This window comes from Stenotrophomonas sp. 59, assembly GCF_030291095.1.
Classification (GTDB): Bacteria; Pseudomonadota; Gammaproteobacteria; order Xanthomonadales; family Xanthomonadaceae; genus Stenotrophomonas; species Stenotrophomonas maltophilia_Q.
Window position 1 is genome coordinate 2,464,834 of the sequence record NZ_CP127408.1, and the last position, 57,671, is coordinate 2,522,504.

At 67.5% G+C, this 57,671-nt stretch carries 46 protein-coding genes (2 of these 46 only partly in view); 21 read left to right on the forward strand and 25 right to left on the reverse strand.

The features are described from left to right. Window positions 1-761, reverse strand: partial view of a LysR family transcriptional regulator gene (locus tag QP552_RS11510; protein WP_286073682.1) — the 5' portion only. The gene continues 142 nt to the left of window position 1, outside the view; 761 of the gene's 903 nt are visible here — the first part of the coding sequence; it begins with the start codon at window positions 759-761; its stop codon lies beyond the left edge, outside the window. A gap of 119 nt (window positions 762-880) precedes the next feature. Here QP552_RS11510 and dkgB point away from each other — a divergent pair, with 119 nt between their 5' ends. The 8 genes from dkgB (at window position 881) to QP552_RS11550 (ending at window position 7,482) form a co-directional block, all read left to right on the forward strand. After that, the gene (gene dkgB / locus QP552_RS11515) at window positions 881-1,684 is read left to right on the forward strand and encodes a 2,5-didehydrogluconate reductase DkgB (RefSeq protein ID WP_106548603.1); all 804 of its coding nucleotides are present in this window, start codon (window positions 881-883) and stop codon (window positions 1,682-1,684) included. A gap of 11 nt (window positions 1,685-1,695) precedes the next feature. Beyond that, window positions 1,696-2,670, forward strand: coding sequence for a TIGR03571 family LLM class oxidoreductase (locus tag QP552_RS11520; protein WP_111111762.1), 975 nt, complete (start codon window positions 1,696-1,698; stop codon window positions 2,668-2,670). A 19-nt stretch (window positions 2,671-2,689) separates the two neighbouring features. Continuing rightward, complete coding sequence (locus QP552_RS11525) at window positions 2,690-3,628, forward strand: cyclase family protein (protein ID WP_111111763.1); 939 nt, start codon at window positions 2,690-2,692, stop codon at window positions 3,626-3,628. After that, window positions 3,625-3,948 carry an adenylate cyclase gene (locus QP552_RS11530; protein ID WP_111111764.1) on the forward strand — a complete coding sequence of 108 codons (324 nt, stop codon included), beginning with the start codon at window positions 3,625-3,627 and terminating at the stop codon, window positions 3,946-3,948. The genes QP552_RS11525 and QP552_RS11530 overlap by 4 nt, the downstream gene beginning before the upstream one ends. Before the next feature lie 153 nt (window positions 3,949-4,101). After that, complete coding sequence (gene copC, locus QP552_RS11535) at window positions 4,102-4,479, forward strand: copper homeostasis periplasmic binding protein CopC (RefSeq protein WP_111111765.1); 378 nt, start codon at window positions 4,102-4,104, stop codon at window positions 4,477-4,479. A gap of 10 nt (window positions 4,480-4,489) precedes the next feature. Continuing rightward, entirely contained in the window at window positions 4,490-5,374 is an 885-nt protein-coding gene (gene copD, locus QP552_RS11540; protein ID WP_106548608.1) for a copper homeostasis membrane protein CopD, read from the forward strand. A gap of 45 nt (window positions 5,375-5,419) precedes the next feature. Next, the gene (locus QP552_RS11545) at window positions 5,420-6,118 is read left to right on the forward strand and encodes a heavy metal response regulator transcription factor (protein ID WP_111111766.1); all 699 of its coding nucleotides are present in this window, start codon (window positions 5,420-5,422) and stop codon (window positions 6,116-6,118) included. Then, the gene (locus tag QP552_RS11550) at window positions 6,115-7,482 is read left to right on the forward strand and encodes a heavy metal sensor histidine kinase (RefSeq protein WP_111111767.1); all 1,368 of its coding nucleotides are present in this window, start codon (window positions 6,115-6,117) and stop codon (window positions 7,480-7,482) included. Before QP552_RS11545 ends, QP552_RS11550 begins: the two co-directional genes overlap by 4 nt. A 20-nt stretch (window positions 7,483-7,502) precedes the next feature. Here QP552_RS11550 and QP552_RS11555 read toward each other — a convergent pair whose 3' ends face one another. Next, entirely contained in the window at window positions 7,503-8,435 is a 933-nt protein-coding gene (locus QP552_RS11555) for a LysR family transcriptional regulator (protein ID WP_286073683.1), read from the reverse strand. Window positions 8,436-8,541: 106 nt separating this feature from the next. Here QP552_RS11555 and QP552_RS11560 point away from each other — a divergent pair, with 106 nt between their 5' ends. Then, window positions 8,542-9,285: an SDR family oxidoreductase gene (locus QP552_RS11560; protein WP_106548612.1), complete on the forward strand. Its 744-nt coding sequence runs from the start codon at window positions 8,542-8,544 to the stop codon at window positions 9,283-9,285. 165 nt (window positions 9,286-9,450) lie between these two features. Here the strand turns inward: QP552_RS11560 and QP552_RS11565 are convergent, their stop codons facing one another. The 3 genes from QP552_RS11565 to QP552_RS11575 are packed head-to-tail and all read right to left on the reverse strand — an operon-like array spanning window position 9,451 to window position 14,947. After that, complete coding sequence (locus QP552_RS11565; RefSeq protein WP_111111769.1) at window positions 9,451-12,528, reverse strand: CusA/CzcA family heavy metal efflux RND transporter; 3,078 nt, start codon at window positions 12,526-12,528, stop codon at window positions 9,451-9,453. After that, complete coding sequence (locus QP552_RS11570) at window positions 12,525-13,703, reverse strand: efflux RND transporter periplasmic adaptor subunit (protein ID WP_111111770.1); 1,179 nt, start codon at window positions 13,701-13,703, stop codon at window positions 12,525-12,527. The genes QP552_RS11565 and QP552_RS11570 overlap by 4 nt, the downstream gene beginning before the upstream one ends. Next, entirely contained in the window at window positions 13,700-14,947 is a 1,248-nt protein-coding gene (locus QP552_RS11575) for a TolC family protein (protein ID WP_111111771.1), read from the reverse strand. Before QP552_RS11575 ends, QP552_RS11570 begins: the two co-directional genes overlap by 4 nt. A 62-nt stretch (window positions 14,948-15,009) precedes the next feature. Here QP552_RS11575 and QP552_RS11580 point away from each other — a divergent pair, with 62 nt between their 5' ends. After that, on the forward strand, window positions 15,010-15,684 hold the full coding sequence (locus QP552_RS11580; RefSeq protein ID WP_111111772.1) for a response regulator: 675 nt from the start codon (window positions 15,010-15,012) through the stop codon (window positions 15,682-15,684). Continuing rightward, window positions 15,677-17,050 (forward strand): sensor histidine kinase, encoded by a 1,374-nt coding sequence (locus tag QP552_RS11585; protein WP_286073684.1) that lies wholly within the window; start codon window positions 15,677-15,679, stop codon window positions 17,048-17,050. The genes QP552_RS11580 and QP552_RS11585 overlap by 8 nt, the downstream gene beginning before the upstream one ends. Before the next feature lie 376 nt (window positions 17,051-17,426). On the opposite strand, the gene QP552_RS11590 is transcribed toward QP552_RS11585, so the two are convergent. After that, complete coding sequence (locus tag QP552_RS11590) at window positions 17,427-19,778, reverse strand: GH92 family glycosyl hydrolase (RefSeq protein ID WP_286073685.1); 2,352 nt, start codon at window positions 19,776-19,778, stop codon at window positions 17,427-17,429. Window positions 19,779-20,114: 336 nt separating this feature from the next. On the opposite strand from QP552_RS11590, the gene QP552_RS11595 reads away from it, so the two are divergent. Then, a complete protein-coding gene (locus tag QP552_RS11595; protein WP_258393971.1) occupies window positions 20,115-20,255 on the forward strand; it encodes a hypothetical protein in 141 nt (46 codons plus the stop codon). A 109-nt stretch (window positions 20,256-20,364) separates the two neighbouring features. Here the strand turns inward: QP552_RS11595 and QP552_RS11600 are convergent, their stop codons facing one another. Beyond that, the gene (locus QP552_RS11600) at window positions 20,365-20,781 is read right to left on the reverse strand and encodes a host attachment family protein (RefSeq protein WP_106548619.1); all 417 of its coding nucleotides are present in this window, start codon (window positions 20,779-20,781) and stop codon (window positions 20,365-20,367) included. 506 nt (window positions 20,782-21,287) lie between these two features. Here QP552_RS11600 and proP point away from each other — a divergent pair. Beyond that, window positions 21,288-22,778 (forward strand): glycine betaine/L-proline transporter ProP, encoded by a 1,491-nt coding sequence (proP, locus tag QP552_RS11605; RefSeq protein ID WP_286073686.1) that lies wholly within the window; start codon window positions 21,288-21,290, stop codon window positions 22,776-22,778. 97 nt (window positions 22,779-22,875) lie between these two features. On the opposite strand, the gene QP552_RS11610 is transcribed toward proP, so the two are convergent. The 10 genes from QP552_RS11610 to QP552_RS11655 all read right to left on the reverse strand — a co-directional run bounded on the left by QP552_RS11610 (window position 22,876) and on the right by QP552_RS11655 (window position 34,362). Further along, the gene (locus tag QP552_RS11610) at window positions 22,876-23,502 is read right to left on the reverse strand and encodes an AAA family ATPase (protein WP_286073687.1); all 627 of its coding nucleotides are present in this window, start codon (window positions 23,500-23,502) and stop codon (window positions 22,876-22,878) included. Between the two features lie 3 nt (window positions 23,503-23,505). Further along, complete coding sequence (locus QP552_RS11615; RefSeq protein ID WP_094000699.1) at window positions 23,506-23,847, reverse strand: type II toxin-antitoxin system prevent-host-death family antitoxin; 342 nt, start codon at window positions 23,845-23,847, stop codon at window positions 23,506-23,508. Between the two features lie 70 nt (window positions 23,848-23,917). Beyond that, window positions 23,918-25,513, reverse strand: a complete 1,596-nt coding sequence (locus QP552_RS11620) for a PAS domain-containing protein (RefSeq protein ID WP_286073688.1) — start codon at window positions 25,511-25,513, stop codon at window positions 23,918-23,920. Between the two features lie 9 nt (window positions 25,514-25,522). Then, window positions 25,523-25,927: a response regulator gene (locus QP552_RS11625; RefSeq protein ID WP_106548623.1), complete on the reverse strand. Its 405-nt coding sequence runs from the start codon at window positions 25,925-25,927 to the stop codon at window positions 25,523-25,525. Window positions 25,928-26,071: 144 nt separating this feature from the next. After that, window positions 26,072-27,526: a surface lipoprotein assembly modifier gene (locus QP552_RS11630; protein ID WP_111111778.1), complete on the reverse strand. Its 1,455-nt coding sequence runs from the start codon at window positions 27,524-27,526 to the stop codon at window positions 26,072-26,074. 90 nt (window positions 27,527-27,616) lie between these two features. After that, entirely contained in the window at window positions 27,617-28,381 is a 765-nt protein-coding gene (locus tag QP552_RS11635) for a Slam-dependent surface lipoprotein (protein ID WP_106548625.1), read from the reverse strand. Window positions 28,382-28,434: 53 nt separating this feature from the next. Beyond that, window positions 28,435-31,557, reverse strand: coding sequence for a TonB-dependent receptor (locus QP552_RS11640; RefSeq protein WP_286073689.1), 3,123 nt, complete (start codon window positions 31,555-31,557; stop codon window positions 28,435-28,437). Window positions 31,558-31,739: 182 nt separating this feature from the next. After that, window positions 31,740-32,696 carry a FecR domain-containing protein gene (locus QP552_RS11645; protein ID WP_286073690.1) on the reverse strand — a complete coding sequence of 319 codons (957 nt, stop codon included), beginning with the start codon at window positions 32,694-32,696 and terminating at the stop codon, window positions 31,740-31,742. An 82-nt stretch (window positions 32,697-32,778) separates the two neighbouring features. Then, a complete protein-coding gene (locus QP552_RS11650) occupies window positions 32,779-33,282 on the reverse strand; it encodes an RNA polymerase sigma factor (protein WP_286073691.1) in 504 nt (167 codons plus the stop codon). 153 nt (window positions 33,283-33,435) lie between these two features. Beyond that, complete coding sequence (locus QP552_RS11655) at window positions 33,436-34,362, reverse strand: LysR family transcriptional regulator (protein WP_111113782.1); 927 nt, start codon at window positions 34,360-34,362, stop codon at window positions 33,436-33,438. A gap of 149 nt (window positions 34,363-34,511) precedes the next feature. Here QP552_RS11655 and QP552_RS11660 point away from each other — a divergent pair, with 149 nt between their 5' ends. The 4 genes from QP552_RS11660 to QP552_RS11675 all read left to right on the forward strand — a co-directional run bounded on the left by QP552_RS11660 (window position 34,512) and on the right by QP552_RS11675 (window position 37,313). After that, the gene (locus QP552_RS11660; protein ID WP_111113783.1) at window positions 34,512-35,378 is read left to right on the forward strand and encodes a pirin family protein; all 867 of its coding nucleotides are present in this window, start codon (window positions 34,512-34,514) and stop codon (window positions 35,376-35,378) included. 72 nt (window positions 35,379-35,450) lie between these two features. Beyond that, window positions 35,451-36,131: a hydrolase gene (locus tag QP552_RS11665; RefSeq protein WP_111113784.1), complete on the forward strand. Its 681-nt coding sequence runs from the start codon at window positions 35,451-35,453 to the stop codon at window positions 36,129-36,131. A 57-nt stretch (window positions 36,132-36,188) separates the two neighbouring features. Next, window positions 36,189-36,830 (forward strand): hydrolase, encoded by a 642-nt coding sequence (locus QP552_RS11670; RefSeq protein WP_106548634.1) that lies wholly within the window; start codon window positions 36,189-36,191, stop codon window positions 36,828-36,830. Window positions 36,831-36,914: 84 nt separating this feature from the next. After that, window positions 36,915-37,313, forward strand: coding sequence for an OsmC family protein (locus QP552_RS11675; RefSeq protein WP_106548695.1), 399 nt, complete (start codon window positions 36,915-36,917; stop codon window positions 37,311-37,313). 110 nt (window positions 37,314-37,423) lie between these two features. Here the strand turns inward: QP552_RS11675 and QP552_RS11680 are convergent, their stop codons facing one another. The 6 genes from QP552_RS11680 to QP552_RS11705 form a co-directional block, all read right to left on the reverse strand. After that, window positions 37,424-37,753 (reverse strand): hypothetical protein, encoded by a 330-nt coding sequence (locus QP552_RS11680; protein WP_049409507.1) that lies wholly within the window; start codon window positions 37,751-37,753, stop codon window positions 37,424-37,426. Window positions 37,754-37,851: 98 nt separating this feature from the next. Beyond that, window positions 37,852-39,597 (reverse strand): putative porin, encoded by a 1,746-nt coding sequence (locus QP552_RS11685; RefSeq protein WP_111113785.1) that lies wholly within the window; start codon window positions 39,595-39,597, stop codon window positions 37,852-37,854. A 42-nt stretch (window positions 39,598-39,639) separates the two neighbouring features. Then, window positions 39,640-40,305, reverse strand: coding sequence for a TonB family protein (locus QP552_RS11690; protein WP_286073692.1), 666 nt, complete (start codon window positions 40,303-40,305; stop codon window positions 39,640-39,642). A 39-nt stretch (window positions 40,306-40,344) separates the two neighbouring features. After that, entirely contained in the window at window positions 40,345-40,758 is a 414-nt protein-coding gene (locus QP552_RS11695) for a biopolymer transporter ExbD (protein ID WP_005409874.1), read from the reverse strand. A 10-nt stretch (window positions 40,759-40,768) separates the two neighbouring features. Further along, entirely contained in the window at window positions 40,769-42,553 is a 1,785-nt protein-coding gene (locus tag QP552_RS11700; protein WP_286073693.1) for a MotA/TolQ/ExbB proton channel family protein, read from the reverse strand. Between the two features lie 38 nt (window positions 42,554-42,591). Further along, window positions 42,592-44,208 (reverse strand): ShlB/FhaC/HecB family hemolysin secretion/activation protein, encoded by a 1,617-nt coding sequence (locus QP552_RS11705; protein WP_286073694.1) that lies wholly within the window; start codon window positions 44,206-44,208, stop codon window positions 42,592-42,594. A gap of 201 nt (window positions 44,209-44,409) precedes the next feature. Between QP552_RS11705 and QP552_RS11710 the strand changes: the two genes are divergently transcribed. Beyond that, window positions 44,410-44,745 carry a hypothetical protein gene (locus QP552_RS11710; protein ID WP_111113787.1) on the forward strand — a complete coding sequence of 112 codons (336 nt, stop codon included), beginning with the start codon at window positions 44,410-44,412 and terminating at the stop codon, window positions 44,743-44,745. Between the two features lie 90 nt (window positions 44,746-44,835). Here QP552_RS11710 and QP552_RS11715 read toward each other — a convergent pair whose 3' ends face one another. Further along, window positions 44,836-45,297 carry a general secretion pathway protein gene (locus QP552_RS11715; RefSeq protein ID WP_286075932.1) on the reverse strand — a complete coding sequence of 154 codons (462 nt, stop codon included), beginning with the start codon at window positions 45,295-45,297 and terminating at the stop codon, window positions 44,836-44,838. Window positions 45,298-45,400: 103 nt separating this feature from the next. Between QP552_RS11715 and gspH the strand changes: the two genes are divergently transcribed. Genes gspH through QP552_RS11730 form a run of 3 tightly spaced genes read left to right on the forward strand, consistent with a single transcriptional unit; the run spans window position 45,401 to window position 46,817 of the window. Further along, window positions 45,401-45,847 (forward strand): type II secretion system minor pseudopilin GspH, encoded by a 447-nt coding sequence (gspH, locus tag QP552_RS11720; protein ID WP_286073695.1) that lies wholly within the window; start codon window positions 45,401-45,403, stop codon window positions 45,845-45,847. Between the two features lie 8 nt (window positions 45,848-45,855). Beyond that, window positions 45,856-46,206 carry a type II secretion system minor pseudopilin GspI gene (gene gspI / locus QP552_RS11725; RefSeq protein WP_286073696.1) on the forward strand — a complete coding sequence of 117 codons (351 nt, stop codon included), beginning with the start codon at window positions 45,856-45,858 and terminating at the stop codon, window positions 46,204-46,206. Beyond that, a complete protein-coding gene (locus QP552_RS11730; RefSeq protein WP_111113794.1) occupies window positions 46,203-46,817 on the forward strand; it encodes a prepilin-type N-terminal cleavage/methylation domain-containing protein in 615 nt (204 codons plus the stop codon). Before gspI ends, QP552_RS11730 begins: the two co-directional genes overlap by 4 nt. A 345-nt stretch (window positions 46,818-47,162) precedes the next feature. On the opposite strand, the gene QP552_RS11735 is transcribed toward QP552_RS11730, so the two are convergent. Then, a protein-coding gene (locus QP552_RS11735; protein ID WP_286073697.1) for a filamentous haemagglutinin family protein crosses the window boundary here: on the reverse strand, window positions 47,163-57,671 show its 3' portion. Its footprint extends 1,857 nt past the window's final position; the window shows 10,509 of its 12,366 coding nt (coding positions 1,858-12,366); its start codon lies off the right edge, out of view; the stop codon is at window positions 47,163-47,165.

Sequence of the window (57,671 nt, forward strand, 5' to 3'; positions counted from 1 at the left end):
ACCAGGCGGCCCTCCCGCCGATCCTGGCGGGTCAGGAAGTCGGACAGGCAGGCAATGCCGAGCCCGGCCACCGCCATCTGCCGCAGGGTCTCGCCACTGGACGAAGCAATCGCCGGCGCGATCACGAAAGGCCCACCAACGGCATCGTGCAGCGGCCACTCGTTCAATGAACTGGGCTGGGTGAAGCCCAGCAGGTCGTGCTTGCGCAGCTGCCCCGTCCGCGTAGGCGTACCGTGCCGGCGCAGGTATTCGGGGCTGGCTACCACACGGATGCGGCTGTGGCCGATCGGCCGCGCATGCAGGGTGGAGTCGCGCAGCACACCGATGCGGAATGCCACGTCGGTGCGCTTCTCGATCAGGTCGGTGATGCCTTCATTGGAATTCAGCTCCAGCTCCACCTGCGGGTAGCGCTCACGGAAACCCTCAAGCAGCGGCACGATCACGTGCAGCATGAACGGCGTGGCCGCATCCACGCGCAGGCGCCCCACCGGCTGCAGCCGCCGCGCGGCCATCTGTTCCTCGGCCTCGTCCACCGTGGCCAGGATCGTACGGGCGTACTCCAGGAACGCCGCACCTTCCTCGGTAAGTTCGAGCCGCCGAGTGGTCCGCCGAAGCAACGTGGTCTGCAGCTTGTCCTCCAGCCGCGCCAGGGTACGGCTGGTCGCGGAGATGGTCAGCTCAAGCGCCTCGGCCGCTGCGGTGATCGAGCCACTGTCGACCACCGCCACGAACGCCTTCAGCTCATCCAGGGTGGTTTTCATTGTTTACCTCGACGCAAAAGCGTTTCCCGTATACACGGCTTAATCAACAAATGTAAAGCGCCCACACTTCGCCCTGTCCCGAGCCCCACCGGCTCTCAACGAAGTCCCTGGAGTCCATCATGAGTGTTCCTTCCTTTGGCGTCGGCACCTTCCGCCTCACCGGCCAGACCGTCATCGACTCGGTGCGCAACGCCCTCGAGGTCGGCTACCGTGCGGTCGACACCGCGCAGATCTACGGCAACGAGGCCGAGGTCGGCCAGGCCATTGCCGAATCCGGCGTAGCGCGCGACCAGCTGTTCCTGACCACCAAGATCTGGGTGGACAACTACGCTGCCGACAAGCTGATCCCGAGCCTGCGCGACAGCCTGGCCAAGCTGCGCACCGACCATGTGGACCTGCTGCTGATCCACTGGCCGGCGCCGGGCAATGGCGTTGAACTGCGCGAGTACATGACCGCACTGGCCGAGGCCAAGTCGCTGGGGCTGACCCGCCAGATCGGCGTGTCCAACTTCAACATCGAGCTGACCCGGCAGGCCATCGAGGTGGTCGGCGCCGGCGAGATCGCCACCAACCAGATCGAACTGAGCCCCTACCTGCAGAACCCGGCACTGACCGCTTTCCTGCAGGACCAGGGCATCACCGTGACCTCCTACATGACCCTGGCCTACGGCAAGGTGCTGAAGGATCCGGTACTGGCCGCCATCGCCGACAAGCACCAGGCCACCGTGGCCCAGGTGGCGCTGGCATGGGCGCTGCACCAGGGGTACTCGGTCATTCCGTCGTCGACCAAGCGCGAGAACCTGGCCAGCAACCTGCTCGCGCAGGACCTGCGCCTGGATGCCGATGACATGGCCGCGATCGCCGCGCTTGAGCGCAACGGCCGCGAAGTCGATCCGCCGGGCCTGGCCCCGGCCTGGGACTGAGGCGCCACGCCATGGGCAGTGCGATGACCCGGTTGCAGGCCGGTGGTTTCAGCATCGGCATCGAAGCACCGCTGGACAATGACTGGACGCCGCTGGGCGAACAGGCACGACGCGCCTCGCGACGTCTGCCCGGCGAACCGGACCTGCAGCGTCATGCGGAACTGGCACGCTTGGCCGACCGCCTCGGCTTCCGTGCGCTCTGGGTACGTGACGTGCCGGTGTACGACCCCGCCTTCGGCGATGCGGCGCAGGTGTTCGAGGTGTTCAGCTACCTCGGCTACCTGGCCGGCATCACCAGGGACATCCTGCTGGGTACCGGTGCGGTGGTGCTGCCGATCAGAGAGCCGTTGCTGACCCTGAAGTCGGCGCGCAGCGTGCAGCGGCTGAGCGGCGACCGCCTGCTGCTGGGCGTGGCCAGCGGCGACCGACCGGTGGAGTACCCGCTGTTCGGCCGCGACTTCGACAGTCGTGGCAGCCGTTTCCGCGAGCAGATCGCGCTGCTGCGCGAGGGCGCCGCTGCGCACCTGCCGCAGGGGCTGGATGTGCTGCCCGCCGATGGCCCGGCCCTGCCGCTGTTCGTGGCCGGCCTGGCCCAGCAGCAACCGACGTGGATCGGCCAGCACATGGATGGTTGCCTGGCCTATCCGGGCACGCCGCAGGACCACGCGCAACGTGTGGCAGCCTGGCGCGCGGTGGCCGGCAACAAACCCTATGCCAGCTTCATCCACCTGGATCTGCTGGCCGATGCCGATGCCCCGCTGCAGCGCTGGCGCTTCGGGCTGCGCGGCGGCCGCAACGCCCTGCTGGCCGAGCTGCACGCCATGCAGGCGGCCGGTGTCGACCACATCGGCCTGCAGTTCCGCCGCAACGAACGGCCGTTGGCCGAAACCTTCCACGAAATCGCCGAGTACGTGCTGCCGCACTTCCCGGCCCATGCCGGCGCCGGCGCGCCGCATGCAACGCTTGCCGCCCCCGCGACGGCCTGACAGTTACCGGAGCTTTGCCATGAAGATGAAGACTCTGGCCGCGATTGCGCTGGCCACCCTGCCGCTGTCCTTCCAGGCTACCGCCGAGGACTGGTACCCCTCTGCCTACGGTGCCAACGACGAGATCGGCGCGGCCAACCTGCTGACCGCGGACGTGGTCAAGCACGCGGTTTCGCTGGTCAGGACCGGCAAGACCTATCCGCTGGCGGTGCCGGTGGACAAGAACCTGCCTGCGTTCCGCCATCGCAGCTTCCGCCTGTACAACGTGCAGGTCGGCCAGCAGGCCGGCAAGTCGCTGGGCCCGAACAGGTTCACCTTCAACGATGAGCTGGTGAACGCCTGGACCGGCGTTGGCACCCAGCTCAACGGCATCGGCCACATCGGCATCGACAACGTCTACTACAACGGCAACAAGGCCGCCGACTTCGTCACCGTGGACGGCGTGCGCAAGCTGGGCGTCGAAAAGGTGCCGCCGATGGTTACCCGTGGCGTGGTGCTGGACATGACTGCCCACTACGGCAAGGCGATCGTGCCCGGCGGCACCGAGTTCACCGTGGCCGACATCCAGGCCGTGTTGAAGAAGCAGGGACTGAGCCTGCGCAAGGGCGACGTGGTGCTGTTCAACACCGGCTGGCTGGAACTGATCGGCAAGGACGACACGCAGTTCCTGGCAGTGGAGCCGGGTATCGGCATGGAGGCCGCCAAATGGCTGGCCGACCAGGGCATTGTTGCCTTCGGTGGCGACACCTGGGCCTCGGAGGTCTACCCGAACCCGAACGGTGCCGAGGAATTCCCGATCAACCAGTACATGCTGGCCAAGCGCGGCATCTACAACCTGGAGCTGATCGACAGCCGTGCGCTGGTGCGCGACAAGGCCTGGGAATTCCTGTTCGTGCTCGGCCAGCCGCTGTACGTCGGCTCGACCCAGGTCAACATCAACCCGGTGGCGATCCGATGAGCACGGCTGCTGGAATTCCCCTGTTCGCCGGGCGCCGTTTCCGCGTCAGTTATGACGGCCTGGCGGCAGACAACGCGTACAGTGCCGATGGTCGCCATGTGCAGTACGCCATCGTTTCCGGCGCCTATGCCGGTGCACGCGGCGAAGCCGCCTGCGAATGGCGGCAGATCAGCGAGGGCGTCTATGCCATTTCGTGGCAGGAAGCAGACGGCGCGACGGTCGTGCATGTCGATGACTTCCCGGGTAGGCGATCACTGGCCTGGTTCACCGCCACCGATGGCAGCTTCCATCGCATGCAGGGGCCACTGGCGGCCCTGTGATCTACCGGTGGCGCCGGGCCATGCCCGGCGGGAACACAACGCGGTGATCCCGGCCAGCAGGCGGAACATTACAGGTCGGTAATGTACGGGTCAGGGCGGCGAAAGGCGCCGCCCTCCACTCTGGGGGCCACTTCTGCCACAGGTGTTCCCCGCATGATCCGTACCCCGTTCCGTCCCGCCTCCCTTGCTCTTTTCCTGTTCGGCCTCGCGGTTGCGCCGCAGGCCCTGGCCCATCCCAGCCTGGTGCGCTCGACACCGGCCGCCGACGCGACCGTTGCCCCGGCCAGCCAGATCGAACTGCAGTTCAGTGAAAAGGTGATGCCGCGCGCCACCCGTATCGAACTGAGCATGGACCATGGCCGCATGAAGATGGCCGTGCCCACCACCGCGCAGGACATCTCCGAAGATGGCCACACGCTGCGCGCGCGCTTGGCCAAGCCGCTGGCGGCCGGCAGCTACGCACTGCAATGGCGTGCGGTCGGCCAGGACAGCCACCCGATCACCGGCACCTACCGTTTCACCGTGAAGTAAGGCGGCTGTCATGGCGGAGTTCTCGCCGTACGCGCTGCGGCTGGCGCTGTACCTGGTGCTGATGCTGCTGTTCGGGCGGATGCTGTTCGTCCGCCCCGCGCTGCCGCGCGGCGTCGCATCGGCGCTCACGGTGATTGCGCTGGTACTGGTGATCACCGATGCCGTGACCCGGTTGTCCGGCGTGCTCGGCATCGCGCCAGCCGGGATCGACCGCGAAGCGGTGCGCTGGTTCCTCACGGGCACGCCAGTGGGTGAAGCGGGCCTGCTGCGCATCCTCGCCCTTCTGGCGATGCTGCCGCTGCTGTCCTTCGCCCCTCCATTGCAGGGCCTGCGCCGCCTGGCCCTGCTCGCGCTTTCCGCTACGGCATTGGCCAGCCTGTCCTGGAATGGGCACGGTGCCGCGGGTGACGGGGCAAGCGGCACCGTTCGGCTGGTTGCCGGCATCGTCCATCTGCTGGCCGCCGGCGCCTGGATTGGAGCGATTGCCGCCATCCTGCAGCTGGCACTTCGTCCGCAGGGCCTGCGCCTGCGCGAACGCACCCGGGAGCTGTGGCAGGCCGCCCACGGCTTCGCCTTGCCCGGCACCCTCATCGTCGCCGCGCTGGCCATGACCGGCACCTATACCTATATCGATCTCGGCGGCTCGGTGCAGACCCTCACCGGCACTGCGCACGGGCGCTGGCTGCTGCTCAAGCTGGCCCTGGTGGGCGGCATGCTGGGGCTGGCGGCACTGCATCGCTGGCGGCTGGTGCCGGCACTGGCGGTTTCCATCCATGGCGGCTGGCAACCACGGCCGCTGCGTTCCCTGCGCTACAGCCTGGCCTGCGAATCGGTGCTGGCGGTATTGGTGCTGGCCTGCGTCGCGATCCTCGGCACGCTGGATCCGCTGGCATGAACCGGCGCCACCGGCCCGTGCCCAAGCTGCGATGATGGGCGCACCATGAAACTGCTGATCGTCGAAGACGAACCCAAGACCGGCAACTACCTGCGCCAGGGCCTGATCGAGGCCGGCTACGTGGTCGACCTCGCCTGCAACGGCATCGATGGACTGCACCTGGCCGGCAGTGGCGAGTACCAGCTGGTCATCCTGGACGTGATGCTGCCCGGCCTGGATGGCTGGGACGTGCTGTCGCGGCTTCGCGAGGCGGGCTGGCAGCTGCCGGTGCTGTTCCTGACCGCGCGCAGCAGCATCGCCGACCGCGTGCAGGGCCTGGAGCTGGGTGCCGACGATTACCTGGCCAAGCCGTTCGCCTTCGCCGAACTGCTGGCGCGCGTGCGTACCCTGCTGCGCCGCGGCCAGGCATTGCCGCAGGCCGAGCGCATCGTCATCGCCGACCTGGTGGTGGATACCCTGCGCCGCCGGGTCGAGCGCGACGGCCAGCGCATCGCCCTCAGCCAGAAGGAGTACACCCTGCTGGAGCTGCTCGCGCGCCGTCGCGGCGAAGTGCTGCCGCGCTCGCTGATCGCCTCGCAGGTGTGGGACATGAACTTCGACAGCGATACCAACGTGATCGACGTGGCGATCCGCCGCCTGCGCGCGAAAATCGACGACGGCTTCGACGCCAAGCTGATCGTCACCGTGCGCGGCATGGGCTATGTGCTGGAGGCGCCGGACGACGGCGCGGTGGGCAACGGATGAGCCTGCGCCGTTCCATTGCGGTACGGCTGACGCTGCTGTTCGCCACCGTTGCCACGCTCGTGCTGGCGGCATTGGGCGTGGCGATCTATGTCAGCGCCCGGCACGATCTGGTGGCGCAGGACTTCGTCGAGCTGGAAAACAAGGTCGCGCTCATACGCGACCTGGCCGGCAATGGACCTGCATCCGCGCGCGGGCAGCGGCTGGCAGAGGCCCTCGGCCACCATCCCGATATCGCCTTCCACATCGCCGATGACCGCGGCACCGTGCTGTTCTCCACCGCGCCGGCACTGCTGCGCGAGCACGCACGCAGCCAGCCCATCGACACCGCGCCACGGCGGCACGACTGGATCCTTGCTGATGGTCGCTGCATGCACGCCCTGTACCTGCGGCAGATCCTGGCCGACGGCAGCCAGCTGGTGACCCTGCTGGCCATTGATGACGACCGCCATGCCGATTTCCTGCAGCGCTTCCGCCATCTGCTGGCCATCGCCATCATTGGCGCCGCCGTGGCCAGCAGCCTGCTCGGTGGCTACGTGGTGCGGCGCACGCTGCGGCCGCTGCGTACGCTGGCCGATGAAGCCCGGCAGATCACCGCCGGCCGGCTCCAGCGCCGACTGAGTGCACGCAGTGCTCCGGCCGAACTGGAACAGCTGGCACAGACCCTCAACGGCATGCTCGCGCGGTTGCAGCAGGATTTCGCACGACTGACCGAGTTCTCCGGTGATCTCGCCCACGAGCTGCGCACGCCGATCACCAACATGCTGACCCAGGTGCAGGTCGTGCTCGCGCATCCGCGCAGCAACGAGGCCTACCGCGAGACACTGGCGTCGTGTGCCGAGGAACTGCAGCAGCTGGCACAGACCGTGGGTGACCTGCTGTACCTGGCACAGGCCGAGGCACCGGGTGCCCTGCCCTCGCGCGAGCGGGTGGCGCTGGATGCCGTGGTCGATTCCCTGCTGGAGTTCTACGAACCGCTGGCCGATGATCAGCAGTTGGCCCTGCGCCGTGAAGGCACCGCGCAGGTCCAGGGCAACCGGCTGATGCTGCACCGGGCCATTGCCAACCTGCTCTCGAACGCGTTGAAGCACGCGACCGCAGGCAGCGAAGTGCGGGTGCGGCTGGTCGAGTCCGAGGGCCTGTGCAGGATCAGCGTGCACAACGTTGGCATGCCGATTGCCGCAGAAGCGCTGCCGCGGCTGTTCGACCGCTTCTATCGCGGCGAGCGTGCCCGCCATGAAGGCGCCGGGCTGGGCCTGGCGATCACCCGGGCCATTGCGCAGGCACACGGTGGCAGCGTGAGCGTTGTTTCCAACGAAACCGGTACCGCATTCGAACTGGTGCTGCCGAGCGCCGCAGCCCGGTAATGCCGGCCCGTCGCGGCGTCTCAGGAGCGCAGCTTCGGTAGTGCCGGCCGCTGGCCGGCAACCCCTGTCTGGTCAAACACCCCGGCCACCCAGTCGATGAACACCCGCAGGCGTGGCGATGGCGTACGGCTGCGCAGGTAGACCAGGTTCAACGGACTCGGCGTCGGCGGCACCTCCGGCAGCAGTTCGACCAGTTGCCCACGCGCGATGTACGGGTCCATCCGGTAGCGCGGTGCCTGGATGATTCCCAGCCCCGCCAGCGCGGCGCCCAGGAACGCATCCGCGCCGGAAACACGCACCCGTGCGGGGAGCGGCACATAGCGCACCTGCATGCCTTGCTGGAACTCCAACGGAATCAGCTGGCCGGTGGCACTGGAGCGATAGCCGACCATTTCGTGGCCTTGCAGCAGGGATTCGATGCTGCCCGGCAAGCCCCTGTCCTGCACGTAGCCTGGCGAGGCCACCGTGACCTCACCCAGCATCGTCAACCGTCGCGCCGCCAGATCACTGTCGGCCAGCGCGCCGACCCGCAGCGCCGCGTCCACACCCTCACGCAGCAGATCCACATAGCGGTCGCCCTCGCTGACCTCCAGCTCGATCTCCGGGTAGCGCTGCAGGAAGTCCGGCAGGTGCGGAAGCAGCAGATGTCGCCCCAGCGTGCCATGCACCTCGATTCGCAGCGGGCCGCGCGGGGGTACGTCACGGAACGCGGCTTCAGCGTCGTCCATGTCGGCGATCAGGCGCAGGCAACGGCCGTAGAAGGCCTCACCTTCCAGCGTCGGTACCACCAACCGCGTGGTCCGGTGCAACAGGCGCACGCCCAACCGCGTTTCCAACGCCTTGATCGCATCGGTCACCGTGGCCCGCGGCAGGCCCAGGTCTTCGGAGGCACGCGTGAAGCTGCGGCGCTCGACAATACGGACGAAGGCGCGCATTGCCGTGAAACGGTCCATTGTTCGAGTTTCCGGATGATGTTGGCGGATTATGCAGGATTATCCGGACACTCGATGTGGCGAAGATGGTCCTGCGCCGCTCCGGCGTGCCCCGCTGGAATCCACCATGCCTACTCCCCCCGTCCGCCGCGTCGCCCTGGTCACGGGCGGCTCCCGCGGTATCGGCGCCGCCATCTCACGTCGGCTCGCGGCCGATGGCTACGCGGTCGCGATCAACTACGCCGGGCGCCGTGACGACGCCGAGGCGCTGGCTGCCGAACTCAACGCAGCCGGCGCGCAGGCCATCACCCTGCAGGCCGATGTGGCAGACCCGAAGGCGGTGCGCCAGCTGTTCGATGCCATCGACGCCCGTTTCGGCGGCATCGACGTGGTCGTCAACAGCGCCGGCGTGCTGCAGCTGGCACCACTGGCCGACACCGACGACGCCCTGTTCGAGCGGGTGATCGGCATCAACCTCAAGGGCGCCTTCAATGTGCTGCGTGAAAGCGCACGACGGGTGCGCGACGATGGCCGCCTGATCACCCTCTCAACCAGCGTGGTCGGCATCAGGCTGGAGAACTACAGCGTGTACGCAGCCAGCAAGGCGGCGGTGGAGACGATGGGCGCGATCCTCAGCAAGGAGCTGCGCGGGCGCAACATCACCGTGAACGCAGTGGCACCCGGACCCACCGCCACCGACCTGTTCCTGGAAGGCAAATCGCCGGAGCTGATCGAACGGTTGGCCAAGCTGAATCCCCTGGAGCGGCTGGGTACGCCCGAGGACATCGCCGGTGCGGTCGGGTTCCTGGCCAGCACCGATGGCGGGTGGATCAACGGCCAGGTGCTGCGCGCCAACGGCGGGATGGTCTAGATCGCGCGGAGGGCATCCACGCATGGCGTGGATCTACCTGGGAACCCGTGGCAGCCCATCGGATCCACGCAGCACGTAGGGCCCCTGTAGAGCCGAGCCCATGCTCGGCTGCTTCTGGTCTTCGCGCCAAGAGCAGCCGAGCATAGGCTCGGCTCTACAGCGTGGTCAGGCGGTACGGGCCTCGCGGCGGCGGTGCACCCAGTAATAGAGCGTCGGCAGCACCAGCAGGGTCAGCAGCATCGCCGACAGCAGGCCGCCGATCACCACCACCGCCAGCGGCTTCTGGGTCTCGGCACCGATCGCGTGCGAAGTCGCCATCGGCAGCAGGCCGAACATCGCCAGCAACGCGGTCATCAGCACCGTGCGCAGGCGTTGCAGCGAGCCCTGCACCACCGACTGCAGCAGGTCCATGCCCTGTTCGCGCAGCTGGGCAAACCGACTGAGCATCACCACCCCGTTCAAGACCGCCTGCCCGAACAAGGCGATGAATCCAATCGCCGCCGACACTGACAGCGGAATGCCGGTCAGCCACAGCGCCAGGATGCCGCCGATCATCGCCAACGGTACGTTGGCCAGGATCAGGGCCGCACTGCTGATGTCCTTGAAGGCATCAAACAGCAGCACGAAGATCAGCAGCACCGACAACGGAATCACCCAGCCCAGCCGCTTCATCGCGCGCTGCTGGTTCTCGAACTCGCCGGACCATTCCAGCCGGTAGCCCTCGGTCAGCTGCACGTTCGCATCCACGCGCTTGCGCATGTCGGCCACCACGCTGCCCATGTCACGCCCGGCGATGAAGATGCTGACCGCCTTCACCCGCTGTGCGTTCTCACGCGAGATGTTGATCGCGCCACTGGCCATGCGGAAGTCGGCCACGTCGGACAGCGTCACCGTATGGCCATCGCCGATGCCCACCGGCACCGTGCGCAGGCGCTGCAGGTCACGGTCGGCGTCGTCCAGGCGCAGCGTGATCGGGAACTTGCGGTCGCCCTCCCACAGCTCGCCCACCTGACGTCCGCCCAGCGCGGTCTCGATCACCTCGTCGACGTCCCGCACGTTCAGTCCGTAGCGCGCGGCACGGTCGCGATCGATCTCGATCTGCAGCTGTGGCAGCGAGCCATCACGGTCGATGAAGGCGCTCTCCACGCCCTCCACGCCGCGCACCTGGGCCAGGATGGCCTGCGCCTGCCGGTTCAATACCTCCAGGTCCGAGCCACTGACCTTGATCACCACCTGGCCCTTGATCTGCGAAATGCTCTCCAGGATGTTGTCGCGCACCGGCTGCGAGATCGAGAACTCCGGGCCCGGAATGCGTTGCTCCAGGGTGCGTTGCAGGTCACTCACCAGCTGCCGCTTGTCCACGCCCTTCGGCCACTCCTTCTCTGGCTTCAGCGCTACCAGTGCCTCGATCTGGTTGGCGCCCTTGGCATCGGAGCCGTCTTCCGGGCGGCCGAGCTTGGCCACTACCGTCGACACCTGCGGGAAGGTGCCGACCAGCTCGCGGATGCGCCGCGACTGCTGCTGCGCCTCGGCCAGGCTGGTGCTGGGGTCGAGCGTGGCGGTCAACCAGATCGAACCCTCGTCCAGCTCCGGCAGGAACTCCGAGCCCAGCCGCGTGCCCAGCGCCAGCGTGGCGACCAGCAGCGCCACCGCGGTCAGCACCACCGCACGTGGTCGCGCCAGGGCGCGCTCCAGCACCGGCTTGTACCAACCGGTCAGGCGGTCCATCAGCGGATTGCCGTCACGCATGCGGTCGCGCCGCAGCCACCAGAAGCAGAACAGCGGTACTACGGTCAGCGCCAGGATCAAGGCACCGATCAGCGCCGAGGTCACCGAGTAGGCCATCGGTGCGAACATGCGGCCTTCCTGGCGCTGCAGGGTGAAGATCGGGATGTGCGCGGCGATGATGATCAGCATCGAGAAGAACGTCGGCCGCCCCACTTCGGATGCTGCCGACAGGATGGTCGAGAAGCGTGTCTTCCTGTCGGCGTTGGGCGGCAGTTTCGATAGTCGCGAAACGATGTGCTCGGTCACGATCACCGCGCCATCGATGATGATGCCGAAGTCCATCGCCCCCAGCGACAGCAGGTTGGCCGGCACGCCCCACAGGTGCAGGCCGAGGAAGGTCGACAACAGCGCCAAAGGCATCATAGCCGCCACGATCAGCGCCGCGCGGGCGTTGTACAGGAACAGCCACAGCACCAGGAACACCAGCACCGCACCTTCCAGCAGGTTGCGGAACACGGTTTTCAATGTGGTCGAGACCAGCCACGAGCGATCGTAGAACGGCTCGATGCTGACCCCGGCCGGCAGCTGGTTCGCTTCGATCTCGGTGATGCGCTTATGCAGGGCGTCGAGCACATCGGACGGATTCTCGCCCTTGCGCATCAGCACCATGCCGAACACCGCGTCGTCGTTGTCGTCCTGGCCGACCAGGCCCTGCCGGGGCAGGCCGGTATCGGCGATGCCGGCCAGGTCGCGTACCAGGATCGGCGTTCCGCCACGTTGCGCTACCACCACGTTGCCGATGTCGGCCGGCGAGCGCATCAGGCCCACGCCGCGGATCAGGAACTGCTGCTGGCCGCGCTCCACGTAGCCGCCGCCCGCATTCGAACTGCCCTTCTCCAGCGCTTCGGCGAACTCGCCGAGGCTGATACCGCGGTCACGCAGCTTGTCCAGATCCGGCTTGACCTGGAACGTGCGCGCAAAGCCACCAAAGCTGATCACATCGGCCACGCCCGGCACCGTGCGCAGGCTGCGCTCCATCACCCATTCCTGGGTGGTACGCAGCTGGGTGGACGTCATGTGCGGTCCCTTCAGCACGTAGCGGTAGATCTCGCCCACCGCCGAGCTCATCGCCTCCAGCTCCGGCGTCACCCCTTCCGGCAGTTCCACGCCCTGCAGCCGCTCCAGCACCTGCTGGCGCGCGAAATAGTCATCGGCCTTGTCATCGAAGGTCAGGATGATCATCGACAGGCCGAACTGCGTATGCGAGAACACCCGTACCGAATGCGGGATACCGGACAACGCCACCTCCAACGGCATCGTCACCTCACGTTCTACTTCCTCGGCAGCACGACCGGGATGCAGCGAGACCACCGTCACCTGGGTGTCGGACACATCCGGGAAGGCTTCCACCGGCAACACGCGGAACGCGGCGATGCCGGCGCCGATGAACAACAGCAACGCCAGCATCACCATCAACGGCTGGCGCAGGCAATAGGCAATCAGGCGATCGATCATGGCGCGGTGTGCCCCGTGCCGCTGCCGGTGGTTGCAGCAATCGGTGCGCTGTCCACCAGCTGCTGCAGCAGCAGCCCGCCCTCGACCACCACCCGGCTGCCAGCAACCAGGCCATCGCGTACCCACAGGCGGCCGTCACCGAGTTCTTCGGCATGCACGGCACGGCGCACGAAGCGCCCCTTGCCCTCTTCCACGAACACCACTTGCCTGCCATCGATCAGCAGCACCGCCGCATCCGGCAGGGTGACGCCGCCCTCGGCCGGCAACGCCACCTGTGCGCGCACGTACTGCCCGGCCTTGAATCCGCGGGTGCGGTTGTCCAGCTCTGCGCGCGCCTGCACCACGCGGCGTTCGCTGTCGACGAAGTCGTCCACGTGCTGCAGCGTGGCCTGCAGGGGCGTGCCGTCGGCGCCGGGCACGCTCACCTGCATGCCGGCCTTCAGGCGCCCGGCCAGGCTTTCGGGAATGTCCAGCAGCAGCCACAGGCGATCCGGATCGCCGATCACCGCCAACGGCTGCTCGCTGTCCGGGCTGACCGTCATGCCCGGGCTCATCCGCCGCTCCACCAGCACGCCATCGATGGGCGCGCGCAGCGGCAGGCGCTGATCGACGTGCTGGCCATTGCCATAGGCCTTGGCAAAGGCGGTTGCGCGCGCATGATCGGCCTTGCTGCCGGCGAAGCTGGCCTCGGCCTCATCCAGCTCGCGCCCGGACGCTACGCCCGCGGCGTGCAGCTCGCGGGTGCGTTCCAGCTCCTTGCGCGCCTGCTGCAGTTCCGCGCGACCACGCGCGCCTTCGGCCTGGGCCTGGCCGAATTCCGGCGAGGTGATCCAGGCGATGACCTGGCCGGCCTTCACCTGTTGCCCCGGCTGCGCCTCGATCCGCGCCACCTGCCCCGGCAGCGGCGCACGCAGTGCACTGGAGCGGGTTTCATCCCAGACCACCCGGCCCGGCAGTTGCAGGCTGGCGCTGGCACCGGCGGTCACGGCCTCGCTGCGCAGCACATCCAGCTGGCGGCTGTCGGCCGGGAACTGGATCTGCCCGGCACTGACCTGCGGCGCATCCTCGGTGTACGAGGCCGGCTCACGACCACAGCCGCTGAGCAGGGCCAGCGCCAGCAACGCCGGCAGCACGGCATGTCGCGCCCGCAGGCGATGGGCGGCAGTGGACTTCATCGGGATTCTCCTTCAGCAACGGATGTGGCGGCTTCCCAGCGCGCCAGGGCAATGGCATGGTCGGCGCGTGCTTCGATCAGCGCGGCCTCGAAGTCGCGCCAGCTACGTCGCGCATCCAGCAGGTCGGTCAGGCTGGCGGCGCCACGGCGGTACGCCAGCTCGATGCCCTCCACCGCCTTGCGCGCGGCGTCGGCGTGCAGGCCTTCATAGTCGGTGCGGCGCTGCGTGGCGGCCTGCGCGCTGGCCAGCAACTGGTCCAGCTCGGCGCGCGCTTCGCGCTGCTGCACCTGCAGCTCAAGCGCCGCGCTGTCACGGTCGGCTTCGGCACGTTGGATGGCGCCGCGCGCACGCGATGGGCCGCCGAGTGGAATGGTCAGCGACACGCCCCAGGTGACACCGTTGATATCGGTCGGCTCCCGCTCCGCCTCCACGCCCAGCTGGATATCGCGGTGGCGCTCGCTGCGTGCCAGCGCCACGCCGGCATCGGCGGCGGCCAGGCGCGAGCGCGCCGCGCGCAGATCGGCGCGCTGCTGCGGATCGAATGCCCGCGTACCGGCCACACCGGCGGCGTCCGGCCACGCGTCATCGGCACTCAGCTCGCCGCTGTCATCGCGGCCGAGCAACAGGCCCAGCGTGTGCCGCGCATCGCGCAGATCCAGCGCCGCCTCGCGCGCCGCGTCGGCGACGGCAAGGTCGTCCACCGCCAGCCGCGCACGATCCACCGGCGCCATCGCTCCGGTTGCGACCTGCTTGTCGGCAGCGGCCATCTGTTCGGCCGAACTCTGGCGGTTGGCCTCAGCAATCTGCGCCCGCTCCTGTGCGCCCTTCAGGCCGAAGTAGGCTTCATGCAGCGCCACCTGCTGTCGGCGCCGGGTATCCAGCATCTCCAGCCCGGCCACCTCCAGCAGCGCATCGGCCTGGCGGACGCGCAGTGCACGCTTGCCACCGCGTTCCCAGGTCCAGCCCAGGCCCAGCGTGCTGTCCACCCGTTTGTCCTGCCAGCGTCCGGGGCCGATGCCATGCTTGGGGCTGATCTTGCTGCTGCCGATCGAAAGCTCGGCTGCGGGCCGCAGCGCGGCCGTCTGCGCATCGCCCTGCACGCCGCGCAGCTCCAGTGCCGCCGCACGCAGATCAGGGTTGTGGGCGTCCATCGCACGCTGCGCTTCGGCCAGCGACAACGCTGAAGCCGTGGGTGCGCACACAAGGGCGGCCAGCACGGCCGCAACATGAAGGGAGAAATTCATGCACGTCACGTTAAGGTGACGGACTTGCGCCAAACTTGCCCCAACCTTGCACGAAGCTTGCAATGCGAATCCTGCTGATCGAAGACGACGCCGCCTTGGCCGATGGACTGATCCGCGCCCTGCAGGGTGCCGGCCATCTGTGCGACCACCTGTCGCGCGGGCTGCATGCACCCGCGGCACTGGCCAGTGCACCGTATGACGTGATGGTGCTCGACCTCTCGCTGCCCGACGTGGACGGGCTCGATCTGCTGTCGCGGCTGCGCAACGATGGCGCCACCCTGCCGGTGTTGATCCTTACCGCACGCGATGGCGTAGAGGACCGCATTCTTGGGCTGGACCGGGGTGGCGACGATTACCTTGCAAAACCTTTCGCGCTCGGCGAACTGGAAGCGCGGCTGCGTGCGCTGTCACGTCGGCGCAGCGACGCACCGGCACAGAAGCGGCTGGGCCGCCTGTGCTTCGACAGCATCCGCAACGAGGTGCAGGTAGAGGGCCAGCGCGTCGAGCTTACCGCGCGCGAGCTGGCGCTGGTCGAGGCGCTGATGCAGCACCCCGGCCGCACCGTGACCAAGCAGCGCCTGTTCGACGCGTTGTACAGCTGGGACCACGAGGCCAACCTGTCGGTGATCGAGGTGCATGTCAGCCGCCTGCGTCGCAAGCTGGAACAAGCGCGCGCCGGCGTGGGCATCCGCATGCTGCGCGGCCTCGGCTATCGCCTGGAGGCCGGGGGTGACTGAGCGGGTGCACAGCCTGCGCGGCCTGCTGCTGCGCCGCCTGTGGCTGCCGCTGCTGGTGCTGATGCTGTGCAGCGCGGTCGGCTCGTTCGCACTGGCCCGCTTCTATGCCGGCCAGGTCTACGACCGCTGGCTGCTGGACTCGGCGATGTCGTTGTCCGAGCTGGTGAAGGTGCAGGACGACCAGGTCTCCATCGAGATCACGCCGGCGGTCTCGCGCATGTTCACCTGGGACACCGCCGACGAAGTGCATGGCGAGGTGGTCGATGCCGCGGGCGGGCGCCTGTACGGCGATCTGCCCGAGGCACTGCCGCGCCCAACCGTCGCCGCCGAGGGCAGCGACGCGGTCTACTACGACGCACGCCTGCGCGGCCAGGCGGTGCGCATGGTGGAAGTGGTGGTCAGCGCCGGGCCAGGCCATGACATCCGCCTGCGCGTGGCCGAAACGCTGCGCAAGCGCCATCGCCTGGAACGCAAGCTGCTGATGACCAGCATCCCGTTCCAGACCGCGATCCTGGCACTGGCCGCATGGCTGGCCTGGTCGGGCACCGGTGCCGCCGCACGGCACGCCAACCAGGTCGCGCGGCGATTGGCCAGCCCGCGCCCGGATCCGCTTGCGCCTCTGGAACCGGCGCAGGAAGCGCCGCGCGAACTGTGGCCGGCAGTAGAGGCCTACAACGCGCTGCTGCAACGCCTGGACGCCATGCAGGCCGCGCAGCGGCGTTTCGTCAGCAATGCCGCGCACCAGTTGCGCACGCCCTTGGCGGCGATGCAGGTGGAACTTGAAAGCTCGTTGCGCCAGCATGATCCGCAGGCGCAGCAACTGGCGTTGTCCGGCACGCTGGCCGGGCTGGCACGGCTGCAGCACCTGGTCAACCAACTGCTGCTGCTCAGCCGCTCCGAGGAATCGCAGGGCAGCGCGCTGTCACTGCAGCCTGTGGATCTGGCCGCACTCGCCCGGAGCGTGGTCGAACGCTATGCCGACCGGGCGCTGGCCGCGGGCGCGGACCTGGGCTACGACGGCCCGGATGACGGCGTGCAGGTACAGGGTGAGCCGCAGCTGCTGCGCGAGGCGCTGGGCAATCTGCTGGACAACGCGCTGCGCTACGGTTCCGTGCGCGGCGTAGTTACCCTGGGTGTGCGGCAGGATGCCCACGGTGTGCAGGTGTGGGTGGACGATGACGGCCCCGGCATCCCCGCGGCCGAACGAAGCCACGTCACCGAACGCTTCTACCGCGCCAGCAGCGAAGGCGACGGCTGTGGTTTGGGCCTGGCGATCGTGGCCGAGATCGCGCAACGGCATGGCGCGGCGTTGGCGATCAATACCGCCCCCATCGGCGGCGCGCGGGTCAGCCTGCGGTTCACCTGACGACTACAGAACACCCCCTGTAGAGCCGAGCCCATGCTCGGCTGGTGTTGGCGGCATGCCTGAGTAGGTGCCACCCCTGGTTGGCGCCGTTGATCTCCCGAGTGCCAACCAAGGTTGGCACCCACCAAGCGGGGTTGCTCTCACCTGGCGACTACAGAACACCCCCTGTAGAGCCGAGCCCATGCTCGGCTGGTGTTGGCGGCATGCCTGAGTAGGTGCCACCCCTGGTTGGCGCCGTTGATCTCCCGAGTGCCAACCAAGGTTGGCACCCACCAAAGCGGGGTTGCTCGACAGGCATGCCCTGGTAGCAGCCAACCTTGGTTGGCGCCGTTGATGTTCCGCGTGCCAACCAAGGTTGGCACCTACCAGGATCGCATTACCGGCTCATCGAATACGGGGCCTGCGCGCCCTGCCCCGGCCAATCCTTGTTGGGCTCGGCCTGCATGCTGAAACGCAGTTCGCCACCGGCCAGGATCTCGTCGTGGCGCAGGAACGTGCGCTGCAACGGCTTGCCGTTGAGGCTCACGCTGCCTACATAGGTATGCGCGTCATCCAGCCCGTCGGCCACGATGGTGAACGTCTTGCCGTTGGGCAGGCGCATCGCGGTCTTCGGCAGGAACGGGCGGCCGAGGATGTACTCACCCGAGCCAGGAGCCACCGGGTAGAAACCCAGCGCGGTGAACACGTACCACGCCGACATCTGGCCCACGTCGTCATTGCCGGCCAGGCCATCGGGCCGGTCGGCGTACTGGGTATCCATGATCTGCTTCAGGCGTGCCTGCGTGCGCCACGGCTGTCCCGCGTACGAATACAGGTAGGCCACGTGGTGGCTGGGCTCGTTGCCGTGCGCATACCAGCCGATCAGGCCGGTGATGTCTTCCATGTGCGCGAAGATCGACGGATCCACCTTTGCGTTGAACACATCGTCCAACCGCGCCAACAGCTTGTCGCTGCCCCCGTGGGCTGCGGCCAGCCCGGCCACGTCCTGCGGCACGTACCAGGAGTACTGCCAGGCGTTGCCCTCGGTGTAGTCGGTGCCGTAGCCGCTGGCGCTGGGATCGAACGGCTCGCGGAAGCTGCCATCGCGCTTGCGCGCACGCATGAAGCCGGTGTCCTTGTCGAACGCGTTGCGCCAATTTCCGGCACGCTTGTCGAAGGTCGCCGCCACATCGGTCTTGCCCATCGCCTGCGCCATGCGCGCGATGGTCCAGTCGTCGAAGGCGTACTCCAGCGTCTTGCTGGCCGCCTCGCCCTCCTCGTCGATCGGCACGTAGCCCAGCTCGCGGTACTGCGCGATGCCGTCATATGGGCCGTAATTGGCGGTCTCGACCATCGCCTTCAACGCCTTGTCGGCGTCGAAGCCACGGATGCCCTTCACGTAGGCATCGGCGATCACCGGCACCGCGTGGTAGCCGATCATGCACCAGTCTTCCAGCCCGTGGAACGACCACACCGGCAGCATGCCATAGGGACTGTGCTCATGATGGGCGAGCATGGAGTTCACGAAATCGCTGTTGCGCTTCTCCGGCTGCACCAGGGTCAGCAACGGATGCAGCGCCCGGTAGGTATCCCACAGCGAGAAGGTGGAGTAGTTCGTGTAGCCCTTGGCCTGATGCACGGCATTGTCCGAGCCGCGGTACTGGCCATCGGCATCCATGAACAGCGTCGGCCCCAGCAGGGTGTGGTACAGCGCCGTGTACGCACTGCGGCGCGCATGTTCGGGGGCGTCGATATCGAGCACCGACAGCGCCTGCGTCCATTCCTGCTTCGCCTGCGCGCGCACGCGGTCGAAATCGAAGCCGGCCACTTCGGCATCGAGGTTGGCGATGGCGCCGGCCTCGCTGACCGGCGAAATCGCCACCTTCACAACCAGCGGTGCATCCAGCTTGCCGAAGTTGAAGGTACCGACCAGCTGCCGTCCCTCGATCTGGGCACGCTGCTTCGGGTCTTTCTCGCCAGGGGGCGCGAAGCCCTTGTAGACGATGTCCTGCTCGGTGTTGTGCAGTTCGTGGCCCGACAGCGGGCGCGAGAAGCGCATCGCAAAGTACAGCTGGCGGCCGGCGGCCCAACCACGGGTCTCGCGGAAGCCGGTCACCGTGCCATCGGAACGCACCCGTACCCGCGACCACAGGATCTTGCCCGGGTAGTCGTACATGCTGGTGCGCATGTCCAGCAGCACCTTGGCGTCGGCGCCTTTCGGGAACGCATAACGATGCACGCCCGCGCGCGCGCTGGTGGTCAGCTCGGCACGCACCTTGTAATCGTCCAGGGTGACCGCGTAGTAGCCCGGCTCGGCTTTTTCATCGTCGTGGCGGAAGCGCGAGGCGTAGCCGCTGCCGGGCTTGTCCGGATCACCGCGCTCCAGGCCGGGGTTGCCGGTGAACGGCATCAGCAGGATGTCGCCCAGATCGGAATGGCCGGTACCGGAGAAATGCGTATGCGAGAAGCCGACGATGCTGCTGTCGTCGTAGCGGTAGCCGGCCGCCCAGCCATACGCCTTCTCGCGTGGCTGGATGCGCGTATCCGGGCTGAGCTGGACCATGCCGAACGGCACCGTCGCACCCGGATAGGTATGGCCCTCGCCGCCGGTACCGATGAATGGATCGACCGAGGCGTAGGCCTTGTCAGCGGCAGTTCTGGCAGGAGCGGCAGAAGCCAGGCCGGAAGCGAGCATCACCGTGGCGGCGACAGCGATCAGGAGACGACGGTCCAGCGTGGGCATCGGCATTTGGATCGATTCAGATGATAGCCGGATCCTAGCACCGGACTTCCCATGCCGCATGTTGCAGTGCGGCCACCTGCCCCTCCATGGTTCACACCCCCAGCTAGACGCTTCCCAAGCTAAGCGCAGCCGTACAAGGCTTCGCTTTTCGCCCCGTGACGGCACTTGCTGTGGAACCGATGCCGCCCCACCCTGCGCCCACTCCCGGGAGAGCACGCATGAACATCCGCGTTGCACGATGGATCGTGATGGGAAGCCCAATGGGTTTCGCAACACTCGGCCGCGCCACGCCCTCCCACTACATCCACCTCCTCGCAGCCTCTACAGGATGACTACACCATCATGCGCCTGCTGCTGGAACACAACCGCCGCGGCTGGATGACGCCTGCTGCACGTGCCAACCGCAAGCAGAGTCTGCGTGAGGCGCTGCAATTCATGTCATCGAACATGGGGTGGTGCGTTCGAGCTGTCATTCAAGGGTGATGAAGCAGCGGGCACACGGTTGATCGAACCGTTCTATCCGTTGCGGTGAGGTCAACACGGCCTGGACAGCCGAGCACGGCTCGGCTTTACAGGAAGCTTATCGGCCCGCCTACGCTGCAATGGCCTTCTGGATATCCGCCAGCGGCGCATTGGTCAGGTCCTTGGCGATATCACCCAGCAGGCGTGCCTGGGTTTCCTTGTGCAGCAGCGGGCGGATGCGCCCCAGCGTGGTCGGGTCGGCCACCAGCACCAGGTGTGCGTAGCGGTTGTTCAACGCATCGTCGTTGAGCTGCTCGGCCACCTGCTTGGCAAAGGTGGCTTCATTGAGCTGGGAAATGGACATGTCCTTCGGCACGGCACCGGCCGGCCCCTGCCCGGAAACACCCTGCTCGCTGATGTCCTGCAGGCGCAGTTCGCCTTCCTGCTTCAGCGCCAGCTGGTGATCGCTGCCAACGTTGGTGAATACACGGGCCGAGCCACCATCGGCGACAACCACAAGCGTACCTTCGGGAATGCGACGGGTCATGCGATGCTCCTTCTCTGTTGCGTTCGCCTCCAACGTAGAGGGCGACGTGTGAGCAGTGCGGCCAGATTCCGTTCAACGCATGTCATCACCGCCGTGCAGATGAACAGGCACGATGGAACACAGCGTGCAGATCAGCGCGCTTCGCTGCATGCTCACGCACGTGCCGTTATGATGAACGGATGATCGACACGACCCACTACGTGACGGGCGCACCTGTTACGTGGGAAGCACTGCCGACCGGCGCTTCGCTTGCCACGCTTGTTCTTGTCACGCCTGCCCTTGTCACGGATGTTCCCGCTTCGCCCATCCATCGCCTCGCGCTGGATCCTGGCGGATGACGCCCGCAGGCACGTCGCCTGCCACTTCCCGAATCGCTGTGATTCCCGGCCGCTGACTGCGCCGCCGTAATCGCGTTGCCATGTTTCCGCCGCAACGGCGGTGCGTTGCCGTGCGCGTGCATCCACGCGTGCCACCTTCCCCCATTCCACATCTCCAAGGGAGCCCCCATGCAGAACACGCCCGAGGCACATGCCCATTTCGGCTGGTTCAAGCGCCGCCGCCACCTGAAGGTCGACGAGATCACCGTCGTCGACAAGCCCATGCTCAAGCGCGCGGTCGGCGCTGCAGCGCTCGGCAATGCCATGGAGTGGTTCGATTTCGGTGTCTATGGCTATCTGGCCGTCACCATCGGCCAGGTGTTCTTCCCGTCCAGCAATCCCACCGCTCAGGTCATCGCTGCCTTCGCGACCTTCACCGTGGCGTTCCTGGTGCGGCCGCTGGGTGGCCTGGTCTTCGGCCCACTGGGTGATCGCTACGGCCGCCAGAAGGTGCTGGCGTTCACCATGATCCTGATGGCACTGGGCACGTTTTCCATCGGCCTGATTCCCTCGTATGAGCGCATCGGCATCTGGGCACCGGTGCTGTTGCTGCTGGCGCGCGTGGTGCAGGGCTTTTCCACCGGCGGTGAATATGGCGGCGCGGCAACCTTCATCGCCGAGTATTCCACCGACCGCAACCGCGGCCTGATGGGCAGCTGGCTGGAGTTCGGCACGCTGGGCGGCTACATCGCCGGCGCCGGTACCGTGACCGCGCTGCACATGCTGTTGAGCAGCGGGCAGATGCTGGACTGGGGCTGGCGCATTCCATTCCTGGTGGCCGGTCCGCTGGGACTGCTCGGCCTGTACATGCGCATGAAACTGGAGGAAACCCCGGCTTTCCGCGCCTTCGCAGAGGAAGCCGAGAAGCGCGAGCACGATCGTCCCGGGCTGGGCGCGCTGTTCCAGGTGCACGGTCGCCAGCTGTTGGTATGCATGGGCCTGGTGCTGGTGTTCAACGTCACCGACTACATGCTGCTGACCTACATGCCCAGCTACCTCAGCGTCACCATGGGCTATGCCGAGAGCAAGGGCCTGCTGCTGATCATCATCGTGATGCTGGTGATGATGCCGTTGAACATCGTCGGCGGACTGTTCAGTGACCGGCTGGGCCGCCGGCCGATGATCATTGGTGCCTGCATCGCGCTGCTGGTGCTGGCGGTGCCCTGCCTGCTGCTGGTGGGCAGCGGCAATGACGGGTTGATCTTCCTGGGCCTGATGCTGCTGGGCCTGGCGCTGGTGTGCTTCACCAGCTCGATGCCGTCCACGCTGCCCGCGCTGTTCTATACCCCGGTGCGCTACAGCGCGTTGTCAATCGCGTTCAATGTGTCGGTGTCGCTGTTTGGCGGCACCACGCCGCTGGTGACCGCGTGGCTGGTGGAGCGCACCGGCGATCCGCTGGTGCCGGCCTATTACCTGATGGGCGCGGCGGTGATTGGATTGGTGACGATGCTGTTCGTGAAGGAAACCGCCGGCCTGCCGCTGCGCGGTTCGCCGCCGGCGGTGGGTAGCGAGAAGGAAGCTGCTGCATTGTTGAAGAGCGATGTGCCCGTGACGGTGGACCCGGCGTTGCCGCCGTTGCCGGAGGGTGCGGAGCCCGAGCAGGTGAAGCCGGCCCTGTAGAGCCGAGCCCACGCTCGGCTGCTCTTGCGGTGTTCAGCCGAGCACGGGCCCGGCGCTACAAGGGAGCGGCGATACGCCATCCACGCATGGCGTGGATCTACCGGGAGGTGTTCAACTCGATCGCGCGCATCACGATGGGCTTGGCCCAGTCCGGGGTGTGCAGCAGTTCGGCCACCGAGACCGGGTACTGCAGCTGGCCGTTGGCCATCGCCAGCACCGGCAGCGGTTCGACACAGCCCTCGGCATCGGCCGGGGCGCTGTTGTCGTACACGTGCAGTTCGGCCAGGTGCGGCAGCAGCTCCAGCAGGTTCTCGCGCGCCGAGTCGAAGCGGGCATGGATCTTCTCCACCGGAATGTCATGCCCGCCCGCCGCCACCCGCGCTGCAACGCGGGCAATGTGCAGCTCCACCGATGCCAGCCCGCAGAACCAGATCGCCACCTGGTGCTGTGCGCAGGCCTCACGCAGCAGCCGCGGAATGGTGTTGCCGCCCAACGTGGTCTCGAAGGCGAAGTCGGTGCCATCGGCCATGGCCTGGCGCAGGCGGCGGGTGCCTTCCTGCCACGCCTCGGCATTGGCATCGGGCAGCGGCCAGCCGGCCTCCACCAGGCGACGGGTGAAGGAATCAGGGTTGAACCAGCTCAGCCCTTCGGCTTCCAGCCAGGTGCCCAGCAGCGAACTCTTGCCGGCGCCGTTGACGCCGGCCAACACCAGGATCCGCCCCATCGGTCAGAGCGGACGGCCGAGGGTGACCTTGCGACCGCGGCGGATCGGCTGGCCCAGAACCTTGCCCAGCCCCTCCCCGCGCTGCAGCCTGGCCAGGGTCTGGTCGAATTCACCGCGCAGGCGCAGCAGTTCTTCGCTGCGCTCACCGGCATCGCTGCCGGCGGCCTTGGCCAGCAGCTCCTGATAGGTGCGGATATCCACGATCACCGCTTCCGGATGATTGTGGTTGGTGATTACCAGCGCCTGCTTCTCGCGCACGGTGCGCATCAGGCTCGGCCAGCCGCGGGTCTTCACCGACGAGGCCGGGGCCTTTTCGAGGCCAGGCAGATCCAGCGGCAGGGTCATGGCACGGCTCCAGACGAGGGCGATTGAGGCCATTATGCCCAATTTGGCCCAATTGGGGATAAATGCACCTTTACCTGCCGGAACCGTCCGCCGCAACGCCTGGCGCATCGGTCTGCAGCAGGCTGTCGCGCTCGCGCAGGGGGAATCGGATCCAGGCGTCCAGGCCCTGTGGTGCAAAGCGCAGTTCGCCACTGCCGGCCAGCTCGTAGGGGACGCGCTGCTCAATCAGGGCCCGGCCCAGGCCGCGCTGGCGAGGCACCTCCCAATCCTGCACCTCGGCATGCCGCTCGCACCAGTGCAGCCCCAGCCATGGCTGTCCCTGCTGGATCTGCAGGTTCCAGGACACCTCGATCCGGCCGTCCTCATGGGTCAGCGCGCCGTGCCGCAGCGCGTTGCTGGCCAGCTCGTGGATCGCCAGTGACAGCACTTCGGCAGCCTTGGGCGGCAGCAGCACGTCCTCGCCCCGCAGGTGATAGACCGCGGCCGCCGGTGTCTGCGCTGCAATCTCCTCATCCAGCATGCCGCGCAGGCAGACGCCTGCGTTGGCGCCACGGGTCAGCAGGCTCTGCGTGCGCGCCAGCGACATCAGGCGCCCGCACAGCCGCTCGGCATACTCATCCACGCTGCCGACCGACTCGCGGGTCCGCCACGCAATGGCGTGGATGGTCGACATGATGTTGCGCACCCGATGCTGAAGCTCGGCCAGCAGCACCGCCTGGCGCTCGGTGGCGCGCTTGAGATCGTCGATGTCCACGGCGATGGCGAACACCCCGCTGACCCCTCCATCGGCATCACGCAGCGGCGCTGCAGCGACCCGCGTCCAGCGCACCCGGCCATCCTCGTGCAGGTACTGGAACTCCAGCCCCGGCACCACCGTTTCGCCGCGCATCGCACGGGCGATGGCGAAGTCCTCGGGCCCGATGGTGGAGCCGTCCGGATGCAACCCCCGCCAACGATGCTGGTTCTCCTCATCGGTCGAAGGCACCTTGCCACTGGGCAGGTACGCACGCATCTGGTCGTTGGAAAGCACCATGTTGCCTTCCAGATCGACGATGCACAGACCCACCGGCAGCACCTTGAAGGCCAGCTCCAGGCGCCGCTCGCTTTCACGCCGGCGTTGCTCCTCGCGTTCGCGCGCGGCCTGGGCCACGTGCGCGGGAGTGGTCTCGAACATCGTCACCAGTACGCCATTGATGCGCCCTTCCTCCCCGCGGATCGGGCTGTAGGTGATGGTGAACCAGATATCTTCCAGGCGACCCTGCCGGGCCAGCGGATACAGCTTGTCCTCGAAGGTGAGGGTCTCTCCCTGCCAGACGCGGGTGTAGAGCGGCCCGTTGATGTGCCAGACCTCGGGCCAGCACTCGCGGGTTGGCTGGCCGAGCCCCCCGGGGTGCCTGTCGGCCAGGATCTCGGCGTAGCCATCGTTGTAGAGCTGCACCAGTTGCTCGCCCCACAGCACGATCATCGGGAACCCATGGGCCAGCATCAGGTCGACGGTGGCGCGCAGGTGCGGCTGCCAGCGCTCGATCGCGCCCAATGGCGTGGACGACCAGTCGTGGCGGGCGATGCGCGCGGCCATGCCATCGTGCCGGGCATGCATGCGCAGCGCAGGAGGCACGGGCCCACGCATGCCGGCAGCGTGGAGACCTTCAGTCGGGCGGACCATGCCGCGCAATCAGGCGGCGCCCGCAGAGGCCCGTGGGACCGCCACCAATCCGGCCAGTTGCTGGACCAGGGCCTCGATGTGGTAAGGCTTGGTGCAGCGCGGAGCCGCAGCAAAGCGGCTGGGCAGGTTCTCGTCGTAGCCGGAGGTGAGCAGGAACGGTGTGCCCGCCTCGGCCAGTCGGTCGGCCAGGGGATAGACCTGCTCCCCACCCAGATTGATGTCCAGCAGTGCCACATCGATGGGATGGGCATCCACCAGCTGGCCCAGCGCCTGCAGATCGCCTGCTGGCCCGACCACCTTCGCACCCTTCAGCTCCAGATAGTCGACCAGGAACATTGCGATGGCGAATTCGTCCTCCGCCACCAGTACGCGCAGCCCATTCAGGCCATCCGGTTTGCTACCTGCCTCAAGCACGCCCCGCACTCCTCGGTACACGCGGCCTGCTTCGCCGCAATGCTGGCAGGATGCGCGAACCGGGCTACAAGGGCGCGTGACGACCGATGAAGAACGCTGCCACGCCGCATGCACTCCGATGATGCAGGCGTCACGGGCGGCGGTTCAGAAAGCGCGCTCCCATTTCAGGCTGAGCAGGCTGCGGTCGTGGCTGTACAACCAGCCGACGTTGCTGTCGATGCGTGCGTAGCGAAGGCTGAGGCTCGGCACCAGGCCGGCCAAGGCCAGCCGCTCGCTGCGCACGATGGCGATCAGGTTCTGCTCGCTGTCGCCGCGACGCGCCTCCAGCAGCGGGCTCCACGCGTCGTAATCACGCTCGCGCAACGAGACGAATACAGTGGCGGTGGTGCCGCTCCATTGCCGCGCCGCCCCCAGGCGCAGGCCGCGCTGGCGGTAACCGTTGGCCGGATTGGCGGCGCTGCTGTCACTCAGGTCCAGGCCGGCAAACAGCGTCCAGCGCGGATTGAGCGCGCGGAACCAGGTGGCATATACCGCCGCCAGCTCGCCATCGTAGTTGCTGGCCAGCCCGCGCTGGCGATAGCGCTGGCGCTTCCAGTCGGCCTCCAGCTTGATCAGGCTGCGCGCGTCCAGTGCATATTGCCATTCGCCATGCAGCCCGCTGCCGCCCTGCAGGGCCTGGTTGCCCAGGCCCTGGTAGTCATAGCTCGGGGCGATCTGCACGGTATGCCGTGCACTGCGCCAGCTGTAGCCCGCCTGCACGCTCGCATTGAGCTCGTTGTAGGCGCTGTGCCCACGCCATGCCTGGCCGAACGCCAGCCCGCGCACATACACGCCATGATGGCCGGCCAGCGCCCAGCGCCGTTCCAGGCTGCCGTCGTAGTCCAGGCCCATTGCGCGCTGGGCATCGGGCAGATTGCGCTGGATGATGCAGGTGTCGCCCACGCCGAACAGACAGGTGCGGCTGGCCGAACTGCGGTTGATGTTGTCACTCCATGCCGGACCGGCCGCCAGGGCCCCTTTCCAGCGCTGACGGGCCTGCAGCGCAGCCAGGTAGCCATCCACGCGGCTGCGTACTCCTGCGGTGGCAGGGTCACCGGCGTCGATGCTGCTGGCGATGGCCTTGAACAGCGCAAAGGCGTCACGGTCGCGCTGGTCCTCGGCATAGACACGTGCAAGTTCAAGGCGGGCCGGCAGGAAATCCGGCTGTGCCGCCAGCAACGCTTCGTATTCGCTGGCCGCGCGATGGTGATTGCCAGCCACACGGGCCAGGCCGCCCTGTGCGTAATGGCGCAGCAACGGGTCGTGGCCGGGCAGTTCAATGTACTCATCAAGGAAGCGCTGCGCTGCACCCCATTGCTGGTGCTGCAGCGACAGGTACAACGCCTGGCCGAGGTCATCCACCGTGCGCTCGACGCGCAGGGTCTGGCCATCGATGGTGATGGTCGGCCGCTCGGACTCGGCCTGCTGCAGGCGCTGCTGGTCCTGCCGCTGGTGGCGCAGCTCGCTGCCCTGTTCGAGCACGCGGCGCAGATCATCCTGCTGGGCGCGCACATCGGCAGCAGCCAGCAACAGGATCACAAGGAAGATGGGATGGCGCATGGTCGATCCGTGGTGATGCATGCAGCGGGCCGAAGCAGGGACTGGCGGATCGCGGCTTGTCCCTGCCCTGCCCCGTCAGGGGCGTGGCGATCAGTTCTTGCTGCCGCCGAAGGCGGTGTCGTACTGGCTGTTGCCGGCGAAGGTGGCGATGCCGGCCAGGGTGGCGGCGTTGGCGCCGAAGAACTGGCCCTGGGCGGTGCCGTTGACGCTGCCATTGACGTTGGCCGAACCGGCGAACGATGCGTCTGCGCTGTTGATGTTGGCGACGATGGCCAGGTTCAGGCCATTGCCGGACAGTGCACCATCCAGGGTGCCGGCGCCGAAGTCGGCGTCGAAGGTGCCGCTCAGCAGGTTGCTGCCGTTGAACTTGTTCAGGCCAGCCACGGTGTAGGACGCCACGCCGGCGGGCAGCGTGGTGCCGGCGCGGTCACCGACAAAGTAGACCTGGCGGTTGTTGAAACCGCCAGCGGCGCCATCCTTGGACCATTCGCCGAACCAGACATCGCCACTGCCGACCTTGACGAAGTTGAAGTGGCCCATGCCAGCGTGGCTGCCCGGCGCGCCGGTGATCGGCATGGCCAGGGTACGTACCGTCACGCCATTGACGGTGGTGGGTGCCGAGTAGGCGCTCAGGCCCTGGAAGTCCACCGGCTTGGCCTGGGACACGGTGCCGACACCGATACCGGCCTTGCCAGCGCGGTGCGGGCCGCCATTGACCTGCGACTCGCCGACCGCAACGTACAGCTCGGCATCGGTCTTGGCGCTGGCGGCACCGACGATATCGGCGGCGTGCGCGGCACCGACCAGGGCCAGCGAGGCGGCAACGGCGAGAACCGAACGGGAGATCATCTTCATGGTATTGCTCCTTGGTTGAGGTAACTACGGGTACAACGCTTGAAGGTGGGAGATCAGAAGCGCGCGGTAATGCCGAGCTTCAGGGTGCGACCCGGTGCCGGCAGCGTGGAACGCGTGGCCGGGTCGACGTAGTAGCGGTTGCCGAGGTTGCTGCCCACCAGCTCCACGCTGGCGTGCTCGTTGAAGCGCCAGCGTGCGTAGGCATCGACGGTGGTGATGTTTCCCCAGGTGAACGGCACGTTCTGCCAGAGCAGGCCGCTGCCACCGCTCAGCAGGCGGTCCCGATAGGCCTGCAGGTCGGCGTTCTCGTGCCGCTGGTAGTGCACGATGCGGCTGCCCAGCTCCAGGCGCTCGTCGAACAGCCGCGTACCCAGCGACCAGTTGATCGACAGCTTCGGGATCGCCTGGGTCAGCAGGTAGCCACCGACGAAGCCGTCCTGCACGCAGTTCGGGACCAGCCCGCGGTTCGCATCGAGCAGCACCGCGGAGCTCTCATCGCAGACCTCGTTCTCCAGCGTGCGCGTGATGCCCAGATCGGTGAAGAAGCGCCGATTGTCGAAGCGCGCCTGCAGCTCGATGCCACGAATGGTCTGCTTGTCGATGTTGTCGAACAGGAAGTTGCCATCGCGCTCGATCACGTCGCGGGTCTTGTGCACGTAGTAGGCCAGCTTCACGTCGGCATCGGCGGTGTTGCCGAACAGCGCGGACAGGTTATGCACGTAGCCGAACTCGTAGTTGTAGGCGTGTTCGGGCTTGAGCGCATACAGCGGATTGAGGCTGCCCGAAAAGGCGATGGTGCTTTCGAACATGCTCGGGAAGCGCACCGCTTCGCTGTAGCGGACATAGGCACGGGCGGCGGACGAAAGGTGGGCAGTGGCGGAGAACGTCGGCAGCCAGGCATGGTCGCGGCGGCGGCTGTTGCGTCCATCGACCGGCCGTGACTGCACCGTGTTGCCGATGTTGCAGACCTGGTCGCTGCCGGCGAACACCGGTTGCACGCCGGGAATGGCCGCCACTTCACCGTTGAGGCAGGGATTGCCGGCGCGCGAGTAATTGCCATCGGCATCGGGCAACCAGGGTCGCGTGTACCTGACCGGACGTGGCGTCTCGTACGGCGCCAGCAACGCACGGATGCTGTCATCGATGAACCAGCCCATGCCGCGCTTTTCCCATACGGCCCGTCGTGCTTCCAGCGCGTCGATGCGGGCCTGCAGATTGGCTGGACGGGGAGGCAGTTCGTTCACGGTGTACTGGGCCTCCTTGCCCCCCACCCCCTTGGTCAGCAGTTCCGGATGGGCCTCGAGGAAATCGTCGAAGGCCCAGTAGCGGCTGTAGCGAACGCCCGCATTGAGGGTGAGGAAGTCGACCGGACGCCATTCCAGGGTGAGATAGCCCTCGCCTTCCTGGCGGCGACCGGCGCGCGGGAACATGCGCCAGCCATCGGACTCACCGAAGTAGGCGTCGCCGGATGCAAGCGTCTCGTACTGCCAGTTGCCCCCCACGGTCAGGTCCAGGGTGGAATGCAGGGCGAAGCGGTTGCTCAGGGTGAGGCCGGTGCGATCATTGCGCGCGTTGGCCAGCGCGGTGTTGCGAAGGATCGGGCTGGCGTCCGGATTCCACGCCGGATTGCCCGTAGCAAAGTTCGGGAAGCCGCCCGCGCTGTAGGTGTCGCTCACCGTTTCGGTGCGCCACAGGTTGGCGTACAGGTCCAGCCAGCGGCTACCTGCCGGCTGGAAGCGGTACTCCAGGTTCCATGCATCGGATTCAACGCGGCTGAGCGGCCACTGGATGCGCCCGTAGTCCGGCGCTGACAGGATCCGCGATGGCATGATCTCGCCATAGTGCGACAGCGTGCGTCGCCAGGTGGCCTTCAGCTGCTGGTCGTCGTTGATCTGCCAGCCCCCCTTGATCAGCCACGATTCCTGTTCGCTGGAGGTATTGGGCACTTCATCGCCGGGCTTGAAATAGCGCGCCAGCGTGGTGATGTAATCGATGCCCTGGTACTCGAACTGCTCGCGCGGATCCTGGTCGTAGTAGCCACTGCCCTTGCTGCCGGAGAAGTAGTTGCCACGCTTGCGCCAGGCGTAGGCCGCCATCAGGTCGACGGTATCGCCGCGGTAGCCCAGTGCCAGGCGCCAGGCCTGGTCTTCGCCGTCGAAGGGGTTGTTGCCGCTGCGCGACTTCACCGGCACCACCAGGGTGCGGTCGTCATAGGGCGAGTTCGGCGAGCCCTGCGGGAATCCCGGCACGGTGCGGTAGTCCTCACCGGTGTGCAGGCGTGGCAGGCGCGGCGCCACGGCATTGCTGCTGCCTTCGATCTTCAGCTCCCCGCCGAAGCGCTCGCCGGCCGCAACGATGTCATCGACATCGATGGTCTTGATCACCAGCGCGCCACCGATCCCGCTGTGCACATCGCGCACCAGCCCTGGCCCCTTGATGACCTGGATGCCACCAATCAGGTTGGGATCGATGTAGTTGCGGTTGCTGACGCCGTTGTAGCCGCGCCAGACCGTAAGCGCCTGTTCGCCACCGTCGATGCTGACCGGCACCCGCCCCGGCCCCTGGATGCCACGGATGTTGATGTCCAGCGCGCCGCTGTTGCGCGCATCGCCACTGAACACGCCGACCAGATCCTTGACCACATCGGCCGGGTTGGAGCCGCGGTAACGCTCTACCCGGTCGCGCCCCGAATATGCCGTGGTCAGGTCCAGCGCGAACACATCATCGTAGCCGCGCCGATCACGGGCCTCTCCCCCTTCCGACTGCAGGCGACCTGCCACGTCCAGTGTCTCGGTCACCCGCACCCCTTCCCCCTCTCCCGCCTCCGCTGCGGCCCGCAGGCTCCAGGTGCCATCCATGCCGCGCTGCGCGCGCACGCCGCTGCCGCGCAGCAGCTGCTGCAGGGCCTGCATCTGGCTGTACTCGCCACTCACCGCACTGGAGCGGCGGCCCTCCACAAGGTCGCTGCGGAACACCACCTGCACATCGGCCTGGCGGCCAAAGGCACGCACCGCGTCGGCCAGCGGTTGCTCCGGAATGGCGTACTGGCGCACCGGCGCGACGATCGCCGGTTGCGCCTGCACGACCGGCACCCAGGCCAGCGGCAGCAGTGCGGTGGAGATGGTCAGGGCCAGGACGGTGGCGCGGCGATGACAGGCGGATGCCGTGGACGGCATGGACAGGAACTCCTCAAGCGTGGCGGGACCACGGGCACATCCGGTGCCGGTGGTGTGTCTGGCTTGAGGAAAAACGGTGTTTCGCTCTGGCTATACCTCTATAGACAGCAGGGCACAGTGGCTGCCCACGGTTTTTTCATGTTTTTTTCATGCGGCCGGTTCATCCATGCGCCAGGGCCGCATCACCACAGCACCATGGCCCCGCCCGGCAGGCGCTGCACGCGCAGTCCAGCCTGCGCGGCAACCGCATCGATGGCGGTCTCCGGTTGCCGCAGATGGAACAGGCCACTGACCCGCACGCGTGCGCCCTGCCCGCCCAGCACCCAGACCGGGGCACGACGGTAGCGCGCCAGATCGGCGATGGCCTGCGCGGCCGGCTGATCGTCGATCACCACCTCGCCACGCCGCCACGGCGCCATGGCTTCGGGATCCTCCAGCTGCACCGCATGCAGCCAGCGACCGTCACGGAACATGCGCGCCTGCCCGGCATGCAGGCGTTGCACGCTGCCATCACCCGGACGCACATCGACCAGGCCTTCGCTGACACGGGTGGTGACCGTGGTGTCCAGCCTCGACACGCTGAAGGCAGTGCCGATATCACGGACCAGCCCGCCCGCCGCCTCCACCTGGAATGGGCGGGCCTCATGCGCCACCTGGAACCAGGCCTGCCCGCGCAGCAGGCGCAGGTGGCGCTGCTGGCCATCGAACGCAACCGCCAGCGCGGTGCCGGCGTCGAGTACGGCGGTGCTGCCATCCTCCAGGCGCACCACGCGCGGTGCATCGCTGCTGCGCAGATCACTGCGCGCCAGCAGCAACGCCTGTGGTGCGGCCACGACCATCAACACCACCGCCGCAGCGCTGGCCAGCAACCAAGGCAGGCGGCGACGCGGCGCGATCGGACGCAACCCTTGGCGATCAGCCGTCAACTCGGGCAACGCAGCCAGTACGTCGGGCCCGGCGGCATCCAACCCTTGCCAGAAGGCCTGCTGTCGGCGCCATGCCAGCGCATGGCGCGGATCTGCCTGCAGCCAGCGCTGCAGGGTTCGTTGCTGGCGATCCGGCAGCGGGCCTGCACTGCACCGGATCACCCAGCGCAACGCCTGCCTGGCCTGACGCGGCGAGGGTTCGGACGTGGTCATGGTTGTGGCCTGCCGCACCACGAACGGGTGCGCTTTCCTGTTGTGACAACGGCGGGCGCGATCTGCCCACGGCAATCGCGGCTCATCGGCGTGTTCCCTGCTGGTGCTGCTGGATCAGCAATGCCGCGCGCAGTACGTATTTGCCCACCACGCTCTTGGAAATACCGAGGCGCGCGGCGATCTCGCGCTCGCTCAGGCCCAGGTAACGGTTGAGCACGAAGCACTCGCGTACCTGCGCCGGCAAGGCAAGGATGGTCTGGGTGATCTCGCGCAGCTGCGCCTGGTCCAGCGCCTGGGCCTCGCCATCATGGCGTGCATCGGCCATGTCGACGGCGTACTCGGCCATCGCGCGCCGCTCACGGGCGTCACCCTGGCTGCGGTTGAGCGCGTGATGGTAGGCCATCCGGTACAGATAGCCCCGCGGCTCGAGGATGGGCGGATCGCCGGGTACGCTGCTGGCCTTCAGGTACAGGTTCTGCAGCGTGTCCTCGGTACTGGCCGGGTCGAGATAGCGCGCGATGAAGCGAGACAACGCACGGCGCTCGCGGATCAGTAGCTCGACCAGCGCCAGGGCATTGGGAGACATAGGTGCCAAGGCCGGACCGGGGAATGATGGGCGTGATGGCGACGGTCCGGACGTGGATTGTGGGCTGCGCGGCCGCAGGCGGCAAGCCGCGCCCCAAACCATCATCCACGCATGGCAGGTTCAGTAGATCCAGGCCATGCGTGGATGGAAGGCCTAGGGCTCGTCCAGCGCATCGAAACGCTCGGCAAGGTAATCGATCAACGCGCGCACCGCTGGCAGCAGCCCCCGCCGCGACGGAAACACTGCATGCACGATGCCGTGCTTCGGCACCCACTCCTGCAGCACCGGCACCAGCGCGCCACTGGCCAGCTCATCGGTGATCATCATCCGCGGCAGCATCAGCAGCCCGACCCCGGCCACGGCCGCCGCACGCAGCGCGATCATGTCATCGCTGACCAGCCGCGGACGGTGGTGCACGCTGGCCTGCACGTCCTCCGGCCCGGTGTACTCCCATGCATGCTGCTGGCTGGGCGATGCCAGGTCCACCGTCGGCATCATCGCCAGGTCAGCCGGCACCTGCGGCGTACCGAGCCGCTGCAGCAGCACCGGGCTTGCACTGGTGCACCAGACCCGCCGCGCCAGAACGCGCACCACCAGGTCGCTGTCTTCCAGTGGGGGTGGCCGCACCCGGATCGCCAGGTCCATGCCCTCGCCCACCACGTCCACGCGGCGGTTGGTGGCATCCAGCTGCACCGTCACCTGCGGGTGCAGGGCCAGGAAGTCGGCCAGCATCGTGCCGATGCGCGCATGCAGGATCGCGATCGGGCACGCCAGGCGGATGGTGCCGCGTGGTTCGGCGCGTGACATCGCAATCGCTTCTTCGGCCGCTTCTGCCTCGACCAGCATCGCCTTGCAGTGGCGGTAGTAGTCCTGGCCGACCTCGGTGACCGAAAAACGCCGGGTCGAGCGCTGGATCAGGCGCACCCCCAGCCGTTCCTCCAGCAGCGCGATGCGCCGGCTCAGCTTCGACTTCGGCATGGCCAGTGCCCGGCCTGCCTGGGAGAAGCCGCCGTGCTCGACCACCATGGCGAAGTAGAACAGGTCGTTGAGGTCGCAACGGCGGATGTCAGCGATGAACACGGGGCGATCTCCTACGGCGCAAGGCCCCGCCCATTGTTCACCAGATAGGACTATGACGGCAAATATTGGCGTCTACCGACCCTTTTGTCGCGGAGATATCGTCTTCGCAACGAAGAACAGCGGCCGGCAGCCCCGGCCAGGAGATCGCCATGAAGCGTGTTACCGGTACCTACAGCGCGCCCCGCCCGCACTGGGTGGGCGACGGATTCCCCGCCCGCTCGATGTTTTCCTACAACACCCACGGCCAGCACCTGAGCCCGTTCCTGCTGCTGGACTATGCCGGCCCCTACAACTTCGCGCCCAGCGATACGCCGCGTGGCGTCGGCCAGCATCCGCACCGCGGTTTCGAAACCGTCACCATCGTCTATGAGGGCGAGGTCGCCCACCGCGACTCGACCGGTGCCGGCGGCACCATCGGCCCGGGTGACGTGCAGTGGATGACCGCCGCCTCCGGCATCCTCCACGAAGAATTCCATACACCGGAATTCAGCCGGCGTGGAGGCACCCTGGACATGGTCCAGCTGTGGGTGAACCTGCCGGCGCGCGACAAGATGGGCGCACCTGGCTACCAGACCCTGCTCGACGCAGAGATTCCCTCGGTGGATCTGCCCGACGGCGCCGGTCGCGTCCGTGTCATCGCTGGCCGCTTCGACAACCACGCCGGCCCGGCGCGCACCCACACGCCGATGGATGTCTGGGACATCCGCCTGCAGCAGGGCCACCACGCCGAACTGCCGGTCGCCGCCGGCCGCACGCTGGCGCTGGTGGTACTGAAGGGCACGGTCCGGATCAATGGCGGCCAGCCGGTCGGCGAGGCGCAGCTGGTCACCTTCGACCGCAGCGGTGAAGACGTCTTCGTCGACGCCGACAGTGACGCCACCCTGCTGCTGCTCAGCGGTGAGCCGATCGACGAGCCGGTGGTGGGCTACGGCCCGTTCGTGATGAACAGCCAGGCCGAGATCGTGCAGGCGGTCAACGACTTCAACGGCGGCCGCTTCGGCCAGATCGCGCACTGAGCGCTTCAACGTGGCGGGCTGCGGCCCGCCACAACCATCGGGCCATCGCCCACCCTCCCCAGGAGCCTGACCATGAGTACCCCCGCCAACTTCGACGGTGCCCGCCCGGTGATCGATCCGGACAATGCCGCGATGCTGCTGATCGACCACCAGAGTGGCCTGTTCCAGACCATCGGTGACATGCCGTTCACCAGCGTGCGTGCCCACGCCACCGCGCTGGCGAAGATGGCCACGCTGGCCAGGATGCCGGTGATCACTACTGCCTCGGTTCCGCAGGGCCCGAACGGCCCGTTGATTCCGGAGATCCATGAAGCTGCCCCGCATGCGCAGTACGTGCCGCGCAAGGGTGAGATCAACGCCTGGGACAACCCCGAGTTCGTCGCCGCAGTGAAGGCGACCGGCCGCAGGCAGCTGATCATTGCCGGCACCATCACCAGCGTGTGCATGGCATTTCCCTCGATCGCCGCCGTGGCCGACGGCTACCAGGTCTTCGCGGTGATCGATGCGTCGGGCACCTATTCGAAGATGGCCGAAGAGATCACCCTGGCCCGCGTGGTGCAGGCCGGCGTGGTGCCGATGGACACCGCCGCGGTGGCCTCGGAGATCCAGCGTACCTGGAACCGCGATGATGCCCAGCAGTGGGCCGAGGTCTACACGAAGATCTTCCCGAACTACCAGCTGCTGATCGAAAGCTACCTGAAGGCGCAGGACGTGCAGAAGAACCAGGAGCAGCTGGATTCGCAGCGCAGCTGAGCTGCCCCCCGGGAGTGCCGGCCCGCTGCCGGCGTTCCTTCCAACCGGAGACCTACCATGTCCAGTGAACCGATCCGCGACCCGGCCAGCGACCACCTGCTGACCCCGCAGAACTCCGCTTTCATCATCATCGACTACCAGCCGGTGCAGGTGAACTCCATCGCCTCGATGGACCGCCAGCTGCTGGTCAACAACATCGTCGGCACCGCCAGGGCTGCGGTGGCTTACGGGCTGCCGATCGTGCATTCGACGGTCAACGTCAAGACCGGCCTGAACAAACCGCCGATTCCGCAGCTGCGCAAGGTGCTGGGCGACCATCCCACCTACGACCGCACCACCATCAACTCCTGGGAGGACGTCGAGTTCCGCAAGGCGGTGGAAGCCACCGGGCGCCGCAAGCTGATCATGACCGCGCTGTGGACCGAGGCGTGCCTGACCTTCCCCGCCCTGGATGCACTTAAGGAAGGCTACGAGGTGTACGTGGTGGTCGACGCCGTCGGCGGCACCTCGCTAGCCGCGCACGATGCCGCGCTGCGCCGCATCGAACAGGCCGGTGGCCAATTGATCAGCGTACCGCAGCTGTTCTGCGAACTGCAGCGCGACTGGGCCCGTTCGGAAACGGTTCCCGCCTTCATGAACCTCTTCATTGAAACCGGCGGTACGGCGGGCATCCAGTTCTCGTACGATCGTACCGAGTGATTGCGTGGCGGCGCCGGCCTTGGCTGGCGCCGCCCTTGGGAACGGTCGAGCATGGCTCGACGCTATAGACAGATGGAGAACATGATGGCCTACGCACGCATTGTTTCGAGCGCCGACAACTACCTGCACCACATCAGCAATGGCACATTCGATGTGGATGCGGATGAGCCTGCCTCGCTGGGCGGCCGGGGCAAGGGCTTCGCGCCGTTCGATCTGTACCTGGCATCGCTGGCGGCCTGCACCGCCATCACCCTGCGCATGTACGCGCAGCGCAAGGGCTGGGAACTGGGCGAGTTCCATGCCGAGCTGCGCTCCGACCGTGACGAGGATGGACGCTTCCATGTGCACCGCGTGCTGCATGCCAGCGCCGAGCTGAGCGATGCACAGTGGCAGCGGTTGCTGGAGGTCGTGGAGAAGACCCCGGTGACCCTGGTGATGCGCGAGGGTGCGCGCATCACCAGTGAACGCGGGGCCGCCGCGTAACCCCATCCACGCATGGCGTGGATCTACTGGCGACGCTCGCCGGGCATGGCCCGGCGCTACCGGAGCGGCGCGGGGCCATCGGGTAGCGCCGGGCCATGCCCGGCGGCCACTCAGCGCCGTGAATGCAGCACGGTGCGCTGGCGCATCGCGTTGAACTCCTGCTCCACCTGCTGGATGTCCTCGGCCTGGAAACCGGCCGCATCCAGCAGCTGGTCGGCGGCAGCCGCCGCCAGCGGATCATCGTCACGCTGGCGCCAGCAGCGCGCCGGCAGGAAATAGCCCACTTCGCTGCGCCCACGCATGATCACCACCGGCCGTCCCGCATACAGCAGGAACTCCGCCAGGTGCTGGCGCAGCCCCTCCACCGAGACGTAGGCCGGCCCGATGCCCAGCGACTGGCTGGACGGTTCGGGACTCTCGAACAGCTTGCGACGGCTCATCCACTCCTCCTTATGTGCAACGCGTGGTCTCCTTTCCTTAGACGGGCGCATCGCTGCGCCCCCGCCACGCACTACGTGATCCGCATCACGCCGGCCACTCAGAACCCGGTGTTGAACTCCAGCTGGAACACGTCGATCGACAGCGGCGCACCGGACACTTCCTTGGCCGCCATCCACTTGCCGCTGATCCAGCTGCGCGCGTCCAGCGCGTAGGCACCGCCCACGTAGTAGCCGCGGGCGTTGGTGCCGCCGAGGTGGAAGTTCGGGTCGTTGTAGGCGTCCGGCAGCGCATCGGCCGCGATGTGCTTGTAGCCCAGCAGGGCCTGCCACTGGCCCTTCTCCTTCAGGTCAGTGGCGCCGAAGGTGGCCTGCACCATCCAGGCGGTGTCGCCACTGCGGAAGGTATCGATGCCGACAGTATCGCCGGCGCCGTAGTTGTTGACGATGCCGTTCTGGGCGCGCCTGAACATGGCCTGCTTGTCGTAGGCCAGGTTGCGGATGTAGTCGCCATCCAGGCGCAGACCGATGCCCTGCGCCAGCTGCGTATCCCAGCGCAGGTTCAAGGTGGCCAGGCGGAAGGCCGAGGCCAGGCCGACATACTGCGGGGTCGGCGTACCGGCCGGATCCTCCGGGTTGCGCGCGATGTTGCGGATCAGCATCAGCGTGTTGCCCTTCTGCATGAACGCCGGGCGCGACCAGTCGGTGTCGCAGCCTACCGCGCCCGAATACAGCGAGCACGTTGAGGACAGGCGACCGCTGATGTTCTTGAAATCGTAGTAGCCCAGCGCAGCACGCAGCGCATTGTCATCGTTGAAGCGCCAGTTCACGCCCACCTGTGCACCCGACAGCCACTTGTTCTCGTTCGGAGTCTTGACCTTGCTCTGGCTCGGCGAGCTGTCGGAGGTGTACTCCAGCGGCACCACCGCGAGGTTGCCGAACAGGTCGACGTCCCCCCCGTTGAAGTCGTACTTCAGGTTCGCGGCCAGGCCATCGAAGTTGAGGTCGTTGGAGAACAGCGTGTCGCTGGTCCAGAAGGGATTGCTGAAGCGGCCACCACGCACTGTCACCCAGTCGGCCGGGCTGTAGGCCAGCCAGGCCTGGTCCAGCCACACGTCCTTCTTGCTCAGGCCACCGCCCAGCTGCTCGGTGGTCGACACCGGGCCATTGCTGCTGCCGCTGGCCAGGCGTACGCCGGCCGTGGTGTGCTGGCCTATGGTTGCCTCGATGCCAAGGCGGGCACGGATGCGCCACAGGTTGCGACGGTCCTGGCGGGTGTTCAGCAAGGGCGGCAACTGCAGATTGGTGTTGGTATTGGTGTCGAAGCCGTTGCCGGAGTTGATCGATGCCCAATTGCTCACGATGTCGCTGTTGCGCTCGGAATGGAAGCGCGACTCGCTGCGCACGCGCATGTCCCCGGTGACCTTGATGCGCTTGGTCCATTCGGCCACTTCGTTCGGTGCCGCCCAGCCTTCGGACTTGGCCTGCGCCATCACGTCCTGGCGCACTTCGTCACGAATGCCATCGCGCACGCTCTGCGGCACGTAGGGCACGCGCACGTCGCCGGCTTCCAGGGCCACGCCGCCGCTGGCGGCCGAAGGTGCAGTGGTCGCGGTGCGCGATGCGGCCGCTGCTTCAGCCTCGGCCTGCACCAGCAGTGCCTGTCCATCTTCCGGCTTCAGCGCGCCGCTGGCGATCAGGCCCTTGATCAGCTTGACCATGGTGGTTTCAGCGGCCATCGCACCGGCCGGGGCAGCCAGACTGAGCAGCACGGCGCAGCACAGCAGCGCCCGTCGGGCCGGCCGCGGGCGGCGGGAATCGGTTCGTGCGCGGTCGTGGTCGTTCATCACGGTTCTCATCCAAAGAAGGGAAATCACGGAAGTCGGGAATCAGGCGCCGGGACGGCGGCCCTGGATCAGCACGCGGGCGGGGAAATCGAGCGACGGTGGCGGTGCCTGGTCAACCTTGCCGATGCGTCGCAGCGCATCGAGCACGGCAGCGTCGGCCTCCTCGTTGCCACTGCCGCGCACCAGCTCGACCTTCTCCAGGCGGCCATCCGTGGCCAGCCAGACGTTCACCTGCAGCTGGAAGGCCAGGCGCTTGACCTTGTCGTCGCGCGAGATCGCCTGCTGCAGCAGGTAGCCGAGGTAGCGCCCATACGTCGCATTGCCGGCGCCACCACGGCCGACGCCGGATGAGCCGCCGCCGCTGCCGGACTGGATGCCGAAGTTGTCACCACCGGCCTGCGCATCGGCATTCATCGTTACCGGGTCTGCATTGTCCGGCGTCGGCGTCGGCTCTTCGGCCGGCGTCGGCTGATCCGGCGGCTCCGGTTCGGGCATCGTTTCTTCCGGCGGCGTCTCCGGCTCCGGTGGCTTTTCCGGCGGCGGTGGTGGCGGCGGAGGTGGTGGCGGCAACGCCAGCATCGGCGGCTGCACCACCGGCCTGCGGGTGCTGGCGGTGTCCTTGAACAGCATCCACCACACGGCAATGCCGAGCACCAGCAACGCGGCCAGCACCAGCGCGACGGTCACCAGCAACTGGCGACCGCGCATGCCGGGTTCCGGCCGAGGGGGTTGATGGGCCGTCATGCCTCAGCCCTGCGCCTTGCCGGTGACCAGGCCGACCTGGGCCAGCTCCAGCCGCCGCAGCAGGTCCAGCACCTCGACCACACGGGCGTACTGCACCTGCGCATCACCGCGCACGATCACCGGGAAATCCGGCGTGGTCGCACGTTCGGTGCGCAGGCGGTCTTCCAGCTCGGCCATCGTCACCGGGTAGGCATCCAGGAACACCTGGCCGCTTGGGTCGATGGTGATCGCCTTGGTCTTCGGCTTCTCCAGCGCGACGCTGTTGCTGGCCTTCGGCAGATTGACCTCGATGCCGGGGATGGAGGCGTTGCTGGTCAGGATGAAGATCACCAGCACCACCAGCAGCACGTCGACGAAGGGCGTCACGTTGATGCCCTTCTCGCGCTTCTTGATGCCGAACTTCGCCTTCTGGCCCATGGCGCGCCCCTCAGCCCTGGACCGCGGCCGGGCCGCGCCCGTCCTGCTCTTCGGCCAGGCGCGCGGCGAACTCGTCGATGAAGACCGCCATGTCGGCGCCGATCGCCTCGGCGCGTGCGCCCAGGTAGTTGTAGCCGAACAGCGCCGGGATCGCGACACCGAGGCCGGCCGCCGTACACAGCAGCGCCGCGGCCATGCCTGGCGCCACCGAGTTGATATCCACCGCGCCGGCCATCGCCGCCACCACGAACACCAGCATGATGCCGATCACGGTACCGAACAGGCCCACATATGGTGCCCCCTCGATGGTGGTCGACAGCCAGTTCATGCGCCGCGCCATCGCCTCCTGCTCGCGCACCATCACCGCATCCATCGAGGCGCGGATGGCGGCGATGGTGGCACCACTCAGGTAGCCACTGTTGCCGTCACGCTGGTGGCGCTGCTGCATTTCATCGATGGCCACCTGGTAGATGCGCCACAGCGAACCGTCATGCATCGCGGTCGGCGCCTTGCCCTGGCGGTCCATGTCGGACAGCGTGCGCAGCGGCACGCCCGACAGCTTGCCGAAACTCTCGGTGAACACCGCATTGGCCTTGCTGGTGCGGCCGAAGTGGCGACCCTTGGCAATCATGATCGCCCACGACAGCAGCATCATCAGGCCGAGGATGGCCACCACCACCCAGGCGTCGAACGGCATCGCCTTGAGGATGAAGGCGAAGTGGCTCTGGCCCGCCGACTGCTCGTCGGCGCCGTAACTGATCAGACGCGAATCGGCGCCCTGTGCAGTGGCATCGGCCAGCAACAGCGCTGCCGGACGCGCCACCCGCGAGATGCGCAGCTCATCCAGCGCGCCTTCGAAGTTGGCCAGCGGCTGCGTCGCGCCCGGTGCATCGGCACCCACCACCGGCGCGGTGCTCAGCGCCGGCAGCTCACCACTCAGCTGTGCGACCACGCGACCGTTTAGGTACAGCTGCACTGCGCCCTTCTCGGCGGTCAGTGCAACGTGCGCCCACTGCCCTTCCGGGATCGGCTGCGCCGGCGTGCTGCGCTGGCCATTGAGCTGCACGAACGGCACGCGGTTCTCGATGCCCAGCACCAGTTCGGCGGCGCCATCGCGACGGGCGTAGATGGCCTGCGCGGCGTTGTTGCTGCCCGGCTTGATCCAGGCCGAGACGGTCAACGGCGCGCCTGCTTCCTGTGCCAGCGACGCGCTGGCCGGCAGCGGCAGCGGGCCGGCGCCGAGCTGCACGCCACGGCCGATCACCGAACCCTCGGCAGGCGGCACAACGGCACCGGCATTGTTGCCGTAGGCGGTGGTATCGCGGGCCGGGGCATTGGCCTCGGCAAAGTGGTAGACCAGCGTGTAGTCCGGGTCGAACACCTGCTGGCCGTTGCCGCTGGCCGGGGCCTTTTCGTTGCCGTAGTACATCCAGATCGTCTGCGGCGCGGCGGCGCTGACCGCCGGCACGTCCACCCAGACCAGAGCCAGGCCCAGCTTGGGATCGAACTGTTCGATCTGGTGGGCCAGCACGGTACGGCCATCGCCCGAGACGAAGCGCAGGTCGTTGCCCGCATCCTGGGTGCCATCGAAACCGAAGTTGCCGGTATGCAGGCGCAGCAGCAGCGGCGTGCGGCCCGGGTCACCGGCCAGGCCTGCGCCCTGCGGGCCAGCGTCGACGGTGATCGGCTTGCGGTACTTCCATTCGGCCTGCCACCAATTGGCATCGGCCGCAGCAGCGGGCAACGCAACCAGCGCGGCCAGCAACAGCAACACTCGGGAAAGCAAACGGTCCATGCGAAGGGTCTCCGGAGAACGCATGTTCAAGGAAAGGGTCAGTAACTGGTGCTGATGTTGAAATGCAGGCGCGGGTCGTCCTTGCGCGTGACCGGGCCATCGGCGTAGGGCCAGGCGTAGTCCAGGCGCAGTTGCAGGTGTTCGCCCAGGCGCAGCTGCGCGCCCAGGCCGACCGAGGCCAGGTTGTACTTGTCACGCTGCTCGGGCAGCGGCTGGCGCAGGCGCAGATAGGCCGCGTCGGCGAAACTGTAGACACGCAGATCGGTACCGCTCCACAGCGACCACGCCGGGGTCCGCCACTCCAGGCTGGCCAGCCCGCCGTAGTCGCCGATCGCCTCGGCCGACAGGTAGCCGCGCACGGTGTACATGCCACCGGCGGCGAACTGCTCGGCCGACACCAGCGGCGCATCGGTAACCTGCAGCGAGCCGCGCGCATACCACTGCCAGTCGCTGCCGAAGGTATGGGTGTTGGCCACGTCGGCCTTGAAAGCGACGAAACTCGGATCGGCCCAGTAGCGCTTCTGGCCGAACGCGGTGGCATCGCTGCCGTAGCCGAACAGGCGGCGGGTACCGGCCACCAGCTGGGTGTTGATGCTCAACTGGTCCTGCTCGCCCTGGCGCACGCCAACGAAGGCCAGAGTGATCGGCGCGTACTTCAGCGGCGTCTTCAGGCTCTCCTTGCCCATCTGCGTGTCTTCCTCGGTGTCCTTGAAATCCACACCGAGGCTGAGCTGGCGCCACCACTGGCTGCTGCCCGCCAGACGGTAGTTGAGCTTGACGCCGATCGAATGACCATTGCCGATCACATTGGTGCCAGTGCCGCTACCGACCTGCCCACCTGAGTTCAGAACGCGGCTGTCGGACTTGTAGCCAGACGCTTCCAGGCTCCACGGCGTGCCTTCGAACGGCATCGTGTACGAGGCCGAGAACACCTTGGCCTGTTTGGCGTCTTCCGGCGCCAGGTACACGCCGATGTTCGCGCTGTGGCCACGCTTCCACAGGTTGTCGTAGGCCAGCGATGCACTCAGGCGCAGCTTCTCGGTGTCGGCGCTGTGGTCGTTGTTGAGTGACGCGCTGGCACGCCACGGCGACTTCTCTTCAACCTGCAGGTCCACATCCATCGTGCCCGGCACCTGGCCCTCGCGCACCAGTGGCATCACCTGGCGGCGGCCACCTTCGTTCAGCGCGGTCAGTTCCTTCTGCGCCTGGTCGAAGTCCGGCACCTTGCCCTCGGCCAATGCCGGCACGCGTTCGCGGATGCGCTCGGGCGATTCATGCTTCGTGCCTACTACCCGCAGCTGGCCGATCGGCGTCTGCTGCACCTTCAGCAGCACCACGCCACCACTGACCTGCTGCTCGGGCAGCTCGACGTAGACCGACTGGTAGCCGGCCTGCTGGTACAGCGCATTGACCGCATCGCGTGCCTTCTCGACATCGGCCAGGGTCTTGCCCGGGCCCAGGAAGGGCTCCACCGCGCGTTCGATCTGGCGCGGATCGAGCACGGTATTGCCGCGCACGATGTATTCATTGATGTTCACGCTGGGCGCAGGCGCCGCCTCCTGCGCGAACAGCAGCAGCGGCAACGCGGCCAGCGCCAGCACCAAGGGATGCAGGCGCAGCGGAAGGCGGACGGCTCGGCACGGAACAGGATTCATCGAAGGCATCGCGTCGTATCGAAGGAAATGGCCAGGGAGCGGCGCGTGGGTCTACCAACAGGACGTGTACGTCGCGTCAAAGCCGCCAACAGTTTTGTGACAGCACTGTCATCTTTTGACAGCGGCGAAACGGCCGTCGGCGGAAGCTTCCCTCGCCACACGTCTTCTTTGCAGAACGTCATTTGCAGCGGGAGAATCACTATGCGTGCGCCATTGAAGGCAGCCGTCCGCCATACCTTCGCCCTGGCACTGCTGCTGGTGCTGCCATCGGTTCGCGCCGAGGAGGCAAAGAAGCAGGTAGATGCCGTGCCCTGCATCGAGGTGCAGGTCAACGGCGAGCGAATACCGGCCTGGGACTGCCTGCAGCGCAAGCTGGCACCGGCATCGAAAGCGGCAAAGTCACCGGCGCTGCCGGAGGCCGAACGGCTGATGCGACAGCCCGGCAACCAGCTGATGCAGTACAACCTGGAAGGCACACGACAGCGCATGGGCGATGCCTTTGGTCGTTCCGTGGTGCCACAGCGCCCGGCGCGCTGAGCCAGCACCTTTGTAGAGCCGATCCCATGCTCGGCTGTCTTTGCATTCATCGGCGATGCCACACAGGCGCAGCCGAGCGCGGGCTCGGCTCTACAAGGCGGCCGGTACGATGCCCTCGGTCGGCACCGGTGGCAGCTCGGGCACTGGCAGGCTGCGCGGTTGACCGGCCTGGTTCAGTTCCACTGCGCTGGCACTGATGCTGGCCAGCACCGTGCAGGGTCCGAGGCGTTGACCTGGTGCGTACGCCTCCGCGGGTCGGCCATCCACCGACAGCAATGCCAGCGGCGCGTGTTCACCGGCCATCACGCCGAGCACCACCACATCGGTCTGCACTGCCCCAGGGGACAGCAGCCGTACCAGCGGCAGGCTGGCCACCGCGTCGAACATCGGACGTACCGGTGCCTCTGCATGCGCTTCACTGGCCACCGCCGCTGGCGCCACCGCAGACAGGGTGACGCTCCAATAGGCCACCACCGCCAGCAGCAGGGTCGCCGCCAGCAGGGTCAACATGCGATTGCGATCCCAGCGCCTGCCATCCATGTTCCGCACCATCGCCACGGTCGTGTCCACCTACGCTAGCAGCTGCGGCTGACGCTTTTGTTTCATCATGCCGGCCTACGCTGGCGGGTATCGACCCGGACAGGAGGCAACGTCGATGCAGCGCGTGCCGCGTGGCTTCACCCTGCTGGAACTGATGGTGGTGCTGGCGATCATCGGCATCTGCACGGCAGGTATCGGCCTGGGCCTGGGCAGCCTGCTTGATCCGGGTCGGCAGCTGCGACAGGAGGCCGAGAGATTGGCGCAGCGCCTGCAGGTTGCACGCGACGAGGCTCGTATCGATGGTCGCCCTCTGCGCTGGCAGGCTGACGCCAACGGCTACCGCTTCAGCCGCCGCGAAGGCAGCCGCTGGGTGGACGTGCAGCGCGATGACCTGCTGCGTCCGCAACAATGGCAACCGGCGGGCATCGCAGTGCAACCGACCACGCCGATTGAACTGAGCCCGGAGTGGATTGGCGTGGCGTGGGAGCTGAGGTTGTCGTTGCAGGGCCGCCAGCTGCGTCTTCGTGATGATGGCAGCGGACAGTTGCAGGTCGTGCAGTGAAGCGGAACATGCGCGGATTCACCCTGATCGAAGTACTGATCGCGCTGGCGATCGTTTCGATTGCGCTGGCAGCGGTGATGCGTTCGGTGGCGGTGGCGACCGATGACCAGTCGCGCCTGCGCGACCGTCGCCTGGCATTGATGTGCGCGCAGGACCGCTGGCAGGAGCTGCGCCTGGCCGGGCAGCCGCCGCAGGATGCGCGGCAGCGCTGCGTGCAGGGGCGCGGCAGCTTCCTGGTGATCCAACACCTGGGCACAGGCAGCGACGGTCAACCGCAACTGGAGATGAGCGTGGTGGCCGAGGATGCACCGCGGCAGTCGTTGGCGCGGATGCAGGTGCCGTGGACGGCGGCGCCGTGAAGCACGCGGCCCGGGGCTTCACCCTCATCGAGGTGATGATTGCGATCACCATCATGGGCGTGCTGGCGCTGATCTGCTGGCGTGCGCTCGACAGCGTGGCCAGCAGCGATCAGCGCCTGCGCCAGGCCGATGCCGAGACCACGACGGCGCTACGCGTGCTGCAGCAGTTCCAGCGCGATATCGAGATGCGTGCCGACGACGAACTGATGAACGGCGCCGTGCGGCCGGCGGATCGGCCGCAACGCCTGCTGCCCCCCTCGTTGGTAAGCGAGCGGCACCAGGATGGGAGCTTCGCGCTGGAGATCACCCGCAGCGTGGGCAGTGATGGGCTGCACTGGCAGCGGGTGCGCTGGTGGCGGCAGGGCACGACGCTATGGCGGGCCAGTGGCGCGGCTACCGACCGGTATCCACTGCCCGCGCCGGATCTGTCAAAGGGAGTTGCAGTAGCGCGTGAGGTGCAGCGCTTCGAGGTGCGGGCGTGGCAACCGGGCGCCGGGTGGGCAACGTTGCCCAGCGATGGCGAGGTGCTGCCGGCCACCGGGCTGGAACTGCGGCTGGGCCTGCGCGATGGGCGTGGGCCGTTGAGCTACCGGCGGGTGCTGGCGCTTTAGCGCGGCACCGGGTGTTTCATCCACGCATGGCGTGGATCTACCGTGGGTGCCGGCCATGCCATGGTGGGGGCCGACCATTGGTCGGCATTGTTGCCGGCCGCGTCATCCACGCATGGCGTGGATCTACCGCGTCTGCCGCCGGGTGCGCTCCTGCACCCGGCGGCGCCGTGTCGGTGGTCCTCACCGCTGATGGCCGCTCCCTGCCCTCCGTGCCGTCCTGGCTGGGGCCGCCACCATTCCGTGGCGGCTGGCCCGATGCTGTCCATTCCTGCGGTTCAGTTGCATCCACGCATGGCGTGGATCTACGGTGGGTGCCGACCGTTGGTCGGCACGGTTGCAAGATGCCTACCGGCGCTGCGTGCCCTCGTCGCGACTTGCCTGCGGGAACTGGAAGGCACTGTTGGCGTCATAACCGCTGTTGGCAGTGTTGCCACGCGCCGGCGGATTGATGGCGCTGGTGCCACTGCCGAAGCCGAGGATCTGCACGCTGATCACCGATGGCTGGTTGCGCCGTGCATCGTCCTGGCTCTTGCGCATCACATCCTGTGCCGCCTGGCTGGCGCTGTTCGCTGCCGCACTGGCCGAAGCCAGCGCATTGACGTTCACGGTGGCCAGCACCGGCAGGCCCTTGCTCTCGCCCTGCACCTGGATGTTGGCCGCGTTGAGTACCTGCAGCGCGGCCAGGTTGATGTTGCCCGAGACACGGATGCCCGCCTCGCCCGCGTCGATGGTGCCCAGCGGCGCGATCAGGTCGACATCGCCCGGCGGCACTTCGGGAATCGGTGCCAGCGTGGCGAAGCCGGCACCGGTGGCCGGCGCCTGCGGCGACAACAGCACGTTGCCCCAGTTGTCGTAGATCCGGCGCGGCGGCGTGTAAAGCAGCGTGGTGCGCGAACCGCGGCCGGCGTTGATGTCGCCCTGCTCGGTCCAGGCCAGGATGTCGCCACCGAAGGCCGTCATGACACGCGACAGGCCCAACAGCACGCTGTCCTGGCTGAACAGGCGGATGTCGCCCTGGCCCTGGGTGATCAGGCCGGAGCTGGCCGGCGGCACTTCACCCGCAACGCCGAGCACGATCTGCCCACCCGGCGCCATCAGCTCGATGTTGCCGCCCGCCTCGGTGCGCACGCCCGAGCCACCGTACATCACGATATCGCCGGTGCGCGGGATCGTCGCTCCCGTTGCATCCTTGTCCGGCATCAGCGTGGCGATGGCTTCGCGACCGCGCAGGTAGGAGCCGACGCGCGGCCCAGTCCGATCATTGAACTCGCGGCCACCCTCGCGCAGCTCGGCGTAGTAGACCTGGCGCAGGAAGATACGCTGCTGCTCCTTCGGCAAGCGATCGAACGCCGCCAGGGCTTCCGCGCCATCGACCGCCAGGCCGAAGCGCTGCTGCAGCCACTGCTTCAGCTCCTTGTCGTAGATCTTCACCGCCTTCCCGGGCTGCGATGCCAGCGACTGCGCCGGATCGGCCAGGTTGGCCGGATCCAGGTAGCGCACGCGCACCGCATCGAACGCGATGTTCTGGTTGCCGGCGGTCACTGCAATGCTGGCACCCGGACGGGTGTCGCCCTGGATCAGGCCGCCACGGCTGACGATCCTGCCGCTATCCTCCTGGCGCAGCTGGCGGCCCGCACTGACGTCGACATCACCCGGACCGAACACCGTCACGTTGGTGTGCACGATGTCACGGCCAGCCTGCACCACGGTCAGATCGGTGCCACTGTTGTTCAGCGCCATCACCGTGCTGCCGAGGATGTCCGTGCCCGCGCGCAGCTGGACCGGTGCAGCCACGTCGTACCAGGTGCCGACCGTGCGCGGCGTGTCCGGGGAGGCCGGCGTCCACTCACCGCCGGTACGCAGCCCGATGATGTCCCCACTACCGGCATAGAAACGGTTTGGCTGCCCCCCAGCGGCGCGGGGCGTCGCCAGCATTGGTCGATTCGGACCGAAGGCGAACAACGGGGTGGGGTCCGCACTACCCGCCAGGGAAGGCACCACGGTGCCATCCTGGGACAGATTGGTCAGCCGCAGCGTACCGCTGGCAGAGAAGGCACTGAAGGCTGGATCAAACGGCGATGGCAAGCGGGTGTCGGCGCCGGAACTGCTGATCGCGGGTGCATCGCTGGCGGCCAGGATCGAGCCGCCTGCAAGCAGCTGCAGGTTGCCGTTGGCGCCCGGTGCAGTCAGCAGCACGGTCGAAGGATCGGCGCGCGACAGCTTGATGTCACCGCTGGCAGCCACGACCTGCAGGCGCGAAGGATAGATCCAGTAGGCCGCCCCGCCGGCCGTCACTTCCGCACGGCCGTCCTCGATGCGTTCAATGGTCCGCTGCGCGACCGGCACCACATCGCCACCGGCAGAGAACAGGTTGATCGCCGTCGACGGTGTCCAGAGCGAGAATCCGCCAGCACCCAGCAGTCGCGTGCCGTCATCTGCGGTCACCCGGTTCGCGTTGAACAACCTCACCCGGCCGGCATCGGCCGCAGAGGAAAGGACCACGTCGCCTCGGGCCGTCAGATCCGCAACCGAATCTCCCAGCACCAGGACCGGCCCACCCATGGCCGCACTGGTGGTCGATCGATAAGGGTCCATCATGCGCAGGCCGCTGGCGATGGCCTGATAGTTGTTTGGCCCCACGGCACTGCCACCGATCCGCGCAGCCTCGACGCTGAGATGGCCACGCAGGTTCACCAGCGTACCGTTGAGCTCCAGATTCTGCTGGTTTTCGGCCTGCGAGTAGGAGGTGGCCGCCAGCAGCGGATTCAACGCACCGGCGCTGCGCAACCGCAGATCGCCGCCACCGGTCTGCACCAGGCGGCCATCGTCGACACGACCGGTCGACGCTACCGCCGCGTTGATCGCCGTGGAATAGCGTCCACCGCCGAGCACGCCCTGGGCATCGCCCTTGGCCGCCGTGACGCCCGCGCTGCGGCCCGCCTCGATATCCACATTGCCGCCACCCAGCGTGCCGATTCCAGTGAATCCGACCATGCGTGGCGTCGACGTGGCCGTCACTCCGGTGATCGCATAGGTACCGAAGTTGACCCACCAGCTGGTCGGCACCGGTTCCACACCGGGCGTACTGCCCGTGCCTTGCCGCCACAACCAGCCGCCGACCGAACTGCTGGCGCTGTCGGCCTTGTCACGATCGGTACCTGCGGACGACAAGGTCGCCCAGGTGGCCCCGGTTACGTCCCGGCCGGCAATCACGCTCAGATTGCCACCGTGGTCGGGATACCACGCGCGATAGGCAGCCAGGGCCGCATCATAGTCACCGGTGGCCTGCTGCAGGCCCAGCAACGTGCTGCGCCCGTTCAAGGGACTGCGCTCGGACTGGAAGCGTTCGTCGTGGCCGTTGCCCAGCGATGCAGGGGTGCCCGCCGTATACACGCCGAACACCGAACGCATCTGCACATCGCGTGCCGCCAGCAGCTGCAGATCGCCGGTGCCGGTACGCAGCACACTCCACATCGGTGTGCCGTGCCGCGGCGGGTCCATCGTGGTGACCTCGCGCGTCTCGCCCGGCATCAGGCAGAAGCCATCGCTGAGCTGCCCACAGATGGCCTCCTCGGTCATGCCGATCATCTCGCCGAATTCCCTGACGCTGGTTCCCGCAAGGGACGGATCGCCCGCGAGTTCCTCCGCGCCCAGCTCGGTGAAGATATATGGCGAGGTGATGCAGCTCGCGGCCACGCTGCACAGTGCGTCTTCGTCACGGCCAAGGTGCGCGGCCAGGTCCTTGATCGACCGGCCCACCCAGGAGCCGTCAACCCCCAGGCGTTGCGCGCCGTCTGCGGTCAACAGCCGGTCGCGGATGAACTTCATCTGCTTGCTGGCATCGCGGATCGCACCGTAATGGGTGTCGGACAGCGTCAGGTCACCGCTTGCACCGAAGCGGCGCGTACGCGGGTCCGCAGCGTCGGTGTCGGCGCCGGCAACGAGTGACACGTCCCAGGACGTGGAGCCTTCAGGCAGCATCTGCGCCAGCGCCCAGTTGCGTCCCTGGCGTCCATCGCTGCCGGACGGCCGCAGCTTGATCGGCGTGCCCCCCGGCAGCTTGACCGTGGCCATCGACGGGATGAGTGCACCGCGCGCCAACGGCGTGCGTGCCGCCAGGCGCAGTTCGATCGGCAGCGGCACGCCGGCCGGCCAGGTGTGCGCGGCCACGCTGGCCTCGCCACGAAGCTGGAAGCCTGCAGAGAGCTTCGCTCCGGCCGGCACCGACAATGCCTGCGCCAGTACGCTGCCCGCCGGATGCACCTGGCCGTCAGCGAGCGTGACCGCCGCCGGCAGCACCGTGCCCGCCGGTAGCACCAGGGGCCCGGTCAGGGTCATGTCGACCGGCAGCGTCGTGCCCGCCGGAAGCTTCACGGCCTGCACCTGGATGGCGTAGTTCAGCACCGCGCTGGCCGGGAACCGCGTGCCGATGTCCAGCACGACGCCATCGCCGGGAACCACCAGGTCAGCACCGAACGGGGTGACACCGAGGCCGAACACGGCGCCCTCGACCAGTTGCCAGCCTGCATCGTCCGGACTGGCCGGGGGCGGCGCAAAACCATCGTTGATGCTGCCGTAGACATTCAGGTCGCCGGCCGCACGCAGGCGCATCGCACCGGACTCACCGAAACCGCGGCGTGCTGGATCCTGGCGGTCGGATTGCGGGCCATAGCGATAGCCGGACAGGTCAAGGTCACCACTGACGGTCAGGTCACCCTCGGGATTGGCGGCCGACGCAACACCAATGATGTCCACGCCCGGCCGCAGGCGCACGCTGCCCAGCGCCGCCAGGCGCGCCGACAGATCGGCGTTGCCCAGCGCCGCGTTCATCCAGGCCGTGCTGGCCGGATCCACCACGGTGTCCAGCCAGGCCTGGGTGACCATCTGCGAGCGATGGCCGTTCACATCCGGCGTGGTCGCCAGCGGCGCATCCTCATAGCGACGTACCGCGGTGACGAACACATCACGTGCGCCCATCACCTGCAGCCCTGCGTCACTACGGATCGCTGCATCCGAGCCGCCACTGCGCGGCACGTTCAACGCGAGCGTACCGCGTGCACGGCCATCGTTCTGGCCAGGCGCCGTGCCCACCGCGACCCCGGTGCCGCTGCGCAGGTCGACCCTGGCAGCAGGGCCGAGTACCAGCGTGCCCGATCGGCTCTCCAGCTCGACGATGGCGCGGTTGGGGCTGTCGATGATGCCGCCGTAGCTGTCCACCCGCAGCGCGGTGCCATGTGCATCCAGAGTGCCATCCACCTGCAGGCCGTCACGCGCGGCCAGGCGGATGCTACCCACCTGCTCGCCACTGGCGTCGATCCGACCGCGGACCTGCAGCGCGCCACCATCAACACTGATATCGACTTTGCGCGCCTTCACCTCGTCGCCGATCAGCAGGTCGCCCTGCTTGAGCTGGAAGCTGCGTGCTCCGGTCACGCCATCGCCGGTCAGGCGCTGGTTCAGACCGCTGAAATCGTGCAACTGCTGCGCACGCACCACCAGTTCGCCACCGTCATAGGGCACCACGCTGCCGCCCACGTCCTGGCGGCCCGACGCCTGGCCAAGGATCCGGCCAGCAAGGTCGACACGCCCATCACCTGCACCGAGTGCGGTCACGGTCAGGCGGCCGGCACGATTGTTGCGGGCAGACAGATCGATGCGCGAGGCCGCGTCGGTCTGCACGCTGCCGTCGCCCGCGGTGAGTTCCGCGTCGCCGCCCCAACTGTAATTGTCGACGTCGAACAGGCTGACCTTGCGCCCGGAGAGATCCAGGTCGGCCCGGCTGCCCAGGCGCAGTGAATGGTCGGCGTTGGCAGACAACCTGCCAGAGGCGAGCGCGAACCGTGTATCGAGCACGATGTCGCCGGCGCGGAGATCGAGCTCGGCGCCGAGTGCGTCTGCGCTGCCACCGGTCGTGGTACTGCGCGCAGACAATGTGCCACCTGTCTTCACCGCCAGCTTGGCCCCGGCCTCGCCGGTGATCAGCGGCGCTTCGATATCCAGGTTGCCCCCGCTGAAAGCCCAGCCCTTGCCCGCCACGTAATCGCCTTGGCGCTGGTAGACCGTCAGGTCACCACTGCCGGCAAACACCAGCTGGCGCGCGGCCTGCAGGTTCACTCCGGCAAAGCCCAGCACCTGGCGCCCGGCATTGGCTTCCGATGAGGGGCGCGAGCGCGGCGACGGTGCCAACCGCAGCGTATCGGTGATGATGTCCAGCTGCCCGCTTCCCAACCGGCTGGCGATTGCTGGCCCCACCGGCTGCGTCTTCGCATCCCCCAGTACCGACGTGGCGCCCTGCTGGCCCGACCAGGTCAGTTCCGCTGCAAAGATGCGGGCGCGGTCGTTACTGTCGCCGTAGCCATGGATCGCCGGCGCGCCGAGCACCAGGCTGCGCAGGCTCGGCTTGCCCGTGGCCGCATCCCGCGTGTCCAGATCCACACTGCCGAACACGTTGATCGCCTCGGCAGCGTTCAGGCGCAGGGTCTCCAGTGCGGGCGCGCCGAGCGCCGTATTGCCACGCAGCAGATCGCGCAGGACCTGCTGGTTCAGCATCAGGCCCGGTGGCAGCGCCGAGGCACCCGCCGCCCGCGCGATGGCTTCGGCCGTGCCCAGGTTGATGTTGCCCATGCCCAGCGCCAGCTCGCGCGTGCCATACACGGCGCCCTCGCGCAGCTGCAGCTGCCCACTGGATGCAACATTGATGCTGCCCTCCGATACCAGGCGGGCCTGGCCGGCGCAGGTAGCGCCCGGATCGCAGGCGCCAATGTCGATGTCGACGCGTGTTCCGGCCGTTCCTGTCGCCGCTGCCAGCACTTCGGGGTCGTCATTGGAAACGGCCAGCAGCCCACCACCCACCTGGTAGACATAGCCCAGGCTTGACGGCAGCCCGGCGGCGCCCAGCCCAATCGTGTCGATTCCTGCCCCGGCCTCGACCACGATGCCGCGCCCACCTTCAACCGCGCCAATCAGGACCTCCGGCGCGCGCAGCGTGGCGCCGCTGCGCACCACCACGTCCTGGCCAACCCCCATGACATCGATGATGGACGGTGCAACCGAACGCACGCGCGCGTTGATGACCAGACGCGAGGGTTGCAGTGCATTGAGCGCATCGGCTTCGATGGTCGACCCCTGCAGGTCGGTACTGGCCTTGCCCCCCGCCGCGATGATCTCCAGCGCGCCCACCGAGCTGGCCCGTGCAACCTCCACGCTGCCGCCGATCCCGCCACTGCCGGCGGCGGGCTGGAAGCGTGCCTCACCCTGGAAGCGAAGCGCCGACGTGCCCTGACGGCCAGCACCATTGCCCAGCTCAAACCGCAACGTGCCCGCATCGACCGTCTGCCACCCACGTGGCAGGCCCAGTCGCTGCGCGCTGGCAGTCACGAAGGCGTTGTAGCTGGTCTCGTTGTATCCGGAGTGCCGTCGCACGGTCGCCGCCGGGGTCAGCAGCAGGTCCGTCAGCAACGGTGATATCGCACCGCCCAGTGCGTCGGCCCGATGGCCGGCCACCCGCCATGAGCCGGTCCCGGTGGCCAACGCGGTCGTAGCGCCGGTCGCGCCACTGGCGCCGAGCTCGACCCGGTACGCCCCTGGTTGCAGCGCAAAGCTGGCCGGCAGCAACGTGTACGTACCCGCTGCCAGGCCCGGCACGCCTGCCGGCACCACGACCTGCTGGCCCACGGCCGGATCGGCCGAGCCATCGGACAGGCCAAGCGGAGCGACGCTGCCTGCATAGCCCGGCACGATGGCGTAGACCTCATTGCCCGGCTGGCTGAAGCCATAGCGTGGATTCGCATCAGCCAATGCATGGCGCAGGATGTCCACCGAACCGCCACGGCCACTGACAAAGGCCGCGCCGGTCAGCTCCCCCCCACCCGACATGTCCAGCACCGCGCCCGGTGCCACGTCGGTCTCGCTGCTGACCAGACGGACGCCGATCGGCAGCGCGCCACCGCCCACATTCCTCGGCTCAACGACTGCACCATCCAGGCGCCATTGGATGCCATCCAGCGTGCCACCATAGGGCAGGCTGAGCCCCGCGCCGCTGGTCGAGGTCAGGCTCCCCGGCAGCAATGAGACACGCGAGGCCAGCACACTGTTGCTGTCGGTCCCGCCCAGCACGATGCTGCCCATGGGTGCGCGCACCACGCCCGCCTGCTCGACGGTCGCCGCGGTGAGCATCAGGCTGCCCAGTGCCGACGACGGCGTTGCCGGCGCGACGCCCCCCAGCCCATTGATGCGCAGCACCCCGGCCGCATCCTTCCAGCGCGCATCGGCCGAGACGGCGACCGGATCCAGGCCGGCGCCAAGGCGACCCGACGCGCCGGCCACCGGATACACCTGAGCGGCGGTAATCTCCAGGCGTCGCGCTGCAAGCAGCTCGGTATCGAGCGCACCTGCGCGCGGATTGCCCTTCAGCAGCCGCACGTCACCGCTGCTGCGCAGGGCGACATCGTCAAAACCATCCAGCCGCACCGTGTCGCGCACATCGATCAGTTGCGCATCGGCCTGCAGCCGGTGCTGTTGCCCGGATGCCAGCGGCACGTCCGCGCTGACCACGGTGGTCTCGCCGGGAATCACGGCCCAGCTCGGGCCGGACAACTTCAGATAGGGCGCGTGCAGCGTGATGGATCGGGCCGCCGCAGTGCCCGGCAACACGCCGACGGAACCTGCCAGGCGCAGGCTCTGCCCCATCCGCAGATCGATGTCGCCCTGGCTGCGGACCGCAGTGAACAACGACAGGTTGTCGAACCCGCCGTCGCGGATCTGCTCCACCGACAGCGTCGCATGGCCATATGCGGGCGCCGCCGGCATCGACGCTTGCTCCCGCTTCTGGCTGAGGGCGAGGAATCGGGGGGGCCGCACATCCTCACTTGCGCTGGGTGCGTAGATACCCCCGCCGAAGGCGATGCCCAGGGTACCGCCGCGCGCACCGGCACCTCCGGCCGCAGCGTGCAGATCGCCCTGCAGGTAGAGTGCATTGGCCGAGCGCAGCACGATCTCGCCGCCATCGCTGTCCACCTGCTGCGTGCCCTGGCCGTCGATATGCAACGCCGTTGAACTGCCATCGGCACGCAGCCGCGCACCCCGCTCGACCACGATGAACGCATCCACCGGGCGATCACTGACGTCGCCGGCACCTTCCCAATCCAGGGCACCGCCAATCTCGATGCTGCCGCCCTTGCGCACCTGCCCGCGCAGCCGCTGGGCTGAATCCTTCACGCTGAAGGCATCGCCACTGACATCCAGTTCCGCCCCCTCCGCGATGCGGTAGGTGCGGCTGTTGGGTTGCCCGTCAAACAGATCAATGGCCGTGCGCACGTCATCCAGCCGGATCCGGCCACCGGCCGCGTGCAGGCGCCCTTCCACGGCGATGTTGCCCGCGCCCCGCAGTTCAATGGACTGTGCCGGATCAACCTGCACGCTGGCACCCTTGCCGATGCGCAGATCGCCGCCGCGGTTACCGAACTGCGAGCGCAGCAACAGGCCCGCACCGGCCCGCTGGCTGATGCGGCCGCTCAACGGATCGGCACTGTAAAGCGGGGCCAGCCATGCCTGCACGGCGTCCTCGCGGGTGACCGCCTTCAGCGCGTCGCTGGCCAGGCGCAGGCCCGGCATGACCACCTCCACCTGCGCACCATCGGCCACTTCAAGACCCTGGTGCGCGTTGATGTCGTACCGGCTGAAGCCACTGCCGAACAGTGCGCTGCGCAGCGTCAGCACGCCGGCGGCCTGGCCTTCACCACCGATGCGGACATGCCCGCCATCGGTCAGCGACAGGCTGCCACTGCCCTGGCCCAGCGCGCTGATGCGCGCATCGTCGGCCAACGACAGCCGGCCGACATCCCCTCTGCCGGCGTCCAGCGTGTTGGCCTGCAGGCTGACGCTGCCGCCCTTGCCGATGCGCGCCTTGCCGGCGCTGTCGACACGGCCGCCGGCGTCTACGCTCAGCTCGCTGCCACGCCCGACCAGCACATCCTGGCTGTTCTCCAGCTGCAGGCGACCGCCATCGCTCCACGCCTGGCCCTGCGCCGCACCAGGGTCCAGCAGCAGATTGCTCCAGCGGCCGGCAAGGTCGATGCGCGCGCCATCGGCGATCTCCACCCGTCCACGCCCGGCCTGCAGCAGCGGAACCACAGGGCTGCCGACCACCGCCAGCAGATTGCCGGCCTGCAGCTGGCCACCCGCAATGCCGATATCACCGCCGAGGCGGATGTCACTGGCGGTCAGCACCAGCTGCCCGCCATCCTGCAGGCGCAGCTTCCCATCGATGCCGATGCTGCCGGCAGTGGCCAGGTCCAGGCGTCCCCATTGCTGTTCGCTCAGGCGGCCCGCATCCAGCCACAGGGTGTTGCGCTGCTGTACCGGGATCGGCGCCTGCAGCGTCCAGTCAGCCACGGGCACCGCGCCATCAGCGATCCGCACCTGGGTATCGAAGACCGCATTGCGCCCGGTGTTGTCATAGCGCCCAAGCCACAGCTGGGCGTTGCGGGCCACCGCGGTCTGTGCCTGCGCGTAGCCATCCCTGCCCTGGTCCGGTGCTTTGGCCTGCTGCGCGCCCTGGAACGCCTGCGTATTGATATCGCCCTGCAGCACTACGGTCGACGCGGAAATCACCAGCCGGCCGGCATCACGCCCAACCGTGTAGCCGTTGTCGACCCGCTCGGCAGGCGCCACCAACGGATTGCGGAAGGCCTCGCTGACGCCCCAGCGCTGGTGATCAACCTCGAACCCCTTGTACAGGCCGGCGTACTGCATCTCCGCCGGCGCATCGTCCAGGCGGTACAGCTGCCCATCGGTGCCGCGCAGCCAGCTCTGCTTGATCACGCCGGACTGCACATCCAGGCTGCCACCGGCCAG

Excerpts from the sequence above, each read along its gene's own strand:
- dkgB (WP_106548603.1), top strand. The coding sequence starts at position 881 with ATGAGTGTTCCTTCCTTTGGCGTCGGCACCTTCCGCCTCACCGGCCAG.
- QP552_RS11520 (WP_111111762.1), top strand. The coding sequence starts at position 1,696 with ATGGGCAGTGCGATGACCCGGTTGCAGGCCGGTGGTTTCAGCATCGGC.
- QP552_RS11525 (WP_111111763.1), top strand. The coding sequence starts at position 2,690 with ATGAAGATGAAGACTCTGGCCGCGATTGCGCTGGCCACCCTGCCGCTG.
- QP552_RS11530 (WP_111111764.1), top strand. The coding sequence starts at position 3,625 with ATGAGCACGGCTGCTGGAATTCCCCTGTTCGCCGGGCGCCGTTTCCGC.
- copC (WP_111111765.1), top strand. The coding sequence starts at position 4,102 with ATGATCCGTACCCCGTTCCGTCCCGCCTCCCTTGCTCTTTTCCTGTTC.
- copD (WP_106548608.1), top strand. The coding sequence starts at position 4,490 with ATGGCGGAGTTCTCGCCGTACGCGCTGCGGCTGGCGCTGTACCTGGTG.
- QP552_RS11545 (WP_111111766.1), top strand. The coding sequence starts at position 5,420 with ATGAAACTGCTGATCGTCGAAGACGAACCCAAGACCGGCAACTACCTG.
- QP552_RS11550 (WP_111111767.1), top strand. The coding sequence starts at position 6,115 with ATGAGCCTGCGCCGTTCCATTGCGGTACGGCTGACGCTGCTGTTCGCC.
- QP552_RS11555 (WP_286073683.1), bottom strand. The coding sequence starts at position 8,435 with ATGGACCGTTTCACGGCAATGCGCGCCTTCGTCCGTATTGTCGAGCGC.
- QP552_RS11560 (WP_106548612.1), top strand. The coding sequence starts at position 8,542 with ATGCCTACTCCCCCCGTCCGCCGCGTCGCCCTGGTCACGGGCGGCTCC.
- QP552_RS11565 (WP_111111769.1), bottom strand. The coding sequence starts at position 12,528 with ATGATCGATCGCCTGATTGCCTATTGCCTGCGCCAGCCGTTGATGGTG.
- QP552_RS11570 (WP_111111770.1), bottom strand. The coding sequence starts at position 13,703 with ATGAAGTCCACTGCCGCCCATCGCCTGCGGGCGCGACATGCCGTGCTG.
- QP552_RS11575 (WP_111111771.1), bottom strand. The coding sequence starts at position 14,947 with ATGAATTTCTCCCTTCATGTTGCGGCCGTGCTGGCCGCCCTTGTGTGC.
- QP552_RS11580 (WP_111111772.1), top strand. The coding sequence starts at position 15,010 with ATGCGAATCCTGCTGATCGAAGACGACGCCGCCTTGGCCGATGGACTG.
- QP552_RS11590 (WP_286073685.1), bottom strand. The coding sequence starts at position 19,778 with ATGCCGATGCCCACGCTGGACCGTCGTCTCCTGATCGCTGTCGCCGCC.
- QP552_RS11595 (WP_258393971.1), top strand. The coding sequence starts at position 20,115 with ATGCGCCTGCTGCTGGAACACAACCGCCGCGGCTGGATGACGCCTGCT.
- QP552_RS11600 (WP_106548619.1), bottom strand. The coding sequence starts at position 20,781 with ATGACCCGTCGCATTCCCGAAGGTACGCTTGTGGTTGTCGCCGATGGT.
- proP (WP_286073686.1), top strand. The coding sequence starts at position 21,288 with ATGCAGAACACGCCCGAGGCACATGCCCATTTCGGCTGGTTCAAGCGC.
- QP552_RS11610 (WP_286073687.1), bottom strand. The coding sequence starts at position 23,502 with ATGGGGCGGATCCTGGTGTTGGCCGGCGTCAACGGCGCCGGCAAGAGT.
- QP552_RS11615 (WP_094000699.1), bottom strand. The coding sequence starts at position 23,847 with ATGACCCTGCCGCTGGATCTGCCTGGCCTCGAAAAGGCCCCGGCCTCG.
- QP552_RS11620 (WP_286073688.1), bottom strand. The coding sequence starts at position 25,513 with ATGGTCCGCCCGACTGAAGGTCTCCACGCTGCCGGCATGCGTGGGCCC.
- QP552_RS11630 (WP_111111778.1), bottom strand. The coding sequence starts at position 27,526 with ATGCGCCATCCCATCTTCCTTGTGATCCTGTTGCTGGCTGCTGCCGAT.
- QP552_RS11635 (WP_106548625.1), bottom strand. The coding sequence starts at position 28,381 with ATGAAGATGATCTCCCGTTCGGTTCTCGCCGTTGCCGCCTCGCTGGCC.
- QP552_RS11640 (WP_286073689.1), bottom strand. The coding sequence starts at position 31,557 with ATGCCGTCCACGGCATCCGCCTGTCATCGCCGCGCCACCGTCCTGGCC.
- QP552_RS11645 (WP_286073690.1), bottom strand. The coding sequence starts at position 32,696 with ATGACCACGTCCGAACCCTCGCCGCGTCAGGCCAGGCAGGCGTTGCGC.
- QP552_RS11650 (WP_286073691.1), bottom strand. The coding sequence starts at position 33,282 with ATGTCTCCCAATGCCCTGGCGCTGGTCGAGCTACTGATCCGCGAGCGC.
- QP552_RS11660 (WP_111113783.1), top strand. The coding sequence starts at position 34,512 with ATGAAGCGTGTTACCGGTACCTACAGCGCGCCCCGCCCGCACTGGGTG.
- QP552_RS11665 (WP_111113784.1), top strand. The coding sequence starts at position 35,451 with ATGAGTACCCCCGCCAACTTCGACGGTGCCCGCCCGGTGATCGATCCG.
- QP552_RS11670 (WP_106548634.1), top strand. The coding sequence starts at position 36,189 with ATGTCCAGTGAACCGATCCGCGACCCGGCCAGCGACCACCTGCTGACC.
- QP552_RS11675 (WP_106548695.1), top strand. The coding sequence starts at position 36,915 with ATGGCCTACGCACGCATTGTTTCGAGCGCCGACAACTACCTGCACCAC.
- QP552_RS11680 (WP_049409507.1), bottom strand. The coding sequence starts at position 37,753 with ATGAGCCGTCGCAAGCTGTTCGAGAGTCCCGAACCGTCCAGCCAGTCG.
- QP552_RS11685 (WP_111113785.1), bottom strand. The coding sequence starts at position 39,597 with ATGAACGACCACGACCGCGCACGAACCGATTCCCGCCGCCCGCGGCCG.
- QP552_RS11690 (WP_286073692.1), bottom strand. The coding sequence starts at position 40,305 with ATGCGCGGTCGCCAGTTGCTGGTGACCGTCGCGCTGGTGCTGGCCGCG.
- QP552_RS11695 (WP_005409874.1), bottom strand. The coding sequence starts at position 40,758 with ATGGGCCAGAAGGCGAAGTTCGGCATCAAGAAGCGCGAGAAGGGCATC.
- QP552_RS11700 (WP_286073693.1), bottom strand. The coding sequence starts at position 42,553 with ATGGACCGTTTGCTTTCCCGAGTGTTGCTGTTGCTGGCCGCGCTGGTT.
- QP552_RS11705 (WP_286073694.1), bottom strand. The coding sequence starts at position 44,208 with ATGAATCCTGTTCCGTGCCGAGCCGTCCGCCTTCCGCTGCGCCTGCAT.
- QP552_RS11710 (WP_111113787.1), top strand. The coding sequence starts at position 44,410 with ATGCGTGCGCCATTGAAGGCAGCCGTCCGCCATACCTTCGCCCTGGCA.
- QP552_RS11715 (WP_286075932.1), bottom strand. The coding sequence starts at position 45,297 with ATGGTGCGGAACATGGATGGCAGGCGCTGGGATCGCAATCGCATGTTG.
- gspH (WP_286073695.1), top strand. The coding sequence starts at position 45,401 with ATGCAGCGCGTGCCGCGTGGCTTCACCCTGCTGGAACTGATGGTGGTG.
- gspI (WP_286073696.1), top strand. The coding sequence starts at position 45,856 with ATGCGCGGATTCACCCTGATCGAAGTACTGATCGCGCTGGCGATCGTT.